Source organism: Streptomyces sp. NPDC008125 (assembly GCF_042957125.1).
Taxonomy (GTDB): Bacteria; Actinomycetota; Actinomycetes; order Streptomycetales; family Streptomycetaceae; genus Streptomyces.
Window position 1 is genome coordinate 57,672 of the sequence record NZ_JBIBHR010000010.1, and the last position, 57,386, is coordinate 115,057.

Consider the following 57,386-nt stretch of genomic DNA (forward strand, 5'->3'; position numbering starts at 1 on the left):
GAGCCGGTTCAGCACGGTGTTGCGGTGGCAGTAGAGCCGCGCCGCGGCCCGCTGGGCCGAGCCGTCGGCTTCGAGCCAGGCGGTCAGGGTCTCGACGAGGACGTCCCGGTCGGCGGGGTCGATGTCGTCGAGGGGGCCGAGCACGCGGTCGGCGAGCGCCGTGCCGAGCGCGGGCGAGGAGACGACCAGCGCGGTGGGCAGGTGTTCGTCGAGCAGGACGAGCCCGCCGGAGGCGGGGCAGGCCCGCAGGGCGGTCTCGGCGAGCCGGCGGGCCTCGCCGAGCGCGGCGAGCCCCTCGACCGCGGAGCTGACCCCGACGCCCGTACCGGCCGGGACGGCCGTCTCCGCCGCCAGGCGGGCCAGCGCGTCTGCCGTACCGGGTCCGGTGCCCCCCTTCGGCGCCTCTCCGGCACCCGGTCCGGCGGCGCTCCTCTGCGGCACCTCCGCGGATTCCAGTGCGACGACGGCCAGTTCTGCGTCGGGGCCGGTGTGCCAGAGCGCCAGGACCCCGTCCGGGAGGACCACGGGCGGGGAGGTCGTGGCGTGCGGGGCGCGGCGGGCCGTGCGTACGGCGAGGACCGCGTACCGGCCGTCCTCCGGCAGCCCGAGCATGACCGAGGCGTCGGGCAGGTCGGCGATGCGGGCGGTGCCGTCCAGCAGTGCGGCGGTCACGAGCCGCTGCCGGTTCTCACGGCGCCAGTCGATCCGCCGCTCCGCCTGCCGGTAGGCATCGGTGAGGACTCCGCAGTGTTCGTCCACGAAATTCCACACGTCGGCGGCGACATGGACGAGGAGCCGCACGTCCTCGGGGTCGCGGCGGGCCGTCTCGTCCACGAGGCCCTGCCACACCATCGCGCCGCCGAGGCGGAACGCGTGCAGGACGGCGTCGAGCGGTACGCCCTGCTCGGCCCTGATCTCGCCGATCCAGCGGGTGGTGCGGTGGGCGGCCTCGCGGAACGCGCGGGGCTGGATCAGCGAGCCGACGTTGTGGCGCAGCGAATGGTGGACCTCCTGCCAGACGTCGGCGCGCGAGGACTCGATCGCCGTGCGGTAGCCGGGCTCCTGTTCGTACAACGCCTCGACCAGCCGTTCCGTCAGCTCGGGCAGCTCTTCGAGGAGCACCCGGGCCGAGCGGTGGAGCACCTCGACCGATTCACGGTCGGCGAGGGAGCGGAAGCGTTTGGGCAGCGGCGCTGCGGGGGGCGTCGTGTGCAGCGCCCTGATCCGGGGACGTACGACCTGCGGCATGGGGCCTCCACCGGGAATCGGCCGGGCCCGGGGGGGCGCGGCCCGGGCGCCCGGCCCGGCAGGGGCGCGAGCGCAACCGAACGATCCTGACGCCCGCAGAATGACATACCGGCCAGTCGGTACCTAGGGGTGTGCGCGGTTCTTATCATCACGGTCCGGCAACCTGCCGGACACATTCGGCCACGGGGTGGTCCGTTGGGCGGCCGTCGTCGGTCACCCCATCACCCGGGCCAGTTCGGTGCGGGAGCGGATGCCCAGGGCGGCGAAGATGTTGCGCAGATGGTGGTCGACCGTGCGCGGGCTGACCGAGAGCCGCCGGGCGATCTCCCGGTTGGTGGCCCCCTCGGCGACGCACCGGGCGACGCGCTGCTGCTGGGGGGTGAGCGCGTCCACCGGTCCCGTCTCGGCGGCCGGGGCGTCCACCGCCTCGCCGGCGGCGCGCAGTTCGCCGGTGGCCCGGTCCACCCAGGCGCGGGCGCAGCAGCGTTCGAAACCGACGAGCGCGTCGCGCAGCGGGCCGCGCGCCTCGCGGGTGCGGCGCCGCCTGCGCAGCCACTGGCCGTACAGGAGTTGGGTGCGGGCGCGCTCGAAGTCGCCGCCGGCCCGGTCGTGATGGGCGAGCGCCTCGGCGTACCGCGCCTCGGCCTCGTCGGCGGGGGCCAGCAACGCGCGACAGCGGGCGAGTTGGGCGAGAGCGTGCGGATCGACCGTGCGGCCGGTCCAGATGGCGAACTCGCGCACCGCGTCGGCTAATTCGTCGGCCCACTCCGCGCCGTGGCCGGCCAGCACGGCGGCTTCGACGTAACACGGCAGGGCGAGCATCCGGATGCCGAAGTGGCCGTGGCGCGGCCCGGGGCGTACCAGCGGGGCGAGCCGGGCGGCCGCTTCGCCGGTACGGCCGGCCGCCAGGTCGGCGCGGGCGACGGCCCAGGTGGCGAGGGTCGCGGCCTGGGCGAGTCCGTGCGGTCCGGCACCCGCCAGCGCGGTGTCCGCGTGCGCCGCGCACGCCTCGGCGGGCCCCTCCACCGACGCGGTGAGCGCGAGCACCGCGTGCAGGTGGGTGGTGGCGTTGGACTGCCCGGTGCGGCGGGCCGCGTGCAGACCCTCCAGCGCGTGCGCCCGCGCCCTGGCGTGCCGGCCCGCCCGGAGTTCGGCGTAGGCGAGCTGTTCGAGGGCGTGCGCGAGGAGGGCTTCGGGACCCCTGCTCCGTACGGCGGCGAGGGCGCGGCCGCCGGCCCGGCAGGCGCTCTCCGCCTCGCCGACGACCAGCGCGCAGGCGCCCGCCCGGAGCAGCGCCTGGGGCTCCTCGTCGGCCTCGGCGGCTCGCAGGCACTGCGCCAGCAGCTCGTGCCCCTCGGCCATCCGTCCCGCGAACACCGCCCGTACGCCCGCGAGATAGGGCACGACGGTCGGGTCGTGCGGGCGGTCGGGGATCCGGTTCAGGGCGTCGAGATAGGCGATGGCGTCGCCGCTCGCCCAGGCGGCCTCGGCGGCGGCGAGCAGGGCGGCGAGGGCGCGCGCCGGGTCGTGGGGTTCGAGGCCGGCCGCGGCGGCGAGCAGCGCTTCACGGGCGTCGGTGGCCGGGCCGTCGCACAGGGCGAGCATCCCGTACGTGTAAGCGGCGGGGCCGCTCCCGGGTACGGGCCGGGACCCGCCGCCGGGGTCCTGGGCGACGCGGGCGAGGAGGGCTCGGGCGCGACCGGTGTCCCCGGCGAGGCGGGCGTGTTCGGCGGCCTCGGCGAACCGGTGGGCGCGGTGCGCCTCGTCCGTGGAGAGCAGGGCGGCGCGGGTGAGGGCCGCCGCGCGTTCGGCGTGCGGCCGGGGCGCGGTGGCCGCCCGTTCCAGCGCGCTCGCGAGGACGGCGTCCGGTGCCGGGGCCGCGCAGGCGCGCTGCACCAGGGCCGGCAGCGGGTGCGCGGAGACCTGCCCGAGGAGCGCGGCGAGGAGTTCGTGGGCGGCCCGCCGGTGCGCGGGCGGGGCGTGCCGCAGTACCGCGCGGCCCAGCAGACGGTGGCTGAAGTGGACGCGACTGCCGGTGCGTTCGAGAACGCCGGGGATGCCGCCTGGCCCGAAGAGCGCGCGGTCGAGCAGGGCGGCGCCGAGCCCGGCCCGGTTGCCGGCCCGCAGCAGGAGTCCGGCGTCCGCCCCGGTGCCCTCCGGCTCGTGTTCCTGGGCGGCGGCGGCGAGCAGCAGCAGCGTCCGGGTCTCGGCGGGAAGCCCCTCCAGCTGGGCGGCGTGGGCGTCGACCACGCTTTCACCGCCGGGCAGCGGAAAGGGCAGCACCGTACGGCCGGCCAGCTGGTCCGCGGTGAGGTGCCCGACGAGCCCGGCGAGCAGCCGCGGGTTGCCCGCCGCCTCCCGCAGCAGCTCGCCGCGGACCACCGGGTCGATGTCGGGCGTCCGGCCGGTGAACCGCTCCAGCAGGCAGGCCGCCGCCTCGTCGTCGAGCGGGCCGAGGCGCAGCGCGGGCAGCCCGGCGAAGCTGGTCTCGTCGGCCGACGCGATCAGCACGGCGGCCCGGCCGCCCGCCCCGAGCCGGCGGGCCGCGAAGCCGAGGGCCTCCCGGGACCGGGGGTCCCAGGCGTGCGCGTCGTCCACACAGACCAGCACCGGCCGCTCCGCCCCGGTCTCCCGCAGCAGGGCGAGCAGCGCGTCAGGGGTGATGCCGGAGCGCAGCACCCGCTCGGGCGGTACGGACAGCGGGCCGGGGGCCGAGCAGAGCAGGGCGTGCAGCCCACTGTGCGGGAGGCGGCGCTCGGCGGGGACGGCCGTCGCCCGCAGCACGGGCCCCCCGCTCCGGGTGCGGTGCGCCTCGGCCGCCGCGTCCAGCAGGGCGCTGCGGCCGAGGCCGGGCGGGGCGGTCACCACGAGCGCGCCGCCGTCGCCCTGCGCGAGGCGCCCCAAGAGGGTTTCCACGATGGCGATTTCACCGCTGCGGCCGTACAGCCGGAGCGGACTGTGCACGGTCGTCGAGTGAGTCACACCGGCACGTTACTTCCGCGTAAACAGGGCCGGAAGACGCCCGTCCGCTCCTTCGGCCCGAACGGCCGGGTGCGGTGCGCCCTCCCAGGGGAACGGCCTCCCGGTTGTGCGCGCGCACACCTCCCGGTGCCCCTGCCGGCCGCCGACGTATTTTCGTGCCATGACGACCCCCCTGGACACCGGACACCCCGGCGAATTCGGCACCGAGGACGGACTGACCCTGCGGTACTGGTCCTGGTCCCGCGATCCCGACCCGGCCCTGCCCCCCGTGGTGCTGCTGCACGGGTTCGCCGCGCACGCCCGGCTGAACTGGGAGGGCCCCGGGGTGGTGGAGGCCCTTCTCGCGGCCCGCCGCCGGGTGTTCGCCCTGGACGCCCGGGGCCACGGCGTCTCCGACCGGCCGCACGACGAGACCTTCTACGGCGAGGAGTTGATGGCTGCCGACGTCCGACGCCTGGCCGACCGGCTGTCGGTGGACGCGTACCACCTCGCCGGGTACTCCATGGGCGCGGTCGTCGCGCTGCTGACGGCGGCGGCCGACCCCCGGGTCACCCGGCTGGTGGCCGGAGGCGTCGGCGCGGGCGTGGTGGAGGTCGGCGGCCTGGACACCCGGGCGATGCCGCCCGAGCTGGTGTCGGCCGCGCTGACCGCCGACGACCTGACGACCGTCCCGGAACAGGCGCGCGGATTCCGCGCGTTGGCCGACACCACCGGCTCCGACCGGCACGCGCTGGCCGCCCAGATACGCGCGGCGTTCCGGGGGCCGGTGCCGCTGGACCGGATCGCGGTGCCCACGCTCGTACTCGCCGGGGACGCCGACCCGCTGGCCGTACGCCCCGAGGTACTGGCGGGCGCGATCCGGGGCGCCCGGGTCACGGTGCTCCCGGGCGACCACCTCTCGGTGGTGCGCGAGCCCGGATTCGCCGCCGCGATCACGGAGTTCCTGGGGGCGGGTCAACCCCCGTCCTGTGGCGCGCAGGCCCAGAGGGGCGCCGGGCTGCCCGGGCAGGCGGGGAAAGAGATGCCGCAGGTATGAGCGGGCGCGCAGAGCGCGGTGTATGCGGTCATGCGACCATGCTGGATCGGCACGTGGGCCGGCGGGAACCGACGTCACGCCGGTGCGCGCCTCGGATCCCCCGACCGTGCTCAAGGGCCCCCCGAGGAGCCGGAGCGGGCGTGTGGCAGAGTGGCCCGGCTGTCGCAGGGGAACCACTCCCGTGAACGCCCGGACGGGCGAGGGGGATGCGGAGGACCGGCGGCGGCGCACGGGCCATGGACATCTCACGGCTCTCTGCCACATCTTCCGCACCAGCCCTTCCAGGAGTACGTCATGAACGCCAAGCGCCACCGTCTGCTGCTCGCCGCCGTCACCCCGCTGCTCGCACCCGGGGAGCGCGTCGAGGTGGCGACCATCGTGAACCTGCGGAGCGTCTCGGTCCGCAGGACCGCGGCCTTCGCGGTGGCCTCGGCGGTCCTCAGCGCGGGCGCGATGACCGTGATCCCCGTACCGGTGCCCATGTACCTGGTCATGACCGACCGTCGCTTCTTCGTCTTCCGGGCCAACCCGAACATCGCCCGGACCGGGGAGCACCTGATGACGTTCGCGCGGGCCGGTCTCGTCCGTACGGAGGTCAAGGAGCGCGTGCTCAACTCGTCCTTCGTCGTCTCCTCACCCGACAGCGAGCAGGGGCTACGGATCGTCTTCCCGCTGGTCGGCCGGAAGGACCGGAACGCGATAGCCGCAGCCGTGCCGGTGGCGGGCTGACCTGGACGTCCGGCCTCCGCACGGGAGCGGCACCGGATTCCGGAGACTCCGTTCGCTTCGGCGGCGCCCGTACGGTGCACTGCTTACCTTGCCGGGCCCTGGACAGCAGGCCAGCAAATTCCAGCTTGCCGAGAGCCTTGGTCACGGTGGGCCGCGAGACGCCGAACCGAGCACTCAACTCTGCGGTGCTGGGAAAGTTCGCTCCCACCGCGAGATCGTCACTTGCTATGACGTCAGCGAGGCGCTCCTCCAAGGGCCAGCGTTAGACGTCTCGTCCGGGCCTGACAACACGCCAACGGCTCCCAGGGACCGGCTCTGCGAGACCTTCTTTCCGAAGCTGTGCGAAAACCCGCAGGACAACACCACGCGATACGTCATGTTCGCGCATCAACTCCGCAGCAGACAAAAGGTCGACCATGCCTTGGTCGGCCTCGATCCGGGCGCGGACAAGATCAGCGATCCTGAGGAAGGTTCCTCGCGGGCTCTCTTGCTAAGTCACGCCTATGCCTCTCGTCATCGTCACTCCCCAAAGCCTGCCATGCGGGTGGGCAGAACCTCCGATGTCTGCAGGTGCCAACACCGTTGGCCACTCTGCCGGCACTGAGTTGCGTACAGCAGCGGCCAAAGTCACCGAGGCGGGTTCGGTGCTGGTAGTCGCGGCGGGTGAACTGTACGTCGTCCAGGACGATCCAGTAGTCCGCCGCGAACAGCTTGGCCAGTGTGGTCAGTCCAGGGAACGGGTTGGGCTGATGAATGGCGCACAGCCCGCCCGGTTCTGGCAGGTCAGGAAGCGATGAGGCGGCTGGTGAAGCCGTCGTGGATAAGGGATTCGTACGCTCCATGCACGTCCTCCGGGACCTGCTGCTCGATGGCGAATCCGAGCTTCGGATACTCGATGACTCGCTGGAGGTCGCCGACGAGCATGTCCAGGACGAGCTTCTCGTCGCCGATGGATTTCATGTAGTCGTCGAGCTCCAGCGGCTCCGACGTGCAGAGGATCTCGACGTCGGGCCACAGCTTGCGTGCGGTCGCGAACGACCGCCGTTCCATGTAGGGCTTGGAGACCAGCAGCACCGTGGCCGGGGTGATGCCGGCGGCGGCGAGGACTTCACGGGAAAGGGTGATGTTCTGCCCGGTGTTGCCGGCCTTCGGTTCCAGCAGGATCGCTTCGGCGGGGACGCCCAGACCGAGGGCGTGCTCGCGGTAGTGGACAGATTCGCCGCGCGGGAAGACCTTGGCGGTGGTGGGGCTGTTGCCGCCGGTGAAGACCAGAGTCGGGAACAGGCCGGCGCGGTACAACTCGGCGGAGTGGGTGGCGACTCCGAGGTCGTGGCTGCCCAGTCCGATCGCCACGTCGACGGGGCGCAGTGGGTGGTGCATCTGGTGGTAATCCCAGATCAGGGCGGCCCGGCGCCGCTGGTCCTCGGTGATGGCCTGCTGGTTGTCGCTCACGCGTCTCTCCCTGGTCACCGTCGCCGGGGGCCGGTCGGCCCCTCGCTCATGGCCTTGATGCCCTCGATACTGCGCAGTTGGTGCACGAGTCCGTACTGCGCGGCCGTGCGGGTGGCCTGATCGAGGACGAAGAGTCCATCATCTCGGGTCGCTACCCCGCACAGCGAGATCCCGCTGCACATCGACGTCCATCCCATCGACGCCAACCCCGCAAAAGGCGAGCCCGCCCACCAGCACTTCGACTTCCGGTTCCTGTTCCGCACCATCGCCGACATCGGTGAACTACAGACCGAAGAGGTCACGGATGCCGCTTGGCGCACGGTGGACAGCCTCTCTGATGAGCGGCTGAAGCAACGGGTCGCCCGAGTGCTTCTCCGACGACCACCAAGGTTCCGCGGATAACCCGTTCGAGGTTGCTGCTACCCAACCAGCGCCGAGGGCGGGTCTCGTCCGGACCGAGGTCAAGGAGCGCGTGCTCAACTCGTCCTTCGTCGTCTCCTAGCCGGACGACGTCAACGGCCTGCGGATCGTCTTCCCATTGGTCGACCGGAAGGGCCGGAACGCGATAGCTGCCGGTGGCCGCATGAGCCCGGGTGCCCGCCCCCGCGCACGAGGAGCCGGACCGCCACGTGCGACGGTCCGGCTCCGGTGCGCGGGGCGCCTACGAGGTGTGCGGGCAGGTGCCCCGGTACTCGGCGATGCTCAGGCTCGCCGAGGGGATCGGGCAGAGGAACTGCTCGTAGCGGGTGTCGTTGTCGATGAAGCGCTTCAGCCACGAGACGCTGTACTTCGCGATCGTCGTGTTCGAGGTGTTCGGGGTGAAGTGGGTGGCCGCCCGCAGCTCCAGGTACGCCTTGTCCAGGGTGCCGGGCAGCGAGTTGTAGAACGGCTTGGAGTGGGTGAGCACCGGAGCGATGGTGTCGCCGTCCGCGCCGATCACCAGAGTGGGCGTGCGGACCTCGGGCCAGGTGGTGTCGAGGTTCCAGCCGGTCAGCGGGATCGCCGCCTTGAGGGAGGTACGGCTCTTCGCCGCTTCCAGCGTGCCGCCTCCGCCCATGGAGTGGCCCATCACGCCGAGGCGCGAGGCGTCGATCCGGGTGCGGACCGAGCTGCTCTGCGTGAGGTAGTCCAGCGCGGCGAGGAGCTGTCGGCCCCTGCTGTCGGGCTGGTCGAGCGTGGTGTTGGTGTCGATGGTGAAGACCACGAAGCCCTGGGAGGCGAGCCGCGGGCCGAGCCACGCGATGCTCGACTGGTAGGCGGTGAATCCGGGCGAGATGACGACCGCGCCGAAGGTACCGTCCGCCGTGGACGTCGGATAGTAGATCGTGCCGCCGCCGAAGCCGGTGACACCGAGCGAGGAGACGGAGGTCTGCGAGGTGGCGTAGGAGCCGCGCAGCGCCTCGATGCTCGCGGTGGTCGGGGCGGGCCCGCGCTCGTACGGGTTGGTGGCGGCCTGGGCTCCGGCGGGGCTGAACGCGGTGAGCAGGCCGGCGGTGACCGCCGCGGCGGCGAACAGGCCCTTGACGGCACGGAGTCGGCTGGTGCGGGTCCGGTGGTGCGGAGCGGTGTCGCCGGGAGTGAGGAGGTGCTGCTGCACGGGGGGTCCTCTCGGTGGGGGCGTACGTACCCGCCGGACGCTCTCCGGGGACCGTCGTCCGAGGCTCCCGGGGCGCACCGCGTGGTACCGCCGCGTCGTTCGCTGGCGTTGGCCACTCTGGAGGCGCTCCCCGGCGTCACGCATCGGCTATATCGCCGGTCTCCGTACGCACCGCCCCACCGGAACGGGTCCGCTTCCGCACACACGTCAGGGGGCGGGCGAGGCAATGCTGCACCTCGCCCGCCCCCTGACGGCGCCTCAGCGGACCGGGTGTCCGGCCTCCCGCAGGGCGTCCTTGACCTCGGAGATCCGCAGGTCGCCGAAGTGGAAGACGGACGCGGCGAGGACCGCGTCGGCGCCGGCCCCGACGGCGGGGGCGAAGTCGGCGAGCCGGCCCGCGCCTCCGGAGGCGATGACGGGGACGGAGACGTGGGTGCGTACCGCCCTGATCATCTCGGTGTCGTAGCCGTCCTTGGTGCCGTCGGCGTCCATCGAGTTGAGCAGGATCTCGCCCGCGCCCAGCTCGGCGGCCCGGTGCGCCCACTCGACGGCGTCGATGCCGGTGCCCCGGCGGCCACCGTGCGTGGTGACCTCGAAGGTGCCCTCCGGGGTGCGGCGGGCGTCGACGGAGAGCACCAGGACCTGGCTGCCGAAGCGTTCGGCGATCTCGCGGATCAGCTCCGGGCGGGCGATGGCTGCGGTGTTGACGCCGACCTTGTCCGCGCCGGCCCGCAGGAGTTTGTCGACGTCCTCGGGGGTCCGGACGCCGCCGCCGACGGTGAGCGGGATGAAGACCTGCTCGGCGGTACGGCGGACCACGTCGTAGGTGGTCTCGCGGTCACCGCTGGAGGCGGTGATGTCGAGGAAGGTCAGCTCGTCGGCGCCCTCGGCGTCGTACAGCTTGGCCATCTCGACGGGGTCGCCCGCGTCGCGCAGGTTCTGGAAGTTGACGCCCTTGACGACCCGGCCCTTGTCGACGTCCAGGCAGGGGATCACGCGTACGGCGAGGCTCATCGGTCGCCTCCGCGGAAGGCCTCTACCTCGACCTCGACGACGAGGCTGGGGTCGACGAAACCGGAGACGATGACCATCGTGGCGACCGGCCGCACGTCGTCGAAGAGCTCCTTGTGGGCGCGGCCCACGTCGTCGACGTCGCGGGCGTGCGTGAGGTACATGCGGGTGCGGACGACGTCCTCGCGGCCGAGGCCGGTCTTCTCCAGGGCCGCGAAGGCGGCCTCGAAGGAGGCGACGGCCTGCTCGTACGGCGAGCCGGCCGAGATCTCGCCGTTGACGACGGAGGTGCAGCCGGCCACCAGGACCAGGCCGCCGGGGAGTTCGACGGCGCGGGCGTAGCCGAACTTCTCCTCCCAGGGGGCGCCGGACTGGATCCGGCGCACGCCGGAGGCCGCCCCTGCGGCCGTGGGTACGGAGTCCGTCATGCGGCGACCGCCTTGAGCGCCTCTTCCAGGGTGAACGCCTTGGCGTAGAGCGCCTTGCCGACGATCGCACCCTCGACGCCTTCCGGTACCAGCAGCGAGATCGCGCGCAGGTCGTCCAGCGAGGAGACGCCGCCGGAGGCGACGACCGGGCGGTCGGTGGCGGCGCAGACGTCGCGGAGCAGGCCGAGGTTGGGGCCCTGGAGGGTGCCGTCCTTGGCGATGTCGGTGACGACATAGCGGGCGCAGCCCTCGGAGTCGAGGCGGGCGAGCGTCTCGTAGAGGTCGCCGCCGTCGCGGGTCCAGCCGCGGCCGCGCAGGGTGGTGCCGCGGACGTCGAGGCCGACCGCGATCTTGTCGCCGTACTGGGCGATGACCTTGGCGACCCACTCGGGGGTCTCCAGGGCGGCGGTGCCGAGGTTGACGCGGCGGCAGCCGGTGGCGAGCGCGGCCTCCAGCGAGGCGTCGTCGCGGATGCCGCCGGAGAGCTCGACCTTGATGTCCATGGCCCCGGCGACCTCGGCGATCAGGGCGCGGTTGTCGCCGGTGCCGAAGGCGGCGTCGAGGTCGACGAGGTGGAGCCACTCGGCGCCGGCGGCCTGCCAGGCGAGGGCCGCCTCCAGCGGGGAGCCGTAGGAGGTCTCGGAACCGGACTCGCCGTGCACGAGGCGGACGGCCTGGCCGTCGCGGACGTCTACGGCGGGAAGGAGTTCAAGCTTCGGCATCACAGCGTCTCGATCCAGTTGGTCAGCAGCTCGGCACCGGCGTCGCCGGACTTCTCGGGGTGGAACTGGGTGGCCCACAGCGCGCCGTTCTCCACGGCCGCCACGAACCGCTCTCCGTGCGTGGCCCAGGTGACGCGGGGGGCACGGATCTTGGCGTTGGTGACTTCGAGGCTCCAGTCGTGCGCCGCGTAGGAGTGCACGAAGTAGTACCGGGCCTCGGGGTCGAGTCCGGCGAAGAGCCGGCTGTCCTCGGGTGCCTCGACGGTGTTCCAGCCCATGTGCGGGACGACGTCCGCCTTGAGCGGGCCGACGGTGCCGGGCCACTCGTCCAGGCCCTCGGTCTCCACGCCGTGCTCGATGCCCCGTTCGAAGAGGACCTGCATCCCGACGCAGATGCCCATCACCGGGCGGCCTCCGGAGAGCCTGCGGCCGATGATCCAGTCACCGCGGGCGGCCTTGAGTCCGCCCATGCAGGCGGAGAAGGCGCCGACGCCGGGGACGAGGAGTCCCTCGGCGTTCATCGCCTTGTCGTAGTCACGCGTTATCTCGACGTCCGCGCCGACCCGGGCGAGCGCCCGCTCGGCGGAGCGGACGTTGCCGAAGCCGTAGTCGAAGACGACGACCTTCTTCTTGTCGCTCATCTTGTGTCCCCGGCCCCTCAGTCCCACAGTCCCTGGATCCGCAGCACGCCTGCGACCAGGCACAGTGCGGATGCGATGCAGAGCAGCACGATGACGCCCTTGGGCATGCCCTGCTTGGCGAAGGAGTAGACCCCGCCGGCCAGGAAGAGGCCGACGACGATCAGGATGGTGTTGAGGCCGGTCACAGGGCGCCCTTCGTGGAAGGCAGGATTCCGGCCGCGCGCGGATCGCGCTCGCTGGCGTAGCGCAGGGCCCGGGCGAGGGCCTTGAACTGGCACTCCACGATGTGGTGGGCGTTGCGGCCGTACGGGACGTGGACGTGCAGGGCGATCTGGGCCTGCGCGACGAAGGACTCCAGGATGTGCCGGGTCATCGTGGTGTCGTACTCGCCGATCATCGGCGCCATCTTCTCCGGCTCGGTGTGCACCAGGTACGGGCGGCCGGAGAGGTCGACGGTGACCTGGGCGAGCGACTCGTCCAGCGGGACGGTGCAGTTGCCGAAGCGGTAGATGCCGACCTTGTCGCCGAGCGCCTGCTTGAAGGCGGCGCCGAGCGCGAGGGCGGTGTCCTCGATGGTGTGGTGGGAGTCGATGTGCAGGTCGCCCTCGGTCTTGACCGTGAGGTCGAAGAGGCCGTGGCGGCCGAGCTGGTCGAGCATGTGGTCGTAGAAGCCGACGCCCGTGGCGACGTCGACCTTCCCGCTGCCGTCGAGGTCGATCTCGACGAGCACGGAGGTTTCCTTGGTGGTGCGCTCCACGCGGCCCACGCGGCTCTCGCCCGTCATGCGGCTCTCGCCCGTCATGCGTCGTGCTCCTTCTTGATTTCGCGAACCGCATCGAGGAACGCGTCGTTCTCTGCCGGGGTCCCCGCGGTGACCCGCAGCCATCCCGGTACGCCGTTGTCCCGGACCAGGACGCCCCGGTCGAGGATCGCCCGCCAGACGGCACGGCTGTCCTCGAAGCGGCCGAACTGGACGAAGTTGGCGTCCGACTCGGTGACCTCGTAGCCCATGGCCCGGAGTTCGGCGACGATCCGGTCCCGCTCGCTCTTGAGCCGCTCGACGTACCCGAGGAGCGTATCGGTGTGCTCCAGGGCGGCCAGCGCGGTGGCCTGGGTGACGGAGGACAGGTGGTACGGCAGGCGTACCAGCTGGACGGCGTCGACCACGGCGGCGTCGGCGGCGAGGTAGCCGAGGCGCAGCCCGGCGGCGCCGAACGCCTTCGACATGGTGCGGGAGAGCACCATGTTCGGCCGGCCCTCGATCAGCGGCAGCAGCGAGGGGTGGTGGCTGAACTCGCCGTACGCCTCGTCGACGACGACGAGGGACGGCCGGGCCGCCTGCGCCGCGTCGTACAGCGCGAGGACGGCCTCCGCCTCGACGGCGGTGCCGGTGGGGTTGTTCGGGGAAGTGATGAAGACGACGTTCGGGCGGTGTTCGGCGATGGCCCTCTTCGCCGCCTCCACGTCGATGGTGAAGTCCTCGTTGCGCGGGCCGGAGATCCATCCGGTCCCGGTGCCGCGCGCGATGAGGGCGTGCATCGAGTACGAGGGCTCGAAGCCGATGGCGGTGCGGCCGGGGCCGCCGAACGCCTGCATCAGCTGCTGGATGACCTCGTTGGAGCCGTTGGCCGCCCAGACCTGGGCGGTGGTGACCTCGTGGCCGGCGGTGCGGCTGAGGTAGCCGGCAAGTCCGGTACGGAGCTCGACGGCGTCCCGGTCGGGGTAGCGGTTGAGCTCGCGGGCGGCCTCGCGGACGCGTTCGGCGATCCGGTCGACGAGGGCGTCGGGCAACGGGTAGGGGTTCTCGTTGGTGTTCAGCCGGACGGGTACGTCGAGCTGCGGGGCACCGTACGGGGACTGGCCGCGCAGCTCCTCCCGGATCGGGAGGTCGTCGATGCGGACGGGACCGGTGGTGTCGGTGGTGCTGTCGTTCGTCACGCCTGCGGAACCTTCCAGCCGAACCGTGCCTTGAGTGCCGCGCCGTGGGCGGGGAGGTCCTCCGCCTCGGCGAGGGTCACCACGTGGTGGGTGACCTCGGCCAGGGCGTCGCGGCTGTAGTCGACGATGTGGATGCCGCGCAGGAAGGACTGCACGGAGAGACCCGAGGAGTGGCAGGCGCAACCGCCGGTGGGCAGAACGTGGTTGGACCCGGCGCAGTAGTCGCCGAGGGAGACCGGCGACCAGGGGCCGACGAAGATCGCGCCGGCGTTGCGGACGCGGTCGGCGACGGCGGCGGCGTCGGCGGTCTGGATCTCCAGGTGCTCGGCGCCGTACGCGTCGACCACCTTCAGCCCGTCCGCCAGGTCGCGGACGAGCACGATCGCGGACTGCCGGCCGGCGAGCGCGGGCGCGATGCGGTCGGTGACGTGCTTGGAGGCGGCGACCTGGGGGGCGAGTTCGGCCTCGGTGGCGGCGGCGAGTTCCTCGGAGTCGGTGACGAGGACGGCGGCGGCCATCGGGTCGTGCTCGGCCTGGCTGATCAGGTCGGCGGCGATGTGCACCGGGTCGGCGGTCGAGTCCGCGAGGATCGCGATCTCGGTGGGCCCGGCCTCGGCGTCGATGCCGACGCGGCCCTTGAGGAGGCGCTTGGCGGCGGCGACGTAGATGTTGCCGGGGCCCGTGACGAGGTTCACGGGGCGGCAGCCGTCCTCGCCCTCGGTGCCGTACGCGAAGAGGGCGATGGCCTGGGCGCCGCCGGCGGCGTACACCTCGTCCACTCCGAGCAGGGCGCAGGCGGCCAGGATGGTGGGGTGCGGCAGGCCGCCGAACTCCTTCTGCGGCGGGGAGGACACGGCGATGCCCTCGACGCCGGCCTCCTGGGCCGGGACGACGTTCATGACGACGGAGGACGGGTAGACCGAGCGCCCGCCGGGGACGTAGAGGCCGACGCGCTCGACGGGCACCCACTTCTCGGTGACCGTGCCACCGGGCACGACCTGGGTGGTGTGGGTGGTGCGGCGCTGCTCGCGGTGGACGAGGCGGGCGCGGCGGATCGACTCCTCCAGGGCGGCGCGGACGGCGGGGTCGAGCTCCGCCAGCGCGTCCGCGAGGGCGGACGCGGGCACCCGGAGCGATTCCGGCCGGACACCGTCGAATTTCTCTCCCCATTCGATCACCGCTGCCGAGCCGCGATGGCGTACGTCCTCGCAGATGGGCCGCACCGTCTCCAGGGCGGCTTCCACGTCGAACTCGGCACGGGGCAGCAGGTCGCGCAAGGGGGCGCCCTCGGGGAGGACGTCGCCGCGCAGATCGATTCGAGAGATCACACCCCCAATTCTCTCAGACCGCCCGAGCCGTCCGGTCGGCCGTATCAGTGGCTGATACATATCCGCGTCACCCTGTGTGCTGTTTTCCGTTCATACGGTCACACAGGGGGAAGAACGGCTCTAAGGCGTGTCTTCGAAAGGGCGTCGTTCGGCCGGAGGCCGGGCCGGGCGGCGTCTGGTGCCAGCGATCGCCGGACGGAGGATCACCCTCGTACGGGACGTACGGGGACGATTCCGACAACGCGGCGAAGCGGGCGTGCCAGGCGTCGTCCGGCGGACGGCACTTCGGGGACACGGCCCGGGGCCGTTCGTCCGGACGAGAGGCCCTGGGCGTGTGCACAGGGAGGTCGGGAGTGACGGAGCCGCACGAGAGCGACATCCCGGAAGGACTCAGCGCCGCGGAGCTGGGCATGTGGCAGTCCTTCCGGAACGGGAGCACCTTCGATCTGCGCACCCACGACCCCGAACGCGACGATCCCTTCGGCCCGCACATGTGGGGGCCGGGGCGGAGCGTCGGCGCCCGGGTCGTGGCGCGGCTGCTGCTGAGCGGGCCGCCGGCCCGGCCGGGCCGGGTGGCGGCGCTGAAGCTCAGGGGCGTACGCATCACCGGCAAGCTCGACCTGGCCGGCGGCCGGGTGTCGCCGTACGTCGAGCTGACCGGCTGCCGGTTCGAGCAGGAGGTGATGTTCCCCGAGTGCCATTTCACGACGCTGCGGATGGTCGGCTGCGCGATGCCCCGGCTGGAGGGGGCCCGGCTGCGCACCGAGGGCGACCTCCATCTGCCGCGCTGCCGGGTCGACCGGGGCGTGCGGCTGACGGATGCCCAGATCGGTACGGACCTGCTGATCAACCAGGTCAGCGTCGGCTGCGACCGGCGGGGCCGGGCGATCGCCGCCGACGGACTGACCGTGGCGCAGGACCTGCAGGCGGAGATGATCGAGACGTACGGCGAAGTCAGCCTGCGCGGGGCGACGGTGGGCGGTTCGCTGAGCCTGCGAGGCAGCCGGCTGCGGGCGGCGGAGGGGCGCAAGGCTCTGAACGCGCCGCAGTTGCGGGTGGAGCGGACGCTCTACCTCACCGAGGCGTGGGTGAGCACCGAGACGGGGAACCAGGGCACCACTCCCCCGTACGGCATCGTGCACGGGCCGACCTCGGACCTGACGCCCGCCCGGGGTTCGCGCTCGCAGATCTTCGAGTGCCGCGGCGGCGTCCGGCTGGACGACGGGCGGTTCGGGGACGTGCTCGACCTGCACATGGCTCGGTTCGTGCTGGAGCCGCAGGAGGAGCTGTCGATGCGCCGGATCGTCGTGCCCGAGCTGCGGTTCAGCCTGGAGCGCCCCGAGGAGGGCCGGGTCGTGCTGAACGGCGCCAAGGTCGTCACCCTGATCGACCTGTCGAGCAGCTGGCCGGGTCCCGGCGGGCTGGCGATGGGCGGGTTCGTCTACGAGAACCTCGTCCCGTACGGCCACTTCCCGCTCTCCCGGCGGCTGGAGTGGGTCCTCGCCGCCACCCCGGAGTACGTCCCCGAGCCGTACGAGCGGCTGGCGACCGTACTGCGCAGCTGCGGCGAGGACGCGGACGCCCGGGAGGTGCTGCTCGCCAAGCAGCGCCGCCGCCGGGAGACGCTGCCGCTCGCCGGGAAGCTGTGGGGGTTTCTCCAGGACTGGACGGTGGCGTACGGCTACCGGCCGGGGCGGGCGGCGGTGTGGATGGCCGTGCTGTGGGCGGCGAGCACCCTGGTCTTCTCCCGGCACGAGCCCGCAGCGATCAAGCGGGACGAGCACCCGGAGTGGAATCCGGCGCTGTACGCACTCGATCTGCTGATCCCGGTGATCGGTCTCGGCCAGGACGGCTACTGGCGGATGACCGGCGGCTGGCAGTGGGTGTCCGCCGGGCTGGTGCTGGTGGGGTGGGTTCTGGCCACCACGGTGGCCGCCGGGGCCTCCCGGCTGCTGAGCCGGGGGTGAGAGCGGGCGCGACCCCGCCCCCGGTGCGGTCCCGCCGCCGTGCGGTCCCGCTTCCGGTGCCGGACGCCGGATCGGGGCGGGTCGGGGCGGGTCGGGGCGGGGCGGGGCGGGGACGGGGCGGGACACGAGGACGAAGCGCGTTCGAAAGGCTCCGCACAGGAGGTCGAATTTCAGCCATTCAGGTTCATCGCCTTTACCTATTCTTGACCTTTCCGGGGGCAACCCCTACGGATCCACCCGACTCGGCACCAAAGCTTCACAGCAGACCCCTGGCGCGCCTTCCACCAGCGTTTTTCAATGGTCCGCACCATGCCCTCGCTTCGCGCTCTGCTCCGTACCGCGCGCAGGGTCCGGCACAGCTCCCGGCTGTCGGCCGGACTTCCCCCGGCCGCCGCGGTCATGCTCGACGCCCCCGACAGCCGTCTCTCCCCCGCACTGGTGGCCGCCGCCGAAGGCGCGTACGGGCCTGCCGCGAAGCTCCTCGCCACCACCCGCGACACCGCCGAGTGGGAGCTGCGCGACCGCTACCTCGGCCGGCTGGTCACCTTCGCCCGCAGCCGGGACGGCTGGCTGGACGACTGGCTCGCCGCCGCCCCCGGCGACCCCGACGCGCTGCTCGTCCGGGCCGGGCTCGCCGTGCGCCGGGCGTGGGAGTCGCCCGCGGCGGCGGAGCGGCTGCACGAGGTCGCCCCGCTGATCGCCGCGGCGGCCGAGGCCGACCCGCGCGACCCGGTCCCCTGGCACCTCGCCCTGGACCACGCCCGGGGAACCCGCGCCACGCACACCGTGTTCGAGTCGGTGTGGACGGAGGCGGTCCGCCGCTCCCCGCACCACTACGGCTGCCACCTGGCCGCGCTGCGCTACCTCTCCGCCGCCCGCCACGGGTCCCACCGCGCGTGCTTCGACTTCGCGGAGCGGGCCGCCGAGGACGCCGCTCCGACCTCCCTGGTGCAGGGGCTGCCGGTGCGCGCCGCCACCGCGCTGCTGCTCGACCGGGACGCCGCGGGGCGGACCGCCCCGGTGCCGGAGCGCCGGATCGACGCCGCCGCCGATCTGGCGATCGGTCTCTCCGCCGCCTACGGCCCCGGGGACCCGTGGCCCGCCGAGATCCGCAACCTCCTGGCGTACGTCCTGGTGGCCCGGGGCCGCTGGCGCGAGGCGCTGGAGCAGTTCCGGCTGATCGGGCCGTACGCCCACTCGTTCCCGTGGTCCCAGCCGTTCCCGTGGGCCCCGTCCTTCCCCCGCTCCCCCTCCTTTCCGTGGCCGTCGGTGGCCGAGGACGCGCTGACCCGCTTCCTGGACGCCAGGGACGCGGCACGGCTCCAGGCGGCCTCGGCGACCCCGCTGTGGAACCGGGCCGCCCACGGCAGGGCCCTCGGCCATTACGCTTGAGCGTTGTGACCACAGCGCACCTGCCCCTCTTCCCGCTCAACGCGGTTCTGTTCCCCGGCCTCGTGCTGCCGTTGAACGTCTTCGAGGAGCGATATCGCGCCATCATGCGCGAGCTGCTGAAGACCGACGACGACGAACCCCGCCGCTTCGTGGTGGTGGCGGTACGGGAAGGCCGGGAGACGGCCGTGACCGGTACCGGAATGCCGGAGGGCACGGCGGTCCAGACCGAACGTGCCCCCACGGACGGCTTCGGCGCCGACCCGATCCAGTCCTTCCACCGCGTCGGCTGCGTGGCCGACGCGGCCAAGATCCGCGAGCGCGCCGACGGCACCTTCGAGGTGCTGGCCACCGGCACCACCCGGGTCCGGCTGCTCTCGGTGGACGCGAGCGGCCCGTATCTGACGGCCGAGGTGGAGCACCTCGCCGAGGACGAGGAGGCCGGCGAGGCCCGGACCCTCGCCGAGGGCGTGATGCGCGCCTTCCGCACGTACCAGAAGCGGCTGGCCGGGGCGAACGAGGGGTCACTGACCACCGGTGGCGACCTGCCGGACGAACCGTCCGTCGTCTCCTACCTGGTGGCCGCCGCCACGGTGCTCGACGTGGCCACGAAGCAGCGGCTGCTCCAGGCCCCGGACACGGCGACCCGGCTGCGCGAGGAACTCACCCTGCTCCGCAAGGAGACGGCGGTCATCCGTCATCTGCCGTCGCTCCCGGCCGTGGACCTCACCCGTGCCCCCACGCACCTGAACTGACCCGATCTCCCCCGGAGGACCTCGCGCCCGTGGCGAAGAAGAAGACGAAGCAGCAGCAGGGCGGTACCCCGGCCACGGTCGCGCTGACCGCGGCCGGAGCCGACTTCACGGTCCACGCCTACGAGCACGACCCGGCGGCACCCAGTTACGGCGAGGAGGCGGCCGAGGCCCTGGGCGTCTCCCCCGACCGGGTCTTCAAGACCCTGGTGGCCGACGTGGACGGCGAGCTGACGGTGGCGGTGGTCCCGGTCGCGGGCTCGCTCGACCTGAAGGCGCTCGCCTCGGCGGTCGGTGGCAAGCGCGCCGCCATGGCCGATCCGGCGGCGGCCGAGCGCACCACGGGGTACGTACGCGGCGGCATCTCGCCGCTGGGCCAGCGCAAGCGGTTGCGCACGGTCGTCGACGCCTCGGCCGGTTCGCACCCGACCATCTGCGTCTCGGCCGGGCGCCGGGGCCTGGAGGTCGAACTGGCGGCGGCGGACCTGGCGCGGCTCACCGGCGCGGTGTTCGCGCCGATCGGGCGGACGTAGCAGGGAGCCGGCCGCGCGTAGGAGGGAGCCGGCCGCGCGTAGGAGGGAGCCGGCCGCGCGTAGGAGGGAGCCGGCCGCGCGGGGCGAGACGCCGGCCGCGCGGGGCGAGACGCCGGCCGCGCGGGGCGAGACGCCGGCCGCGCGGGGCGAGACGCCTGAAGGCCGGAGGCCCGGAGCCCCGTCGGCCCGCCACCGGTGCCGCACGCGGTCTCAGGCAGGTGACTGCGGGCCGTCGGGCCCCTTCGGGTCGCCCTGCGCCCGTGCCCGCGGACCGGCGTCCGGGGCGGCCCCGTCATCCGGCACCGGGCCGTCGGGCGTGCCCGGTCCGGCCGCCGTGCCCGGTGCGTCGGGCGCGCCCTGGACCGGCTGCCCGTCGTCCGGCTGCCCGGCCGTGCCGTACGGCTCCCCGGCGCCGTTCGCCGCCCACCCGGGGTGCTGCCACTGCAGGTCGGGGTCCGGGTCCCGGGGGGTGAAGGCCGCCGTGAGGATCAGGTGCACGACCATCGCGACCACCGGCCAGGCAAGCAGCGCGCCCTTCGCGTTCAGCTCCAGCGGCGCGTCGAAGGTCACCCCCTTCCCGGCCTCCTTGGCGTGGGCGACCACGTCCGAGGTCGGGCCGAAGGAGGTACCCAGCCACCAGGCGAGCAGCGCCCCGAGCAGCCCGCCGAGCGCGAGGCCGACCACCGTCGGGATGCCGCCGGTGCGCCGGAGCAGGTAGACCACGACCGCCGAGACGACGCCGAATCCGGCGGCGAGCAGCGCGAACGTGCCGTCCGCTCCGATGGCCTCCTCGCCCTCGCTGTCCTTGAGGTACACGGCGGTGTCGTCGGAGATCAGCGGGATGCGCGGGGAGAGCCAGAGCCAGAGAAGGCCGAGCGCGACGCCCGCGACGGCCACCAGCACGGTGACGACCGCGGCCCGGCCGACCGCGGCCCGCGCCTCGGCGCGGTCGGGGGGCGACTGACCGGGGGCGAGGTGCGAACCCGCCGGAGAAGCCGGCCAGGGATCGTAGGGCGTCGGCGGGTCGGGCGGCGTCAAGGGTGCGGTCACCGTGCCATCGTGCCAGGCGGCCCCGGGCAGCGCCGCACCGGACCTGATCACCGGGGCTCGGACCTGACCACCGGAGCCCGGACCTGATCGGCGGACACGGCCTCGTGCACCCGCCGCGCCGCCGCGGAACAAGCGCGACCCGCACCACCCGGTCCGTCAGCGCACGGCCGCCCGGCGGTACGCCCAGGCCGCCACGGCCAGCGAGAGCACGCCCACCGCCGCGCAGACCCCGAGGTCCAGCGCGACGACGGCCCAGTCGGGGTGGGCGTCGAAGGAACGGGCCAGCGCCTCCACCCCGTAGGTGGACGGCAGCAGGTCGCGCGCCCAGCGCACCACCTCCGGCAGCCGCTCGGCGGGCAGCACTCCGAGCAGCAGCGCGGCGGACATGCCGAGCTGCCCCAGCAGGGTGGCCAGCTCCTGGCGCGGCGCCAGGAGCCCGAGCGCGGCGCCCAGGCCGGAGAGCGCGGCCCCGGCCAGCGGGACCACGGCGACCAGCACCCACAGGTGCGCCATCGGCAGCTGGAAGAGCGCGCTCCCCGCGACCGCGGTGAAGACGGCGCCCGGCACGGTGAAGGAGGCGTACGCGCCCGCCGCGCCCAGCACCACGGCCGCGGGCGGCACCGGCAGGGTGGCGTAGTGGTCGAGGCCGCCGTTGGCCCTCAGCTGGCCGAAGTACTGGGCGAGCAGGTTCAGCGCGACGAAGGCGACCACCAGCACGCTGGAGCCCGCGACCACGGCCCGTGCCTCGGTGCCGCCGTCGACGACCCCACGCATCATGATCATGATGCCGACGGACTGGAAGGTCGCCACGAAGAGCAGCGGAATACGGGCCACCCGGGCCCGGGAGAGCTGGGCCCGGTACACGGCTGCCAGCGCGGGCAGCAGCCGGGCGCGCGGCGCCAGCGGGGCCGGTTCCCCGGCCGGGGGCGCGGAGGCGGCCCCGGCGGGCCCCGCGGACCCGGTGGACGCGGCCGGGGAACCGGCCGGCCGGCCGGCCGGGGACACCGCCTCGGCGGGAACGATGCTCGTCACCTGGCGCTGCTCCCGTTCACTGCCGCTGTTCCTCCGCACACGTCCCGTCCATCCCCGCGGGCCCGGCCGGCCGGGCCCGTCGCCGCCGGCCTCATCCCTTCACCAGTCCCCTGCGCGCGTCCGCCGCGTCCCCGCCGAGCGCGAGGTAGACGTCCTCCAGGCTGGGGGTCGCCAGGGTGAAGTCGTCCAGGGCCGCGAAGGCCGCGCCGCCGGTCACGGCGGCGACGGCGGCCCGCGCCTCGTCCGGCTTCAGGCGCAGCACCCAGCGGCGTCCGGACTCCTGGGCCGAGGCGCGCAGCGCGGCGACCTCGGGGACGTCCAGCGGGGCGCGCTCGCGCCACATCAGCTCGACCCGGACCTCACCGGCCACCTGCTCCTTGAGTCCCTGCGGGGTGTCGCAGGCGATGACCTTGCCGCGTTCGACGACGGCGACCCGGTCGAGGACCGTCTCCGCCTCGATGACGTTGTGGGTGACCAGCAGTACGGTCGCGCCGTGTTCGGCCCGGCGCCGGTCCACAGCGGCCCAGACGGAGCGGCGGGCGACCGGGTCCATGCCGGTGGTCGGCTCGTCCAGGATCAGCACCGGGCGCTGTCCGACGAGGGCGGCGGCGAAGCAGGCGAGCCTGCGCTGGCCGCCGGAGAGCTTCTTCAGGGGCCGGCCGGCCAGCTCGGTGAGGCCGAGCTCCTCCAGTACGGCGTCGCGCTCGGCGCGGGCGTCGCGGACCGGGAGGCCGCGCAGCCGCCCCGTGGTCTCGGCGGCGAGGGACACCGTGAGCTCGTCGAGGGCGGTGGACTCCTGGCCGAGGTAGCCGATGAGCCGGGAGGCGCGTTCGGGGTGGCGCACGAGGTCGTGGCCGAGTACCTCCACGCTGCCGGAGTCGGGGCGCATCAGCCCGGTGAGCTGGCGCACCAGGGTGGACTTGCCGGCACCGTTGGGGCCGAGCAGCCCGAAGATCTCGCCGCCGCGCACCTCCAGGGTGATGCCGTCGGTGGCCCGTACCTCGGGCGCGGCGGGCGTGCCGCGGCGGCCCCGGACGGCCGGGTAGGTCTTCACCAGATCACGCACCGCGCACACGGTCCCGGTGGCCCTCTGCGCCTGTGCTGTGCCCGTACTCACGAGGTACGAGAGTACGGGGTCGGATGGTCCGGATTGCGCCGGGGCCCGGTCCCGGGCGACGCGCGGAGCACGGCGGGGGCTCCCGGGGCGCCCCGGGAGCCCCCGCCGGGTCAGTCCGGAACGGGGACGTGGTCCGCCGCGGCCGTGATGTCGATCTCGCGCCAGAATCCGGCCCGGATGGCGTAGCGGTCGTGCTCGTCGATCTGGTCGTCCTTGTGCGCGAGGAGTCCGAAGCGTGCCGCGTACCGCAGGAGCTCGCCGTCGATCCGGTGCGGGATGCGCGGGTACATGGTGGAGAGCTTCTGGAGGTGGACGGTCTCCGGGAGCCGCTCCATCCAGCGACGGGCGAAGACCTGGCCGACCTCGAAGGGGTCGCCGCCCACGGTGGTGATGTCCTCCTCGCGGTCGGCCCAGCGCTGTTCGGCGGTGGTGACCTGGGCGAGGGTGGGCAGCGAGGCGGTCTCCGGGGGCTCGCCGAGGGAGCCCCGGTCGGCCCACCCCCGGTCCGAGGACCAGCGCAGCGTGGCGCTCGGCACCGGGGCGGGCTGGGCCGGGGCAGGGGCGGCGGGGCCGCCGGCGGACGCGCGGAGGGCGGCCAGGTCCTTGGGCGTGGGGACGCCCTTGTGGTTGTGGGCGGGCGGGGGCTCGGGCGTGCCGCTTTCCGGGCGGGGCGCCGGGGGCGCACCGGCGCGGGCCGCCGCCTGGGCCTCGGAGGCGCGCTCGGCGGAGGCCGCGAGGGCCGCCTCGGGCAGGGGTGCGGAGAGGATCGCGGCGATCTCGGGGCGCGGGGCGGGCTGCGGGGCGCAGATCCCGCCGGTCTCCTTGGCACGGACGGCCTTGGTGATCCAGGCGCGGTCGAGCACGCGGCGTTCGTCGGCCTCGGCCACCAGGTCCTCGGACTGGTTGTAGTCGCCGTCCGCGGCCTGGACGGCCCAGAGGTGGACGGCGACGCCGTGTTCCTTGGCCGACATCAGTCCGGGCAGCAGGTCGCCGTCGCCGGTCACCAGGACCACGTCGGAACAGGCGCGGTTGCGGGCGAGTTCGGTCAGTTCGGCGTGCATGGCCGCGTCGACGCCCTTCTGCGCCCAGCGCCCGTCGCTCCGGGTGAGCGCGCCGAGCCGGACGGTGACCCTCGGCATGACGCGCAGCCGGCGGTGTTCGGGCTGCGGTACGCGGTCGGGGGCGCCGTCGAACCAGTAGATGCGCAGCAGGGGTTGCTCGGTGTCGGCCTCGGCGCGTTCGCGCAGGCCCTGGATCAGGGCCGCGTGGTCGACGGTGATGCGCGAACGGGCTGGTTCGCCCGCCAGCAGACTCGCGGCTGCGCCCAGCAGGTAGCCGGCGTCCACCAGGACGACGCAACGGTCCACGCGTTCCACCCTCTTCCGGAATTCGGCGAACGGCCGTTCAGGGTTTCCGTCGAGTCTGCCCGACCGCGCGGAAGTAGACGGCCGGAACTCGATCTTCGGCGTGGCGGATGCGGTGGGAGCTGCCCGGAAGGGGGCTCACAGCGATGTCCACTACGGAAGGTAATGATCCAACATGCGTGCTCTGTGGGGCTATGTGAGTCTGACATCGGTCCTGGCAACCAGGATTCCCCACAGGAGGCAATCACCATGGCCAAGAACAAGAACCGCAAGCAGGGCAGCCCCCAGGACCGCGCGTCCGCGGCGGAGCGCGGCGCCGAGCAGGCGAAGTCGACGTCCTTCGAGGACCGGAGCGCGTCGCAGTCGCAGGCCCAGGGCAGCCCCTCGGACGTGGCCCGCAAGCACCAGCGGCGTTTCGGCCACAACTGACGGCCGTGACACCGCAGTAAGGGGCGCCCCCGCCGTCGTCGGCGGGGGCGCCCCTTCGCTTGTCGTAGGCGTGCGGCTGCCAGGTGCCGTACGCGTGCACCGGCCGGACACCATACGCGTGCACCGGCCGGATGCCGCGGGCGCGCGCCGGGCCGGGTCCCGTACGCGACCGCCTGGTCGCGCGCCGTGCGCGAGCGTCGCCGGACCTGTCAGCCGGCCAGGCAGGACGGGCCGAGCAGCACCTTGAGGTCGCCGAAGAGCGCCGGGTCGGGCTTCACCCGGTGGCGGTCGAGCCGCAGGACGGTGGTCTTGCGCGGGCCCTGGAGCCTGATGCGGACCTCGGTGTCGCCCCGGTGGCTGGAAAGCACTTCGCCGAGGCGGCTGACCATCGGGGGCGTGATCTTCACGGTGGGGATGGTGAGGACGACCGGGGCGTTGGTCCCCGCGTTGGAGATGTCGGGGACCTGCATCTCCATGGCGACGAGCCGGGGCACGTCCTCGCGCTTGTCGAGCCGTCCCTTGACGAACACGACGGTGTCCTCCACCAGCTGGGTGGAGACCAGTTGGTAGGTGGCCGGGAAGAACATGCACTCGATGGCGCCCGCGAGGTCCTCGACGGTGGCGATGGCCCAGGCGTTGCCCTGCTTGGTCATCTTCCGCTGGAGGCCGGAGATGATGCCGCCGACGGTGACGACCGCACCGTCACTGTGCTCCCCGCCGGTCAGTTGGGAGATCGCGGCGTCCGCCTTGTCGGAGAGCACGTGCTCCAGACCGAAGAGCGGGTGGTCGGAGACGTACAGGCCGAGCATCTCGCGTTCCTGGGCGAGCAGGTAGGACTTCTCCCACTCGATGTCGGAGAACTCGACGTCCAGACCGAAGCCCGGCTCGTCGCTCGCCTCCTCGCCCATGCCGCCGAAGAGGTCGAACTGCCCCTCGGCCTCCTTGCGCTTGACGGCCACCACGTTGTCGATCATCGGCTCGTGGTGGGCGACGAGTCCCTTGCGGGTGTGGCCCATCTCGTCGAAGGCGCCGGCCTTGATGAGCGATTCCACGGTGCGCTTGTTGCAGACGACCGCTTCGACCTTGTCGAGGAAGTCGGGGAAGGTGCTGTACTTCCCCTTCGCCTTGCGGCACCGGATGATCGAGTCCACGACGTTCGTACCGACGTTGCGCACGGCGGTGAGGCCGAAGAGGATCACGTCGTCACCCTGGGCGGCGAAGTTGGCCTCGGACTCGTTGACGTTCGGCGGGAGCACCTTGATGCCCATGCGCCGGCACTCGTTGAGGTAGATCGCCGACTTGTCCTTGTCGTCCTTGACCGAGGTCAGCAGGGCGGCCATGTACTCGGCGGGGTAGTTCGCCTTGAGGTAGGCGGTCCAGTAGGTGACGAGCCCGTACGCGGAGGAGTGCGCCTTGTTGAACGCGTATCCGGCGAACGGCACCAAGACGTCCCAGAGCGCCTTGATCGCGGCGTCGGAGAAGCCGTTCTTCTTGGCGCCGGCCTCGAAGAGGACGAAGTTCTTCGCCAGCTCGTCGGCCTTCTTCTTGCCCATCACGCGGCGCAGGATGTCCGCCTCGCCGAGGGAGTACCCGGCGACGATCTGGGCCGCCTTCTGCACCTGCTCCTGGTAGACGATCAGGCCGTAGGTGAGGCCGAGGACCTCCTTGAGGGGCTCCTCCAGCTCCGGGTGGATCGGGGTGATCTCCTGGCGGGCGTTCTTGCGCTCGGCGTAGTTCGTGTGCGAGTTCATGCCCATCGGGCCCGGCCGGTAGAGGGCCGAGACGGCGGAGATGTCCTCGAAGTTGTCGGGCTGCATCTGGCGCAGCAGCGAACGCATCGGCCCGCCGTCGAACTGGAACACGCCGAGCGTGTCGCCCCGGCAGAGGAGTTCGTACGTCTTGGGGTCGTTCAGCGGCAGGGACAGCATCTCCAGCTCGATGCCCTTGTTCGCCTTCACCATCTTGACGGCGTCGTCCATGATGGTGAGGTTGCGCAGGCCGAGGAAGTCCATCTTGAGCAGGCCCAGCGACTCGCACTGGGGGTAGTCCCACTGGGTGATGGTGACGCCGTCGGTGTGCCGGACCCAGACCGGGGCGTGGTCCACGATCGGTTCGCTGGACATGATCACGCCGGCGGCGTGCACGCCCATCTGCCGGACCAGTCCTTCGACGCCCTTGGCGGTGTCGATGACCTTCTTGACGTCCGGCTCGTTCTCGTACATCCCCCGGATCTCGCCGGCCTCGCTGTAGCGCGGGTGCTTGGGGTCGGTGATGCCGTTGAGGTCGATGCCCTTGCCGAGGACGTCGGCGGGCATGGCCTTGGTGAGGCGGTCACCCATGGCGTAGGGGTAGCCGAGGACGCGGGCGGAGTCCTTGATCGCGTTCTTCGCCTTGATCTTGCCGTACGTGCCGATCATGGCGACCTTGTCGGCGCCGTACTTCTCGGTGACGTACCGGATCACCTCGACGCGCCGGCGTTCGTCGAAGTCGATGTCGACGTCGGGCATGGAGACGCGCTCGGGGTTGAGGAACCGCTCGAAGATCAGTCCGTGCTCGATCGGGTCGAGGTCGGTGATGCCCATGGCGTACGAGACGATCGAGCCGGCCGCGGAGCCTCGGCCGGGGCCGACCGCGATGCCGTTGTTCTTGGCCCACATGATGAAGTCGGCGACGACGAGGAAGTACCCGGGGAACCCCATCTGGATGATGATGTCCATCTCGTACTCGACCTGCTTCTGCCGGTCGTCCGGGATGCCGTTCGGGAAGCGGCGGTTCATGCCGGCCCGGACCTCCTCCCGGAACCAGGTGACCTCCGTGTAACCCTCCGGGATGTCGAACTTCGGCATCAGGTCGCGCTTCTCGAACATCCCCGTGGTGTCGATCTGCTGCGCGACCAGCAGGGTGTTGGCGCACCCCTGCTGCCAGGCGTCGGAGGAGTCGACGGCGTACATCTCGTCCGTCGTCTTGAGGTAGTAGCCGGTGCCGTCGAAGCGGAAGCGGTCCGGGTCGGAGAGGTTCTTGCCGGTCTGGATGCAGAGCAGGGCGTCGTGGGCGGTCGCCTCGTGCGCGTAGGTGTAGTGCGAGTCGTTCGTCACCAGCGGCGGGATGTTCAGCTTCCTGCCGATTTCGAGCAGCCCGTCGCGGACCCGGCGCTCGATCTCGATGCCGTGGTCCATCAGCTCCAGGAAGTACTTGCCCTCGCCGAAGATGTCCTTGTAGTCGGAGGCGGCCTGGACGGCCTCGTCGAACTGGCCGAGCCGCAGCCGGGTCTGCACCTCGCCGGAGGGGCACCCGGTGGAGGCGATCAGGCCCTCCGACCACTGGGAGATGGTCTCCTTGTCCATGCGGGGCCACTTCTGCAGCCAGCCCTCGGCGTACGCGTCCGAGGAGAGCTTGAAGAGGTTGTGCAGCCCGGTGCTGTTCGCCGCCCAGATCGTCTTGTGGGTGTAACCACCGGAACCGGAGACGTCGTCGCGCTTCTGGTGCGGCTGTCCCCACTGGATCTTCCGCTTGTGCTTGCGCGACTCCGGGGCGACGTACGCCTCGATGCCGATGATCGGCGTCACACCGGCCTTCTTCGCCGTGTGGAAGAAGTCGTACGCCCCGTGGAGGTTGCCGTGGTCCGTCATGGCGACGTGCGACATCCCCATGGTGTTGGCCGCCTCGAACATGTCCTTGAGCCGCGCGGCACCGTCGAGCAGGGAGTACTGGGTGTGGACGTGCAGGTGCGTGAAGGGCGGCTTGGTCACGGCGCTGTGCCTCCGGGGATGTGACAGATGTGGCACGCCGCACTCGGCCCGGGATGACGGGCGGGCGACGGACAACCGACGGCTGGGGGATGTCGAGGGGACAGCGTGGAAGTCTACGTCTCCGCGCTGACGAACGTCGGGCACTTGGGAGTACGGTCACGCGTTGGAGAGGCGGAGACGCCTGTCCCATTTGTCATGAACGTCAAGTTCGACGGTGCTCGACCACGATCGACGCCCTGTACCAGGAGGCACCCAGCGATGTCGGAACAGCTGAGCGGCGCGGAAGACCGCGGGGAGCGCATTCTCGCCGTGTTCGAGACGGCCTTCGGTGAGCTGCTGGCGGCCGACCCGGCCGCCTTCCAGGTCAAGTTCCGGAAGATGGCGGGCTCGGCCTTCGCCTTCTACCGGGGCACCGCCTGCCTGTTCTACGACGACCTCGCCCGGGAGCGGCACGGCGGCCCGTTCCTGGACGAGCGCACCGGGCGCGTCTGGATCCACGGGGACCTCCACGCGGAGAACTTCGGCACCTACATGGACGCCAACGGCCGCCTGGTCTTCAACGTCAACGACTTCGACGAGGCGTACGTCGGCCCGTTCACCTGGGACCTCAAGCGCTTCGCCGCCTCCGTCGCCCTGATCGGGTACGCCAAGGCGCTCAGCGACGACCAGATCACCGAGCTGGTCCGGGTCTACGCCGCCGCGTACCGCGAGCGCGTCCACGCGCTCGCGACCGGTGCGAAGAACGACGAAGTGCCGCCCTTCACCCTGGACACCGCCGACGGCCCGCTGCTCGGCGCGCTCCGCACGGCCCGGTCACTCACCCGCTTCTCACTGCTGGACTCGATGACGGAGATCCGTGACTTCGAGCGCCGGTTCGCCCCGGGCGGCGGCGCCATCGACCTGGACGCGGCGACCCGCTACAAGGTCCTCGCGGCGTTCGACGGCTATCTGGAGACCCTCCCGGAGTCCAGCCTGACCCGCCCGGACTCGTACCGGGTGAAGGACGTGGTGGGCCGCCGGGGCATCGGCATCGGCTCGGCCGGGCTGCCCTCCTACAACATCCTCCTGGAGGGGAACAGCGACGCCCTGGAGAACGACGTCGTGATCTACCTCAAGCAGGCGCAGACTCCGGCCGTCTCGCGGCACGTCACGGACTCCTCGGTGCGCGACTACTTCCAGCACGAGGGCCACCGCACGGTGATCTCCCAGCGGGCGCTCCAGGCCCACGCCGACCCGTGGCTGGGCTGGACCGAGCTGAACGGTGCCGGACAGCTGGTCGCCGAGGTCTCGCCGTACGCCGTGGACCTCGACTGGTCCGACATCGACGAGCCCGACGAGATCGCGGCGGTCGTCGCCGACCTCGGCCGGGCGACGGCCACCATGCACGCGGCGGCCGACGACGAGAGCGGCCACTCGCTGGTGCCGTTCTCCACCGAGCGGGCCATCGACGCCGCCATCGCGGCCGACGAGGACGGCTTCGGGGACCTGCTCGTCGACTTCGCCCACAGTTACGGCGCACGGGCCCGCCGGGACCACCGGATCTTCGTGGACCTCTTCCGCAACGGGCGCATCCCGGGCCTCTGACAGACTCCCTGGCAGGTGTTGTCCCGGACCTTTAGGGGTCGCTTACAGGAACGCGTGCGAGACTCTCCGGCGATGGACATGTCGAGGACGCACCTTCGGACCGCGCGCGCGGCGCTCTTCGCCGCGCTCGTCGTCACGCTGTCCTCCGCCTCGCACGTGCTGCTCTCCCGGGAAGCCCTGCCGGTGACCGCGCTGGCGCTGACGGCGGGCCTGGTGTTCGCCGCCGCCTACGCGCTGGCCGGGCGGGAGCGCGGCTTCGGGGCGATAGCGGGGCTGCTGGTCCCGTTGGAGCTCGCCGCGGACACCGTCTTCACCACCGGGCAGCAGCTCTGCTACGGCGCGGCGGGCGGCCCGGTGGCCGGTCCGCTGCGCTCCCTCGGTTTCGACGTGCTCTGCGGCGGCCACGGGGTGGGCGCGCCGCTGGCGCGGGTGGCCGGCGTCGGCCGCCCCGCCGCCGCGTCCGCCCTGGAGCTGCCGCTGTCCCCGGGGCCGACGGTCCCCTGGCTGCTGCTCGCCGCGCACGTGACGGTCGGGCTGCTCGCCGCCGCCTGGCTGCGGCGCGGCGAGTCCGCGCTCGCCGCCCTGCTGCGGGCCGCGGCCGCCTTCGCGTTCCGCCCGCTGCTGGTCGCGGCGGCGGTGGCCGCCGCTTCCCGGCGGCCGGTGCGCGACACCGTGCGCCCGGTGGGCCGGCGCCCGCCCCTCGCCGCCCGTCCTCTCTTCACGCACTCCGTGGGCCGGAGAGGACCGCCGGTGCCGGCCTGAGCCCGGTACGGCATTCCTCCCCCCTTCCTCACGTCTCGTACGTACGTCCCACGGAGAACGATCATGAGCAACCGCAACAACCAGGCGAACAAGGCAGCGGCCCGCGAGCGGCTGCGCGCGGAGCGCGAGCGCCAGGCGAAGAAGGACAAGGCCCGCAAGCAGGTCATCGTCGGCGTCTCGATCGTCGCGGTGCTGGCGATAGCCGGCGGTGTCGCCTACGGCGTCAACGAGCTGAACAAGCCGGACGCCTGGGAGGCGGCCGGAGACGCGAAGGTGACCGCCCCGAAGAACACCACCGGCACCAACGGCACGACCGTCGTGATCGGTGAGTCCTCCGCGAAGAAGACGCTGGAGATGTACGAGGACTCCCGCTGCCCGATATGCGCCCAGTTCGAGCAGACCGTCGGCCCGACGGTCACCAAGGACGTCGCGGACGGCAAGTACAAGATCAAGTACGTCGGCGCCACCTTCATCGACAACAGCGACAACGGCGAGGGCTCCAAGAACGCCCTCAGCGCCCTGGGGGCGGCCCTCGACGTCAGCCCCGACGCCTTCCTCCAGTACAAGACGGCGCTGTACTCGGCGAAGTACCACCCCGACGAGACCGAGGACAAGTTCGCCAAGGACAGCTACCTCATCGAGGTCGCGAACTCGGTGGACGCGCTCAAGAACAACAAGGCGTTCCAGAAGGACGTCAACGACGGCACGTACGACGCGTGGGCCGTGAAGATGTCCAAGGCCTTCGACTCCAGCGGGGTCACCGGCACGCCGACCCTGAAGATGAACGGCAAGAACGTGACCGCCGAGGGCAGCGACAGCGCGCCCATGACGGTCGCCGACTACACCACGGCGATCGACGCGGCGCTCAAGGGCTGACGCACCGGCTCGCAGCTCCCCGCCCGGGCGGGCACCTCCGGGTGCCCGCCCGGGCGTCCCGCTCCTCACGGCGAGGACCAGGACGCCTCCCGGCACCGGGTTCCGGCACGGCCCGGCGGGTTCTGGCCATCACCGGCGCGGCGGTCATGTGTCCCGGAGGTCACGGCCGGGACGCCGCTTTGCGGACACACCGCCCGGGACGACGACGGCCGGGTTACGAAAGCGCTTCGAGGACGTACGCGGGGAAGGCGGGGGCTGCCCGGGAAGCACGCCCGCCCCACTGCGAACAGGCCGGAAGAACACTCCCCCAGGCATGACATGCACACGTAATCTCCCGGCGGAGCGGGCGGGGAAATCCCTCGCCCGCGCGTCTTCGAGGAGTCCCTGTGCGCGCTCTCTTCCCGACCTCCCCCCACGTGCGTCGCCGCCTGCTCGCCACCGCCGCCCTGGCCGGAACCCTGGCCCTGACCCCGGTGTCCGCCTCCCCGGTCAACGCCTCCGCCGCCCCGGGCGCCACCGCCTGCGCCGACGACACGACGTCCGCCCTCGCACGCCAGGCCCGCCCCGGGACGGGCGCCACGGCGCACGAGCCCAACGCCGTCAGCACCGCCGCGGCACAGACGATGGACGCGGACCTGCGCACCAGACTCGCCCAGCGCCGCTCGGCCGGGGTCGCCCCGCTGGCGGCCGGCGCCTCGATACCGGTGTACTTCCACGTCATCCACTCGGGCACCACCGGGAAGCTGTCGGCGAGCGCCGTCAGCGCCCAGATGAGCGTGCTCAACAGCGCGTACGCCGGAGCCGGTACGGGCAACACCGCCACCGGCTTCAGCTTCACGCTGGCGGGCACGGACTACACCGACAACGCCACCTGGTACAACGTGGGCTCCGGTTCCAGCGCCGAGAAGGCGATGAAGAGCGCCCTGCGCAAGGGCGGGGCAGGCGCCCTCAACATCTACACCGCCAACCTCGGCGGCGGCCTCCTCGGCTGGGCGACCTTCCCGAGCTCCTACACGTCCAGCCCGAGCATGGACGGCGTGGTGATCCTCGACACCTCGCTGCCGGGCGGCGCGGCCACCCACTACGACGAGGGCGACACCGCCACCCACGAGGTCGGCCACTGGATGGGGCTCTACCACACCTTCCAGGGCGGCTGCAACGGAAACGGGGACTACGTCGCCGACACCCCGGCCGAGAAGACCGAGGCGTACGAGTGCCCGACCGGGCGGGACACCTGCACCAACAAGACCGGGGTCGACCCGATCCACAACTTCATGGACTACACGTACGACTCCTGCATGTACCAGTTCACCCCCGGCCAGGTGCAGCGCATGAGCGACAGCTGGACCGCCTACCGCGGCTGAGTGGGCCGTCCGCCCGCCCCCGGGCCCCGGGCCGTGTCCCAGGCCCGGGGGCGCGGCGCGTCAGAGGGTCGCCAGGAAGCCCAGCGCGACCTTCCACGCCAGCTCGGACGCCTTCTCGTCGTAGTCGGGCAGCCCGTCGTCGGTGAAGAGGTGTCCGGCGCCGGGGTAGCGGTAGATCTCCACGTCCGCCCCGGCCCGCCGCATCTCCAGGTACCAGCTGTTCAGCCAGTCGTGCGTCTCCGAGGCGTCCGGGTCGGCGACGTGCAGCTGGACCGGGAGTTCGTCCGTGCTCGCGTTCTCGGCGAGGTCCGAGGTGCCGTGGAAGAGCAGCAGCCCGCGCGCCTTCTCGTCGCCGAGGGCGAGGGTCTGCGCGACGGCCGCGCCCAGCGAGAAGCCCGCGTAGACCAGGCCCTGCTCCGAGTAGGGCGCGGCGGCCAGGACCGCCCGCTTGAGCAGCTCGTCCTTGCCCAGCTCCTCCCGGTACGCCTGCGCCTCCGCCTGCGTTTCAAAGGTGTGCCCCTCGAACAGATCGGGCACGCGCACCTCATGACCGGCTGCTCGGAGCCGGTCGGCAGCGGCGTGCACCGCGGGCCGGAGCCCGTAGGTCGAGTGGAAAAGCATGATGTTCATGCCGCCCATGGTGCCAGCTGCCACCCCGACCCCGGAGGACACGAGGATGGAGAACGTGCTGCGCCCGCTGCTGATCGTCGGCGGTTCGGTGGCGATCACGCTGCTGGCCGGATACCTGGTGGACTTCGCTCTGCGGCGGGCCGACGTCCGGCACCCGGACACGCCGCTGTGGGGGCTGCTGCGCCGCTGCCGGCCGCCCCTCCAGGTGGTGATCTGCGCGGCCCTGCTGCGCGGCACCTTCGCCCACTTGCGCCTGGAGCTGGTGCGCGACCACCGGGACGCGATCGGCCAGGTGCTGAGCCTGGTCCTGATCGGTGCCTCCGCCTGGCTGGTGGTCCGGGTGGCGGCCACCGTCGTGGAGTCCAGCTACGCCCGGTACGCCACCTCCACCCGCGATCCCGCCCGGGTCCGGCGGGTGCGCACCCAGGTGACGCTGATCCAGCGGGTGGTCATCGCGGTGGTGACCACGGTCGCGGTCGCCGCGATGCTGCTCACCTTCCCGGCGATGCAGACCGTCGGCACCTCGATGCTGGCCTCGGCCGGTGTGCTCGGCATCGTCGCCGGTGTCGCCGCCCAGTCCACCCTCGGCAACGTTTTCGCCGGGTTCCAGATCGCCTTCGGCGACATGGTGCGCCTCGGCGACACCGTGGTGGTGGACGGCGAGTGGGGCACGGTGGAGGAGATCACCCTGACCTTCCTCGCCGTGCGCACCTGGGACGAGCGCCGGATCACCATGCCGGTGTCGTACTTCACCAGCCGCCCGTTCGAGAACTGGTCGCGCGGCGGAGTCCAGATGACCGGCACGGTCTACTTCCACCTGGACCACGCGGCGCCGATGGCCGCGATGCGGGACAAGATGCGCGACATCCTCGGCGAGTGCGGCGCCTGGGACGGCCGGACCTGGTCCCTCGCGGTGACGGACACCACGCCGACCACGATCCAGGTACGGGCCGTGGTCACCGCGAAGGACGCCGACGACATCTGGACGGTCCGGTGCGCGGTGCGCGAGCAGCTGATCGCCTGGCTCCGGGACCACCATCCGTACGCCCTGCCCCGCGTCGCCACGGCCCCCGCCACGCTCGTCGCGGCCGACCAGTGGCCGGAACTGACCTCCCGTACGGCCGCGTCCGTCCGCCGCAACGGCAAGGAGCCGGCCCCACAGCCGGCCCCGCACACCGGCCGCGGCTGACCGCGTCCGCGCCCGCCCGTCCGCGCCCGCCCGTCGGGTGCCCGGCGCGGTGTGCCCGCCCCCTCCGCCGGGCGCGCTCAGCGCAGGCTGCGGACGTCCAGGAACCGCAGCACCCGGTCGACCACCTCCGGGTTCGAACCGGCCTCGCTGCGGGCCGAGAGGACCTCGTGGCGGGCGGCCGACAGCAGCTCCCGCTGGATGCGGGTGACCTCCTTGAACCGCTTCGCCCGCTGGGCGTACGCGTCCCGCCGCTCGTCGTCCACCATGTCGGGGCTGATGCGCGCCCCGATGTCGTAGGCGGCGCGCTGGAGCCTCTCCAGCACGTCCTCGGGGAACTCCTCCACCTGCTGGATCTCCTTCAGCCGCGCCTTGGCCGCCTTCGCGGCACGGATGGCGAGGCGCCTCTCCAGCTCCCGTTCGGCGCCGGTGTCGGCCCGGACGCCGAGCCGGCGCACCAGCCAGGGCAGGGTGAGCCCCTGGAAGACGAGGGTCGCCATGATGACCGCGAAGGCGATGAAGACGATCTCGTCGCGGCCCGGGAACGGCTCTCCGTCGTCGGTCTTCAGCGGTACGGCGAGGGCCAGCGCCACCGAGGCCACCCCGCGCATCCCCGCCCACCACATGACGACCGTCTCCCGCCAGCTGGTCGGGATCTCCTCGCTCACGTCACGCAGGGTGTGCAGCTTCTTGGCCAGCCAGGTCGCGGGCAGCAGCCAGAGCAGCCGTACGCCGATGACCACGGCGACGATCGCGAGCCCCCAGCCCGCCATCCGCCACTCCCGCCCGTCGGCGGTGCCGAAGACGCTGCTGAGTTCCAGCCCGATGAGCCCGAAGGCGATCCCGGTGACCAGGGTGTCCACGATGTTCCAGAAGGTGCGCCCGGTGAGCCGGCCGAGCACGTCGTCGGCGTCCGCGGTGTGCTCGGCGAGGAAGAGCGCGACGGTGAGGACGGCGAGGACGCCCGAGCCCATCAGCTCCTCGGACAGGACGTAGGCGATGAACGGGACGAGCAGGGTGAGGCCGACCTGGAGCGTGGCGTCCCCGAGGAGCCCCATCAGCTTGAGGGTGAGCCAGCCCAGCGCGAGTCCGACCGCCACCGCGACCACGGCCGACAGGACCAGCAGCCCGAAGGCCTCCGGAAGTGAGAAGGTGCCGGACACCGCCGCCGCGATGGCCACGTGGTACAGCACGATCGCGGTCACGTCGTTGAAGAGGCCCTCGCCCTCCAGGATGGAGATCAGCCGCCGGGGCAGCCCGAGCGAGCCGGCGACGGCCGTGGCGGCCACCGGGTCGGGCGGCGCGACGAGCGCGCCGAGTGCCACGGCGGCGGCGAGGGGCAGTCCGGGCACGACGGCGTCGGCGACGGCCGCGACCGCCGCCGTCGTCACGAAGACGAGGGCGACCGCGAGCAGGAAGATCGGCCGTTTGTTGGCGGCGAACTGCCGCCAGGAGGTGCGCTGCACGGAGGCGTACAGCAGCGGCGGCAGCAGCGCGGGAAGGATGATCTCCGGCGGGATGTCGACGTTGGGCACGAAGGGGAGGAAGGCCAGCCCCACTCCGATGAGCGTCATCAGCACCGGGGCCGGCAGCCCCAGCCGCTCCCCCACCGGCACCGTGATCACGGCTCCCAGCAGGAGCAGCAGGAGCAGTGCCATCTGGTCCACGTGAAACGCCTTCCGCAGGATGCAGTCATCCCGCCCGGCACGCGGCCGGACGGGATCTCCACCCTGTCACGCCGGGTCGGCGAGGGAACGTTTCCCAAGGAGCGCCGTCCGCACGGAGGGTGGGTCGGGCGCCGCCCGACGGGCGGGACCTTCGCGCTCGCCCCGGGTGCGGTGACACCCCTGAGGGGCGTCGGGCGAACGTTGGCTACTGCTCCGCGAGCGTGCGGCGCATGGCGCGGTGCGCTATCCCCGCGTCCTGGAACTCGGGGCCGTACACCTGGTAGCCGAGGCGCTCGTAGAAGCCGAGGGCGTGGGTCTGGGCGTGCAGGTCGACGGCGGCCAGTCCGAGCGCCCGCGCCTCGTCCTCCATCGCGCGGACGAGTGCGGCCCCGACGCCGAGGCCGCGGGCCGGCCCGGTGACGGCGAGCCGGCCCAGCGAGCCGACGGTGAGGTCGCCGCCGGTCTTCCCGGCCGCCGCCCCGCCGTGCAGCAGCCGGCCGGTGCCGAGCGCCGTGCCGTCCTCGGTGACCGCGATGACGTGCACCGTGGTGGCCTCGGGCCGGTCGTACGCGTCGTACTCCAGGTCCTCGGGCACTCCCTGCTCGCCGACGAAGACCTCCTTGCGGACCTGGAAGCAGGCCGCGCGGTCCGTCTCGTCGCGCGTCCGCCGGACGGTGTACGGGGTGGTGCCGGTGTTCATTCGCTCTCCGCGGCGATCGTGTCGAGGGCGTTCTGCAGGTCGGCCGGGTAGGAGCTGGCGAACTCGACCCAGCTGCCGTCCGAGGGGTGTTCGAAGCCGAGCCGGACGGCGTGCAGCCACTGCCGGGTCAGGCCGAGGCGCTTGGCCATGGTGGGGTCCGCGCCGTAGGTGAGGTCGCCGACGCAGGGGTGGCGGTGGGCGGACATGTGCACGCGGATCTGGTGCGTGCGGCCCGTCTCCAGCTTGATGTCGAGCAGGCTCGCGGCACGGTACGCCTCGATGAGGTCGTAGTGCGTCACGGAGGGCTTGCCCTCCTGGATCACGGCCCACTTGTAGTCGTGGTTGGGGTGGCGTCCGATGGGGGCGTCGATGGTGCCGCTCATCGGGTCCGGGTGGCCCTGCACCAGCGCGTGGTACTTCTTCTCCACGACGCGGTCGCGGAACTGCGCCTTCAGCAGGGTGTACGCCCGCTCCGACTTGGCCACCACCATCAGCCCGGAGGTTCCCACGTCGAGCCGGTGCACGATGCCCTGGCGCTCGGCGGCCCCCGAGGTGGAGATGCGGTACCCGGCGGCGGCGAGACCACCGATGACGGTCGTGCCGGTCCAGCCGGGGCTCGGGTGGGCGGCGACGCCGACCGGCTTCACGATGACGACGATGTCGTCGTCGTCGTGCACGATCTCCATGCCCTCGACGGGCTCGGCGACGATCTGGACCGGGGGAGCCGCCTGCGGCATCTCGACCTCCATCCAGGCACCGCCCTGGACCCGGTCGGACTTCCCGGCCACCGAACCGTCCACCTGCACCTTTCCGGCGGCGGCCAGCTCGGCGGCCTTGGTGCGGGAGAACCCGAACATCCGGGAGATGGCGGCGTCGACGCGCTCGCCCTCCAGGCCGTCGGGCACGGGCAGGGTTCGGATCTCGGGGTGCGTACTCACCTGGTCGAGTATGCCTTGCGGCCACCGGTGCTGTGACCGGCGATCTTCCCCGGCCGTCGCCCGGCCCCGGCGGACGGCGGCCGGGCGAAAGGCCGGAGTCAGGCCTCAGTCCTTGTGGACGGTGCCGTCCGGGTCCAGTCCCCGGAAGGAGAGGATCACGATGAGGATGCCTCCGCAGACGATCGCGGAGTCGGCCAGGTTGAAGACCGCGAAGTGCGCCGGGGAGATGAAGTCCACCACCGCGCCCTTGAAGACGCCCGGCGCGCGGAACAGGCGGTCGGTGAGGTTGCCGAGGGCACCTCCGAGCAGCAGGCCGAGGGCGATCGCCCAGGGCAGGCTGCGGAGCTTGCGGGCGAGCCGGATGATGACGACGATCACAGCCGCGGCAATGACGGTGAAGACCACCGTGAAGGCCTCGCCCATGGAGAAGGCGGCGCCGGGGTTGCGGACCGCCTCCAGCTTCAGCCAGTCACCGATGATCTCGACGGGGTCGTGGTGCTCCAGCTTCGCGACGACGAGCGTCTTGCTGATCAGGTCGAGGAGGTAGGCCACGACGGCCACGGTGAAGAGCGCGACGAGCCTGCGCCTGCCCTTGCCCGTGACGGCGGTGGCGCCGCCCTCCGGCGCCCCGCTCTCCTCGGCCGCCGCGGTGCCGTCGGCAGGGGTGAGGGGCCCGGGCTCCCCGGCCGCTCCGGCGTCGGGGATGTCCGGCGTTTCGATGGTGCGCTCCGCCTCTGCCACGTGAATCCTCAACCTGGTCGTGTCCGGTACCGCACGCCCGGCCGCCCGGCGGGGGCGACCGGACACGGCCATGGTGCCGATTGAGGACGAGGGTACGACACGAAGCGCCCCGGAGGGTCAGCCGCGTCTCTCCTGCTTCTGCTTGTCCTCCACGCAGAGGGTGGCGCGGGGGAACGCCTGCATGCGGGCCTTGCCGATGGGTTTGCCGCAGACCTCGCAGAGGCCGTAGGTTCCGGCGTCCATGCGGGCCAGGGCGCGCTCGGTCTGCTCCAGCGTCTCCTGCGCATGGGCGGCGAGCGAGAGCTCGTGCTCGCGGGTGATGTTCTTCGTACCGGTGTCGGCCTCGTCGTCTCCGGCTCCGTCGCCGGAGTCGCGCATCAGTCCGGCGAGGGCCGCGCCGGAGGCCTCCAGCTCTGCACGGAGCCGGGTGGCCTCACCGGTGAGTTCGGCCCGCGCCCCGGCGACCTCCTCCGGCGTCCACGGGTCCTCCCCCGGCCGGACGGCCAGTTCCCCGGGTGCGGTCGCCAGGCGTGCCGGGGGCACCGCGGTCGCGCTCGGTCCGCCGGACGCCGCCCTGGCCGCGGTCTTCTTGGCTGCCACCGTCTGCTCTCCTGTCTGCCGGGCGGCGTCGGCCGCCTCCGTGGCCGCTGGTACGGCCTTCTTCGCCGTGCTCGTGCGGGCCGCGCTCTTCTTCGCGGGGGTCTTCCCGGATGCGGTGGACGCGGTCTTCTTCGCGGTGGCCTTCTTGGCGGCGGCCTTCTTCGCGGGTTTCTTCCCGGCCGTCGCCTTTCCGGTCGCCGCCTTCGCCCTGGCCTCCGAAGCGCCGTGGCCGCCCCCGGCTTCCGCGCCGCTTCCCTCGCCCGTCCAGTCGTCCGCCGCGTCCGGTGAAGTCGCTGACGCGGTCGTCCGTTCGACGGTCTTCTTCGCCACCATGGGCGCGGCCCCTTCACCTCGGGTGATCCTGCTCGCGGATCGTGCTGGGACGATAAATCGACCCATGACCCGCGGCAAACGGGGCACGCCGCCCTGCCACCCCTCCCCGCACCCGCCGACGGCCCGCCTGCATCCGTTGTGCCCAGCTCCCCGCCGGGTATTCCGCCGTGCGGCCACGCCACGCGTACCGGGGAGCGCGACGCGCCATTCGGGTCAGCGACGGGGCGCGCGAGCCCGGCACTGTCCGAGCGGAAGGCCCCGGTCCAAAACCGGTCGGACGCCTCGCCCCCGGGCCCGTACACTGGGCGCAGCGAGAGGCATGGATGGGACGAGTAGCGTCGTACGCAGCCGAGAGCGACCCGGGGTCGGTGGAAGCCCGGGGGCGAGCGCGTCGTGAAGATCACCCCGGAGCCGCCGGAAGAACGCCGCAGGCAGGCAAGTAGACCCGGCATCGCACCCCAATGAGGGGGCCACGGGCATGCGCCCGGGCCAAGGAGGGTGGTACCGCGGGAGCCCAGCGCTCTCGTCCCTCCGACGGAAGTGGGAAGACGTCCGCCGGAGGAAGCCCGAACATGACATCGCCGCAGTACCGCCCGGTCCCCGCTCAGGTCGACCTGCCCGCGCTGGAGCACTCCGTGCTCGACTTCTGGCGCGAGGGCAAGGTCTTCGCCAAGAGCCTCGAACAGTCCGAGGGCCGCCCCGAGTGGGTCTTCTACGAGGGTCCGCCGACCGCCAACGGCATGCCCGGCGCCCACCACATCGAAGCCCGCGTCTTCAAGGACGTCTTTCCGCGCTTCCGCACGATGCGGGGCTACCACGTCGGCCGGAAGGCCGGCTGGGACTGCCACGGCCTGCCGGTCGAGCTCGCGGTCGAGAAGGAGCTGGGCTTCAGCGGCAAGAAGGACATCGAGGCGTACGGCATCGCCGAGTTCAACGCCAAGTGCCGTGAGTCCGTGACCCGCCACACCGACGCCTTCTCCGACCTGACGACCCGCATGGGGTACTGGGTCGACATGGACGACGCGTACCGGACCATGGACCCGGAGTACGTCGACTCCGTCTGGTGGTCGCTGAAGAAGATCTTCGACAAGGACCTGCTGGTCCAGTCGCACCGCGTCGCCCCGTGGTGCCCGCGCTGCGGCACCGGCCTCTCCGACCACGAGCTGGCGCAGGGGTACGAGACGGTCGTCGACCCGTCGGTCTTCGTCCGCTTCCCGCTGACCTCCGGCCCGCTGGCCGGCCAGGCGGCGCTGCTGGTCTGGACGACCACCCCGTGGACGCTGGTCTCCAACACCGCGGTCGCCGCCCACCCCGACGTCGAGTACGTCGTGGCGACGAACGGCGAGGAGCGTCTCGTCGTGGCGCGTCCGCTGGTCGGGAAGGCGCTCGGCGAGGACTGGGAGCTCACCGGCCAGTCCTTCACCGGCCGGGAGATGGAGCGCTGGACCTACGAGCGCCCCTTCGACCTGATCGAGTTCCCCGCCGAGGCGCACTACGTCGTCAACGCCGAGTACGTCACCACCGAGGACGGTACGGGTCTGGTCCACCAGTCCCCCGCGTTCGGCGCCGACGACCTCCTGGTCTGCAAGGCGTACGGTCTGCCGGTGGTCAACCCGGTGCGCCCGGACGGCACCTTCGAGGAGGACCTGCCGCTGGTCGGCGGGGTCTTCTTCAAGAAGGCGGACGAGGCCCTCACCGAGGACCTGGCCGCCCGCGGCAAGCTCTTCCGCCACGTCCCGTACGAGCACAGCTACCCGCACTGCTGGCGCTGCCACACGGCGCTGCTCTACTACGCGCAGCCGTCCTGGTACATCCGCACCACCGCCGTCAAGGACCGTCTCCTCGCCGAGAACGAGAAGACCAACTGGTTCCCGGACTCGGTGAAGAACGGTCGCTTCGGCGACTGGCTGCACAACAACGTCGACTGGGCGCTCTCCCGCAACCGCTACTGGGGCACCCCGCTGCCGATCTGGCGTTGCGAGGACGGCCACCTGACCTGTGTCGGCTCGCGCGCCGAGCTGTCCGAGCTCACCGGCAGCGACCAGTCGGGCCTCGACCCGCACCGGCCGTTCGTCGACGCGATCACGTTCACCTGCACCGAGGCGGACTGCCGGCTGGAGGCGTACCGCGTGCCCGAGGTCATCGACGCCTGGTACGACTCGGGTTCGATGCCGTTCGCGCAGTGGGGCTACCCGTACAAGAACAAGGAAGTCTTCGAGAGCCGCTACCCGGCGCAGTTCATCTCGGAGGCCATCGACCAGACGCGTGGCTGGTTCTACACGCTGATGGCGGTCGGCACCCTCGTCTTCGACCAGTCCTCCTACGAGAACGTCGTCTGCCTCGGCCACATCCTCGCCGAGGACGGCCGGAAGATGTCCAAGCACCTGGGCAACACCCTCGACCCGATCCCGCTGATGGACCAGCACGGCGCCGACGCGGTGCGCTGGTTCATGGCCGCGGGCGGTTCGCCGTGGGCGGCCCGGCGCGTGGGGCACGGCACGATCCAGGAGGTCGTCCGCAAGACCCTCCTGACGTACTGGAACACGGTCGCCTTCCAGGCGTTGTACGCCCGCACGTCCGGCTGGGCACCCTCGGCGGCCGACCCTACGCCGGCGGACCGCACGGTCCTGGACCGCTGGCTGCTGAGTGAACTCAACGCCCTGGTGGACCAGGTGACCACCGCACTGGACGGCTTCGACACCCAGCGGGCGGGCAAGCTGCTCTCCTCGTTCGTCGACGACCTGTCCAACTGGTACGTCCGCCGCTCGCGCCGTCGCTTCTGGCAGGGCGACAAGGCCGCGCTGCGCACACTGCACGAGGTCGTCGAGACGGTGACCCGCCTGATGGCCCCGCTGACCCCGTTCATCACCGAGCGGGTCTGGCAGGACCTGGTGGTCCCGGTGACCCCGGACGCCCCCGAGTCGGTGCACCTCTCCTCGTGGCCGGTGGCCGACGCCTCGGCGGTCGACCCCGAGCTCTCCACCCGGATGGCGCTGGTGCGCCGGCTGGTGGAGCTCGGCCGGGCCACCCGCGCCGAGTCGGGCGTGAAGACCCGTCAGCCGCTCTCCCGCGCGCTGGTCGCGGCGGCCGGCTTCGAGACGCTCTCCGCCGAACTGCACGCGCAGATCACCGAGGAGCTGAACGTCTCCTCGGTGGCCTCCCTCTCCGAGGTGGGCGGCTCGCTGGTCGACACCACGGCGAAGGCCAACTTCCGTGCGCTGGGCAAGCGTTTCGGCAAGGGCGTGCAGGCGGTCGCCAAGGCCGTCGCGAACGCCGACGCCGCCGCGCTGTCGCAGGCGCTGCGCGAGGGCACCGCGTCGGTCGAGGTGGACGGCGAGACGGTGTCGCTGACGCCGGACGAGGTCATCATCACGGAGACCCCGCGCGAGGGCTGGTCGGTGGCGTCCGACTCCGGCGCCACGGTCGCCCTGGACCTGGAGATCACCCCGGAGCTGCGCCGCGCGGGCCTCGCCCGTGACGCGATCCGGCTGATCCAGGAGGCCCGCAAGAACAGCGGCCTGGACGTGGCGGACCGGATCGCGGTGCGCTGGACCTCCGACGCGGACGCCACGGTGGAGGCGCTCACCGAGCACGCCTCGCTGATCGCGGACGAGGTGCTCGCCCTGGACTACGCCAGGGGCGACGCCGACGACTCGTACGGCACCGCGTTCGAGGACGAGGGCCTGGGTCTGAGCTTCCGCCTCCGCAAGCACTGACCGGCACGACCCTCCGAAGGCCCGGCGGATCTCTCCGCCGGGCCTTCGGCGTTCCCGGGGGCCCGGGGCACCGGCAACTCTTGTCCCGCTACAGGGTGATTCACACGTATCCGAGTTGATTCAGGCAACTCCAGGCGGATATCGGCCGGTTCCGGGAACGCCGACCGGAGGCCTCCCTGCCGCCGGTACCCGAAAAAGGGCCGGGCCCCGGGGAGATCCCCGGGGCCCGGCCCTCAGCCTGCCGACGGCTACGCGCTCAGCGAGCGCGAGCCGGTCAGTTGTCGTCCTCGTCGATGAGGAAGCCGCGCATCGGCGACGGAGCCTGCTGCATCGGCTGCGGCGCCTGCGGCCGTACCGGTGCCATCGGCTGCGTCATCGCGGGCGACATCTGCTGCTGCCCGCCGAACGACGGTCCGGGACCCATGGACGGGTTGCCGCCCATCGACGGTCCGCCGTGGTTGCCGGAGCCCATGCCGTGGCCCATCGCACCGGCACCGGCCGGAGCCAGCGAAGGCGACGGCGGCAGCGAAGCGGCGGCGGGGGTACGCGGCGGGGCCAGCGAGTCGTCGGCCTGCGTCTCCAGCTGACGCAGCTGGCTCTCCAGGTACGACTTCAGGCGGGTGCGGTACTCGCGCTCGAAGCCGCGCAGGTCCTCGACCTTGCGCTCCAGCGTCGCGCGGGCCGACTCCAGCGAGCCCATCGCCACGCGGTGCTTCTCCTGCGCGTCCCGCTCCAGCGCGTCGGCCTTCGCCCGCGCGTCGCGCTCCAGGCCCTCGGCGCGGCTGCGCGCCTCACCGACGATCTTGTTGGCCTCGGAACGGGCCTCCGCGATCGCCTGGTCGGCGGTCTGCTGAGCCAGCGACAGAACACGGGCGGCGCTGTCGCCACCGGGTCCCTGACCGGGCTGCTGCATCTGCTGCATCGGCTGCTGCATCTGCTGCATGGGCTGCATCTGCTGGTGCATCTGCTGCGGGGCGTGGCCCATGGGGCCACCCATCGTGCCGCCCATGGGACCGCCCATCGGGCCGCCCTGCATCGGGCCGGGGCCGTGCTGGCCCTGCGGGCCGGGGCCCTGCTGCCCCTGCTGGGGGCCGTGGCCACTGGGACCGGCGGGCAGCTGCGGCGGACCCATCTGCGGGGGCTGCTGCTGGACCGGCGGACCCGATATGGCGGCGGGCACGGGAGCCCCGGGCCTCTCCTGCTGCTGCTGCTCCGGGGGCTTGCGCATGGCCTGCTGCTGCTGATTCTGCGCGGCGGCACGCGTCGCCGCGGCCAGCTTGGCGCGCAGGTCCTCGTTCTCGCGGAGCAGTCGCGTCAGCTCGGATTCGACCTCGTCGAGGAAGGCATCGACCTCGTCCTCGTCATAGCCTTCTCGGAGGCGGACGGTCGTGAACTGCTTGTTCCGCACGTCCTCGGGGGTCAGCGGCATCTCTTCTTCACCTCTACGTAGTCGTCGGCAGTCGGCAAGACCGTATCGTTCACACGCTGCTCGCAATGTTGCCCAGGAGGGTGAGCAGGATGTAGACGATGATCATCAGAACGAAGAAGGACAGGTCGAGTGCCACGCCCCCGAGACGCAGCGGCGGAATCAACCGCCGCAGGAGCTTGAGCGGTGGATCGGTGACAGTGTAGGTGGCCTCAAGAACGACCACCATCGGCTTGCCCGGCTGCCATGAACGCGCGAACTGGAAGACGTAGTCCATGACCAGCCGGAAGATCAGCACGATGAGGAAACACATCAGCGCGATGTAGACCACATCGAGTGCGACGCCCATGACCGCGCTTCCCTCTCCCCTGGCTCTCGTAGCTCCGGCCTCTCGGCCGGGTTGTTCCCGTGTCGCGTTCTCAGCTCTGGTTGAAGAACCCGCCCTCTGCAATGCGGGCCTTGTCCTCCGCCGTGACATCGACGTTAGCAGGCGACAACAGGAACACCTTCTGCGTCACGCGCTCAATGCTGCCATGAAGCCCGAAGACCAGTCCCGCGGCAAAGTCGACAAGTCGCTTCGCATCCGTGTCGTCCATCTCCGTGAGATTCATGATCACCGGAGTGCCCTCGCGGAAGTGTTCCCCGATGGTACGGGCCTCGTTGTAGGTCCGGGGGTGCAGCGTGGTGATGCGGTACGGCTCCCGCTCGGAGACGACCTTGGGCATGATCACGGGTGCGTTCTTCTCCAGGTTGGGGCGCTCAGGTGTGATGGATGCCACGGGTGCGATCCGGGCGGGTCGCACGCTGTCCGCGGGCAGCTGAACTGGCTCGCGCGGCGCGGGGGGTTGCACCACTCGTACCGGTTCGTCCCGTTCGCGCTCCCGCTCCACCTGATGCGCGGGCTGGTGCCTGCGCCGGTCCCGCTCGGGCTCCGGCTCGGGTTCGAATTCATCGTCGGGGTCGAACCCCGGACCGTCGTACCCATCGTCCTCCACGAGGCCGAGGTAGACCGCCATCTTGCGCATCGCGCCGGCCATGCTCCGAGTCCTCCGCTCTGTGGTGGATCGGCAATCGTCACCAAGTGCCAGCGATCCACGGTGGTCTGCCCCGTAATGAGCGGGAATGACCATATTTTCTGCTGTGGTCCGACCTTCTTCGCGACGTTACCCGAGCCGGGGTCGGACTCCGAGTACCGCAGTACCGACGCGCACATGTGTCGCTCCGGCCGCCACGGCGTCCTCAAGATCCGAACTCATCCCCGCGGAAACCATGTTCGCAGTCGGATGGTCCGCGCGCAGCCGGGATGAGATTTCCATCAGCCGCCCGAAGGCGGCTCGTTGCCGTCCCGCGTACGGACCGGCGAGCGGCGCGACCGTCATCAGGCCGTCGAGCCGGAGCCCGGGTGCCGCCGCCACCGCGTCGGCCAGCGCCTCCACCCCCTCCGGCGCGACTCCGCCCCGATCGCCGCGCCCGCCGTTCCCGGCGTCGAGGGCGACCTGGATCAGACAGCCGAGTTCGGTCTCCCGCTCTCCGGCCGCGGCCGTGGAGAGTGCGGAAACGAGCTTGATGCGGTCGATGGACTGCACCACATCGGCATAACGCGTCACCGAACGAACCTTGTTGGTCTGAAGTTGACCGACAAAGTGCCAAGTGAGCGGCAGATCCGAGCAGTCCGCAGCCTTGGGGGCGGCGTCCTGGTCACGGTTCTCGGCCACCTGACGCACACCGAGGCCGTGCAGGATCCGCACGTCGTCGGCGGGGTAGGTCTTGGTGACCACGATGAGGGTGACCTCGTCCCGCGACCGGCCGGCCGCGGCACAGGCCGAGGCGATACGTTCCTCCACCCGCGCCAGGTTCTCGGCGAGTTCCGTGCCGCGGTCCGTCATGCCCTGCCCTCGTCGTCCTGGTCGTCCTGGTCGCCCCCATCGAGATGCCCGTCCAGCCAGACGTATCCGGCGAGCCTTCCGGTGGTGCGGTCGCGCCGGTACGAGAAGTGGTCGTCCGACTCCCGCGTGCAGAAGGGCGAACGCTGTACGTCACGCACGCCGAGGGCGTCCAGTTGGGAGTGGACTCCGGCGACGACGTCGACCGCCGGGGTGCCCCACCGGGTCTCGGCCCGGGCGGCGGGGACAACCGCGGCGACCTCGTCCCGCATCACCGCGGGGACTTCGTAGCATCCACCGCAGACCGCCGGTCCGGTGCGGGCGACGATCCGGGAGGCTTCGGCGCCGAGGGCGAGCATCGCCTCCACGGCGGCGGGGACGACTCCGGCGACGAGCCCCGGGCGACCGGCGTGTGCCGCCGCGACGACCCCGGCGACCGGGTCGGCCATCAGGACCGGGACGCAGTCGGCGGTGAGCACCGCCAGGGCGAGCGCCCGACGGGCGGTCACCAGCGCGTCCACCGCGGGGATCTCGCGGTCCGGGCCCCACGGCCGGTCGACCACGGCGACCTCGCGGCCGTGCACCTGGTTCATCCAGACGACCCGCTCCGGGTCGAGTCCGAGGGAACCGGCCGCGCGCGCCCTGTTCGCGACCACGGCGGCGGGGTCGTCTCCGACCGCGCCGCCGAGGTTCAGGGACGCGTACGGGGCGGCGCTCACTCCGCCCCACCGGTCGGTGAAGGCGAAGTGAGCGCCGGCGCCGCCGGACGTGTCCGCTGCGGGTCCTGCTGTCTCCGTGGCCCCCGCGAGGTGCGCGGGGACCACGTCGTGCCGGTCTATCACTTCAGGAAGTCCGGTACGTCCAGCTCTTCGGCCTGGGTGTCCTGGTAGGGACGGGCCGTCGGAACGTGCGGCGGGGAGACCGGCGGCAGCGAGACGTCGTTCGCGGCCGGCACGGCCTCGACAGGAGCCGGGGCTTCGTCGCGCGGCGGGACGGAGCCGAGTCCGGCCGAGTGGCGGACCGGCTCGGGCCGGCCCGACGGAGCGGGCTCCTCGCGCTTGGCCGAAGCGGCACCGATCACGTTCTCGCGGCGGGCCGGCGGCTGGCCGCCGTCGAAGCCCGCAGCGATCACGGTGACCCGCACCTCGTCGCCCAGCGCGTCGTCGATGACCGCGCCGAAGATGATGTTCGCCTCCGGGTGCGCCGCCTCGCTCACCAGCTGGGCGGCCTCGTTGATCTCGAAGAGACCGAGGTCGCTGCCGCCGGAGATGGAGAGCAGCACGCCGCGGGCGCCGTCGATGGACGCCTCCAGGAGGGGCGAGGAGATCGCCATCTCGGCCGCCGCCACCGCGCGGTCGTCGCCACGGGCCGAGCCGATGCCCATGAGTGCCGAACCCGCCTCGGACATGACCGACTTGACGTCGGCGAAGTCGAGGTTGATGAGGCCGGGGGTGGTGATCAGATCGGTGATGCCCTGGACACCCGAGAGCAGCACCTGGTCGGCCGACTTGAACGCGTCGAGCACGCTCACCTGGCGGTCCGAGATGGACAGCAGCCGGTCGTTGGGGATGACGATGAGGGTGTCGACCTCTTCGCGGAGTTCGGCGATGCCGTCCTCCGCCTGGTTCGCGCGCCGACGGCCCTCGAAGGTGAACGGGCGGGTGACCACACCGATCGTCAGGGCGCCCAGCGAGCGGGCGATGTTGGCGACGACGGGTGCGCCGCCGGTGCCGGTGCCGCCGCCCTCTCCTGCGGTGACGAAGACCATGTCGGCCCCCTTGAGGACCTCCTCGATCTCTTCACGGTGGTCCTCTGCCGCCTTGCGACCGACTGCCGGGTTGGCCCCGGCGCCGAGTCCCCGGGTGAGTTCACGGCCGACGTCGAGCTTGACGTCGGCGTCGCTCATCAACAGGGCTTGCGCGTCCGTGTTGATCGCGATGAACTCGACGCCCTTGAGACCGACCTCGATCATTCGGTTGATGGCATTGACACCACCGCCGCCGACACCGATGACCTTGATGACTGCGAGGTAGTTCTGCGGTGCTGCCACGTCGAAGGCCTCTCGCCTCGATTTACGTGTCGTCGCTCTGCGGTGGCCCGCCGCGACGACGGATGTCGATGGGGACGGTCCGAACGCCGACCCAAACCCTAACGCTGAAGTTTAGGGTTACCAGTGTGTCTGCTTCTTGGACTCTTCCGAACAGGACACTAAGTCGACAAGTGGCGCACGTTCAACGAACACGCCGAACCTCCCGTTTTTCTTTTCACCCTATGTGATCACCCGTAGCGATGACCAACCAGGGTGCTGGTCAGGGCAAATACCCGTCAACTGTCCGAAGACGCAGGAGCGGTGGGCGCACTCACGTCGAAGTGTCCTGCTTTGGGTGCCGCTTTCATCAGGGCGGTGAGGACTTTCGCCTTCACCGCGCCCTGTTCACCACTGCCCCAGACCACTTCCCGTCCCCCCGTCAGCTCCAGCGAGATCGCATCGTACGAGGTCACCCGCACGACCTCGGTGTCCCGGGCGACGGCGGCGGGGAGGTCGCCGGCGACACCGACCGCCTCCCGCAACAGACGGTCACCGCCGAAACGGCGCAGACTGGCGGAACGATCGGGTTTCAATTCCAGCAAAGGGATCCCCTTGGGCGCTTTGCCCACGGTTGCGAACCGCACACCTCCGGAGTCCACTTCGGTGAACTTTGCGCCCTTTTTCACCAGGAGGACCGGCTTTCGCTCGGTCACCTCGATATCGATTCCGTGCGGCCAGGAACGCGTGACGTCCACGGTGTCGATACGGGGGAGCTTCTGCCGCAACCGGCGCTCCAGGGAATCGGTGTCCACCCCGATCAGCGGCGAGCCGACCGGAGCCGCAGCCGCCGCCTCCACCTCCGCCGTGGAGAGGATCCCGGTCCCGCCGACCTCGACCCGCTCCAGCCGGAGCCAGGAGGAGCCCCAGAGCGCCCACGCCAGGCCCCCGGCCAGCAGAGCGGCCCCCGAGGCTCCGAGGAGCAGGTTTCTGCGGCGGGCGGACCCGTCTCTTCCGGGTCCGGCGTGCGGCGCGCGCGCCGGAGTGTCCGCCTGCTGCCCTGAACCGCGCTGGGCGGTCGTCGGTCCGGCCACGCTCGCTCCTTCGCCGGGCCCGGGGCGCACGCCCCGGGCCCGCCCCGCCTCACGCCTGGCGGCGTGCGGCAATCGCTTCGTACACCATGCCGACGAGCAGGTCGTCGGCATCGCGGCGGCCGAACTCGGCGGCGGCACGCGACATTTCGTACAGTCGGTGCGGATCGGACAGCACCGGGAGGACGTTGGCCTGTACCCACTCGGGAGTGAGGGCCGCGTCGTCGACCAGCAGGCCGCCGCCGGCGTTGACCACCGGCTGAGCGTTGAGCCGCTGTTCGCCGTTGCCGATCGGCAGCGGGACGTACGCGGCGGGCAGCCCGACGGCGGAGAGTTCGGCCACGGTCATCGCGCCCGCACGGCAGAGCATCATGTCGGCCGCCGCGTACGCGAGGTCCATCCGGTCCACGTACGGTACCGGGATATAGGGCGGCATACCGGGCATGTTGTCGATACGCGGCAATTCGTTCTTCGGGCCGACCACGTGCAGGATCTGGATGCCCGAACGCTGGAGCAGCGGCGCGACCCGCTGGACCACCTCGTTGAGGTGGCGGGCGCCCTGCGAACCGCCGGAGACCAGCAGGGTGGGCAGGTTGGGGTCGAGCCGGAAGGCGGCGCGCGCCTCGGGGCGGACCCGGGCCCGGTCCAGGGTGGCGATGGTGCGGCGCAGCGGGATGCCGATGTAGCGGGCACCGCGCAGCTTGCTGTCGGGGGTGGAGACGGCGACGCCGTGGGCGTACCGGGAGCCGATCTTGTTGGCCAGGCCGGGGCGGGCGTTGGCCTCGTGGACGACGATCGGCACTCCGGCGCGCTTGGCTGCGAGGTATCCGGGCAGCGCGACGTAACCGCCGAAGCCGACCACGCAGTCGGCCTTGGTGCGTTCCAGGATCTGCTCGGCGGCCTTGATGGTGCCGCGCAGCCGGCCCGGGACGGTGATCAGCTCCGGTGTGGGCTTACGGGGCAGCGGTACGGCCGGGATGAGCGCCAGGTCGTACCCCCGCTCGGGTACGAGCCTTGTCTCCAGTCCGCGTTCCGTGCCGAGGGCGGTGATGCCCACGGTCGGGTCCTGCCTGCGCAGGGCGTCTGCGAGGGCAAGCGCGGGCTCGATGTGGCCGGCGGTCCCCCCGCCGGCGAGTACGACATGCACCGAAATTCACCGCTCTCCGGACGGACGCTTCTTGACGCGCCGTCTCATCGTCTTCCATCTCACCCCGGGCCTCCGCATGGCCAGGGCCGCTTGCGCACCGGGCTGCTCACGCGCGAAGGCGATCATCAGCCCGACCGCGAACATGGTCGGCAGCAGGGCCGACCCCCCGTAGGAGAACAGCGGGAGCGGGACGCCGGCGATCGGCAGCAGACCGAGCACCGCACCGATGTTGATCACAGCCTGCGCGGTGATCCAGGTCGTCACACCTCCCGCGGCGTACCTCACGAAGGGGTCCTCCGTGCGTCCGGCCACGCGGATACCCGCATAGCCTAGAGCCGCGAAGAGGGCGAGCACCGACAGAGTCCCCGCCAGCCCCAGTTCCTCGCCGGTGATGGCGAAGATGAAGTCGGTGTGGGGTTCTGGCAGTTGTCCCCATTTTTCCACGCTCGCACCGAGTCCCGATCCGAACCAGCCACCGGACGCGAGGGCGTAGATTCCGTGCGCGGCCTGCCAGCAGCCGCCCGCGGCGTCCGGTTCGCTGACGCCCACGCAGGCGAGCCGGGACATGCGGTTCGGGTTGGTCTTGATCAGCAGGACGGCGATGGCCCCGGCGAAGCCGAGCACCCCGACGAAGAGCCGGGTGGGCGCCCCGGCGAGCCAGAGCAGGCCGAAGAGGATCGCGGTGAGGATGATCGCGGTGCCCATGTCGCCGCCGAGCATGATCAGTCCCAGCAGCATGAAGGCGACCGGGACCAGCGGCACCAGCATGTGCTTCCACTGGGTGAGCAGCCGCTTGTCCTGTTTGCGGGCGAGCAGGTCGGCCCCCCACAGCACGAGGGCCAGCTTCCCGAACTCGCTGGGCTGGAGCTGGAACGGGCCACCGATGTAGAGCCAGTTCTGGTTGCCGTTGACCGACATCCCTATGCCGGGGACCTGGACCAGCGCCATCAGGAAGACCGTGCCGAGCAGCATCGGGTAGGCGAGCCCTCGGTGGAGCTTGACCGGCATGCGGGCGGCCAGCACCATCAGTCCGGCTCCGATGACGGCGGCCAGGAATTGCTTGCGGAAGAAGTAGGTGCTCGGCTTGGCGAGTTCCAGCGCCTTGATCATGGAGGCGCTGTAGACCATCACGAGGCCCAGCACGATGATCAGCAGGCTGGAGCCGAGGATGACGTAGTACGCCGTCAGGGGGCGGTCCCAGGCCCTCAGTGCCCGTTCGCGGGCGCGGCGCACCCCGCCGCCGCGCGGGCTGCGGGGGGCGGGGGCCGGGCGGGCCGGGGGCCGGGCGGGCCGGGGGCCGCGTCCGGAGCCCGCGGCCAGCCGTCCGCGCAGGGCCACGCCGGGGTGGGTCGGCACACCGTCTCCGGGCGGGCCGTACGGGGCGGCCGGGGTGAACGGCCGGGTGAGGAAGGCGCCGGTCCTCGTCGCGTGGGCCCGTGCGCGGACCCGTCCTCGGGCGTCGGGCCCCTCATCGGCCGGCATAGTCGCTGTCCCCTCCGCTGGTCGTGCCCGGGGCGGCGACGGCCCGGCGGCCCGGACGGGCCGTACCCGTCCCCCCGGGTCACATTCTCTCCGGGGACGGTACGGCCCGGGGCCGGGCCTGTCAGGCGCTGTCGGCGGCGCGTGCGCGGACCGCGTCCGCGAACGCCTCGCCCCGCTCGTTGTAGTTGACGAACATGTCCATCGAGGCGCAGGCCGGAGCCAGCAGCACGGTGTCGCCCGGGTGGGCGAGACGTGCGGCCTCGGCGACCGCCTCGGACATGGCCCCAGTGTCGGTCCGGTCCAGGTCGACCACGGGTACCTCGGGGGCGTGTCGCGTCAGGGCTTCGCGGATGAGGGCCCGGTCGCGGCCGATGAGGACCACGCCCCGCAGGCGCTTGGCGGCGCCGCTCACCAGGTCGTCGAAGGTCGCTCCCTTGGCGAGGCCGCCGGCGATCCAGACGATCGGCTCGTAGGCGGCGAGGGAGGCTTCGGTCGCGTGGGTGTTGGTGGCCTTGGAGTCGTCCACCCAACTGACACCGCCGATGTCCGCCACGTGCTCGATGCGGTGCGGATCGGGGCGGAAGGCCCGCAGTCCGTCGCGGACCGCGGCGGGCTTCACGCCGAAGGCGCGGGCCAGCGCGGCGGCGGCGAGGGCGTTGGCGATGTTGTGCGGGGCGGGCGGGTTCACGTCCGCGACCTCGGCCAGCTCCTGGGCCTGCTTCTGCCGGTTGGTGACGAAGGCCCGGTCCACCAGGATGCCGTCGACGACACCGAGCTGGGACGGGCCGGGAGTTCCGAGGGTGAAGCCGATCGCCCGGCAGCCCTCCTCCACGTCGGCCTCGCGGACCAGTTCCTCGGTGGCGGGGTCGGCCACGTTGTACACGCAGGCCACGGTGTTGCCCTCGTAGATCCGGCCCTTGTCGGCGGCGTACGCCTCCATGGAGCCGTGCCAGTCGAGGTGGTCCGGGGCCAGGTTGAGCACCGACGCGGAGTGGGCGCGTACCGAGGGCGCCCAGTGCAGCTGGTAGCTGGAGAGCTCGACGGCGAGCACGTCGTACGTCTCCTCGCCCAGTACGGCGTCCAGCAGGGAGACGCCGATGTTCCCGACGGCCGCGGTGCGCAGCCCGGCCGCCTCCAGGATGGAGGCGAGCATCCGTACGGTCGTGGTCTTGCCGTTGGTGCCGGTCACCGCGAGCCAGGGGGCGGGCTCGCCGCCCTTGGTCCCCCGCAGCCGCCAGGCGAGTTCGACGTCGCCCCAGACGGGGACGCCGGCCGACGCGGCCGCGCGGAAGAGCGGCTTGTCGGGCTTCCAGCCCGGGGCGGTGACGATCAGTTCGGTGGACTCGGGAAGGGTGTCGCCGTCGCCGAGGCGCACCGTGATCCCCTCCGCCTCCAGGCCGGCGGCCTGGGCGCGGGAGCGCTCGTCGTCGCCGTCGTTGACGACGGTCACCAGCGCTCCGAGTCCGTGCAGGGCCCGGGCGGCGGGAATCCCGCTGATCCCGAGGCCGGCGACCGTGACGTGCTTCCCCCGCCAGTCCGCCCGGTCCGCCGAGTCGGTGGTGCTCACTTCTTGGCTGCCCATCCCGCGTAGAAGAGTCCGAGACCGACGATCACGCACATGCCCTGGATGATCCAGAACCGGACCACCACGAGGACCTCCGACCACCCCTTGAGTTCGAAGTGGTGCTGGAGCGGCGCCATCCGGAAGACCCGCTTGCCGGTCATCTTGAAGGAACCGACCTGGATGACCACGGACATGGTGATCATCACGAAGAGGCCGCCGAGGACGGCCATCAGGAACTCGGTGCGCGAGCAGATGGCGAGGCCCGCGAGGGCGCCGCCGAGCGCGAGCGAACCGGTGTCACCCATGAAGATCTTGGCCGGCGAGGTGTTCCACCAGAGGAAGCCGAAGCAGGAGCCCATCAGCGCGGAGGCGACGACCGCCAGGTCGAGTGGGTCGCGCACCTCGAAGCAGGCGCTCGGGTTGGTGAGTTCCATCGCGTTGGCACACGACTCCTGGAACTGCCAGAGGCCGATGAAGGTGTACGCGCCGAAGACCATCACCGACGCGCCGGTGGCCAGGCCGTCCAGACCGTCCGTCAGGTTCACGCCGTTGGACATGGCGAGAATCATGAACAGGGCCCAGACGACGAACAGCACCGGCCCGATCGACCACCCGAAGTCCTCGACGAAAGAGAGCCGGGTGGACGCCGGGGTGTTGCCGTGGATGTCGGCGAACTGGAGCGAGAGCACCGCGAACGCGATGCCGACGATCAGCTGGCCGGCCATCTTCGCCTTGGCCCGCAGGCCGAGCGAGCGCTGCTTGACGATCTTGATGTAGTCGTCCAGGAAGCCGACGAGCCCCATCCCCGCCATCAGGAAGAGCACGAGGACACCGGAGAACCGCATCTCCTCGCCGGTGATCACCTTCGCCAGGACGTACGCGATGATCGTCGCCAGGATGAAGGCGATGCCGCCCATGGTGGGCGTGCCCTTCTTGCTGCCGTGCGTGCGTGGGCCGTCGTCCCGGATGAACTGCCCGTATCCCTTGCGGGCCAGCAGCTTGATGAGCAGCGGGGTACCGACCAGGGTCAGGAAGAGCCCGATGGCCCCCGCGAAGAGGATCTGCCTCATCGGCCGGTGACCTCGCCCTCGGTCGAGTTCTCCAGCAGTGCCTGGGCAACCATCTCCAGGCCGACCGACCGGGACGCCTTCACCAGCACGACGTCTCCCGGGCGCAGTTCACTGCGCAACAGGTCGACGGCCGCCTGTGCGTCGGACACGTGCACCGACTCCTCACCCCACGAACCCTCGTTGTAAGCGCCCAGTTGCAGCCAGGAGGCTTCTCTTCCTCCGACCGCGACGAGCTTGCTGACGTTGAGCCGGACGGCAAGCCGTCCGACCGCGTCGTGCTCGGAGAGCGACTCGTCACCGAGCTCGGCCATCTGACCGAGCACCGCCCAGGTCCGCCGGCCCCTGCCCATGGCGGCCAGCGCACGGAGTGCGGCTTTCATGGATTCGGGGTTCGCGTTGTAGGCGTCGTTGACGACCGTCACACCGTCCGGACGCTCGGTGACCTCCATGCGCCAGCGGGAGAGGGTGCCCGCCTCGGAGAGCGCCTCGGCGATCTCGTGTACGGGCATGCCCAACTCATGGGCGACGGCGGCTGCGGCGAGCGCGTTCGACACGTGGTGCTCACCGTACAGGCGCATGGTCACCTCGCTGCACCCGGTGGGTGTGTGGAGGCTGAAAGCGGGGTGTCCGTCCGCCGTGAGACGGACGTTCTCTCCGCGTACGTCCGATTCGGGTGCCTCTCCGAAGAGAAGGACCCGTGCTTTCGTACGGGAGGACATGGCGCGCACGAGCGGATCGTCGGCGTTGAGGACGGCCACGCCGTCCTCGGGGAGCGACTCGACCATCTCGCCCTTGGCCTGGGCGATCTGCTCCCGGCCGCCGAACTCGCCGATGTGGGCGGTGCCGACGTTGAGGACGAGTCCGATCCGGGGCGGGACGAGTCCGGTGAGGTAGCGGATGTCGCCGATGTAGCGGGCGCCCATCTCCAGCACGAGGTGCTGGGTCTCCTCGGTGGCGCGGAGCGCCGTGACCGGCAGGCCGATCTCGTTGTTGAGGTTGCCCGCCGGGTAGACGGTCGGCCCCATCCGCTCCATGAGCTGGGCGATGAGGTCCTTGGTGGAGGTCTTGCCCGCGGAGCCGGTGAGGGCGACGACGGGCAGCCGGAGGCGGTCGACGACCACGTGCCGGGCGAGGGCGCCGAGCGCCGCCACCACGTCGTCGACGACGATCGCGGGCACTCCGACGGGGCGGGTGGCCAGCACCGCGGCGGCTCCGGCCGCCACGGCACCGGTGGCGTAGTCGTGGCCGTCGACCTGTTCGCCGACGAAGGCGGCGAACAGGCTGCCCCGCTCCACCTTCCGGGAGTCGATGACGACCGGGCCGTCGACGACGACCGAGGTGTCCGGTATGTCGTGCGGCTGCCCGCCGACGATTTCGGCGATCTCGGCGAGGGAAAGGGCGATCACTTGGTCATCCCTGACTGTTGTTCTCGTGGTGGGCTTCGTACTGCTGGGTGGGTGCGGCGTCGGGGCGCCCCAGGGACCGCGCGATGGCCGCGCGGAGGACCTGGCGGTCGTCGAAGGGCCGGACCACCCCGTGGACGTCCTGGCCCTGCTCGTGGCCCTTGCCGGCGACGAGGACGGTGTCGCCGGGCCGCGCGCGGGCGACGGCCGCCGCGACGGCCGCGGCCCGGTCCGCGTCGACCAGGACGTCGCCGCGTTCGTGGACGGGCACCTCGGCGGCGCCCGCGAGCATCGCGGAGAGAATCCGCAGCGGGTCCTCGGAGCGGGGGTTGTCGGAGGTCAGTACGGCGGTGTCGGCGAGGCGGGCCGCGGCGGCGCCCATCGGGCCGCGCTTGGTGGTGTCGCGGTCGCCGCCGCAGCCGAGCACGATGTGCACCCGGCCCCGGGTGACCTTGCGCAGGGAGCGGAGCACCGATTCCACGGCGTCCGTCTTGTGCGCGTAGTCGACGACGGCGAGGTACGGCTGGCCCGCGTCGACGCGCTCCAGCCGGCCGGGAACGCCGGGGACGGCCGCGACGCCGTCGGCGGCGGTCTGCGGGTCGATCCCGGCGACGGCCAGGGTGACGATCGCGGCGAGGGTGTTGGCCACGTTGAACGGACCGGGCAGCGGAGCACGGGCGGCGACGCGCTCACCGTCGGGGCC

Annotated in this window: 51 protein-coding genes and 1 pseudogene (2 of these 52 cut by a window edge); 13 read left to right on the top strand and 39 right to left on the bottom strand. The window is 71.9% G+C overall.

Features of this window, described 5'->3' with window-relative positions; translation table 11 throughout:
- Nucleotides 1–1,248, bottom strand: the 5' portion of a protein-coding gene (locus ACFZAX_RS18440) for a helix-turn-helix domain-containing protein (protein ID WP_390962666.1). Its footprint begins 99 nt before the window's first position; 1,248 of the gene's 1,347 nt are visible here — the first part of the coding sequence; its start codon is at nt 1,246–1,248; the stop codon falls past the left edge of the window.
- A 213-nt stretch (nt 1,249–1,461) separates the two neighbouring features.
- Nucleotides 1,462–4,230, bottom strand: a complete 2,769-nt coding sequence (locus ACFZAX_RS18445; protein ID WP_390962668.1) for a LuxR C-terminal-related transcriptional regulator — start codon at nt 4,228–4,230, stop codon at nt 1,462–1,464.
- Nucleotides 4,231–4,390: 160 nt separating this feature from the next.
- On the opposite strand from ACFZAX_RS18445, the gene ACFZAX_RS18450 reads away from it, so the two are divergent.
- Together ACFZAX_RS18450 and ACFZAX_RS18455 are read left to right on the top strand one after the other, a co-directional pair.
- Nucleotides 4,391–5,266 carry an alpha/beta fold hydrolase gene (locus ACFZAX_RS18450; protein ID WP_390962670.1) on the top strand — a complete coding sequence of 292 codons (876 nt, stop codon included), beginning with the start codon at nt 4,391–4,393 and terminating at the stop codon, nt 5,264–5,266.
- A 294-nt stretch (nt 5,267–5,560) separates the two neighbouring features.
- The gene (locus ACFZAX_RS18455; protein ID WP_390962672.1) at nt 5,561–5,995 is read left to right on the top strand and encodes a hypothetical protein; all 435 of its coding nucleotides are present in this window, start codon (nt 5,561–5,563) and stop codon (nt 5,993–5,995) included.
- Here ACFZAX_RS18455 and ACFZAX_RS18460 read toward each other — a convergent pair.
- The 13 genes and pseudogenes from ACFZAX_RS18460 to hisD all read right to left on the bottom strand — a co-directional run bounded on the left by ACFZAX_RS18460 (nt 5,877) and on the right by hisD (nt 15,112).
- Nucleotides 5,877–6,248: a GntR family transcriptional regulator gene (locus tag ACFZAX_RS18460; protein ID WP_390962673.1), complete on the bottom strand. Its 372-nt coding sequence runs from the start codon at nt 6,246–6,248 to the stop codon at nt 5,877–5,879. The two genes, ACFZAX_RS18455 and ACFZAX_RS18460, sit on opposite strands and share 119 nt — an antisense overlap.
- A gap of 379 nt (nt 6,249–6,627) precedes the next feature.
- Nucleotides 6,628–6,837 (bottom strand): annotated as a pseudogene (locus tag ACFZAX_RS18465) (WbqC family protein); the annotation flags it as partial.
- Entirely contained in the window at nt 6,779–7,447 is a 669-nt protein-coding gene (locus ACFZAX_RS18470) for an ElyC/SanA/YdcF family protein (RefSeq protein WP_390962674.1), read from the bottom strand. The gene ACFZAX_RS18470 and the pseudogene ACFZAX_RS18465, both read right to left, overlap by 59 nt.
- A 14-nt stretch (nt 7,448–7,461) precedes the next feature.
- On the bottom strand, nt 7,462–7,644 hold the full coding sequence (locus ACFZAX_RS18475; protein WP_390962676.1) for a hypothetical protein: 183 nt from the start codon (nt 7,642–7,644) through the stop codon (nt 7,462–7,464).
- 464 nt (nt 7,645–8,108) lie between these two features.
- A complete protein-coding gene (locus tag ACFZAX_RS18480) occupies nt 8,109–9,044 on the bottom strand; it encodes an alpha/beta hydrolase family protein (RefSeq protein WP_390962678.1) in 936 nt (311 codons plus the stop codon).
- A 258-nt stretch (nt 9,045–9,302) separates the two neighbouring features.
- A complete protein-coding gene (gene hisF, locus ACFZAX_RS18485) occupies nt 9,303–10,058 on the bottom strand; it encodes an imidazole glycerol phosphate synthase subunit HisF (RefSeq protein ID WP_390962679.1) in 756 nt (251 codons plus the stop codon).
- A complete protein-coding gene (locus ACFZAX_RS18490; protein ID WP_390962680.1) occupies nt 10,055–10,483 on the bottom strand; it encodes a Rid family hydrolase in 429 nt (142 codons plus the stop codon). The genes hisF and ACFZAX_RS18490 overlap by 4 nt, the downstream gene beginning before the upstream one ends.
- Nucleotides 10,480–11,205: a bifunctional 1-(5-phosphoribosyl)-5-((5-phosphoribosylamino)methylideneamino)imidazole-4-carboxamide isomerase/phosphoribosylanthranilate isomerase PriA gene (gene priA / locus ACFZAX_RS18495; RefSeq protein WP_327175218.1), complete on the bottom strand. Its 726-nt coding sequence runs from the start codon at nt 11,203–11,205 to the stop codon at nt 10,480–10,482. The genes ACFZAX_RS18490 and priA overlap by 4 nt, the downstream gene beginning before the upstream one ends.
- Nucleotides 11,205–11,846, bottom strand: coding sequence for an imidazole glycerol phosphate synthase subunit HisH (hisH, locus tag ACFZAX_RS18500; RefSeq protein WP_390962681.1), 642 nt, complete (start codon nt 11,844–11,846; stop codon nt 11,205–11,207). The genes priA and hisH overlap by 1 nt, the downstream gene beginning before the upstream one ends.
- A 17-nt stretch (nt 11,847–11,863) precedes the next feature.
- Nucleotides 11,864–12,031, bottom strand: a complete 168-nt coding sequence (locus ACFZAX_RS18505) for a hypothetical protein (RefSeq protein ID WP_327175220.1) — start codon at nt 12,029–12,031, stop codon at nt 11,864–11,866.
- Nucleotides 12,028–12,630 carry an imidazoleglycerol-phosphate dehydratase HisB gene (gene hisB, locus ACFZAX_RS18510; RefSeq protein ID WP_390963004.1) on the bottom strand — a complete coding sequence of 201 codons (603 nt, stop codon included), beginning with the start codon at nt 12,628–12,630 and terminating at the stop codon, nt 12,028–12,030. Before hisB ends, ACFZAX_RS18505 begins: the two co-directional genes overlap by 4 nt.
- 14 nt (nt 12,631–12,644) lie before the next feature.
- A complete protein-coding gene (locus ACFZAX_RS18515) occupies nt 12,645–13,784 on the bottom strand; it encodes a histidinol-phosphate transaminase (protein WP_390962683.1) in 1,140 nt (379 codons plus the stop codon).
- Nucleotides 13,781–15,112 carry a histidinol dehydrogenase gene (hisD, locus tag ACFZAX_RS18520; RefSeq protein WP_390962685.1) on the bottom strand — a complete coding sequence of 444 codons (1,332 nt, stop codon included), beginning with the start codon at nt 15,110–15,112 and terminating at the stop codon, nt 13,781–13,783. Before hisD ends, ACFZAX_RS18515 begins: the two co-directional genes overlap by 4 nt.
- Before the next feature lie 353 nt (nt 15,113–15,465).
- Between hisD and ACFZAX_RS18525 the strand changes: the two genes are divergently transcribed.
- The 4 genes from ACFZAX_RS18525 to ybaK all read left to right on the top strand — a co-directional run bounded on the left by ACFZAX_RS18525 (nt 15,466) and on the right by ybaK (nt 19,753).
- Nucleotides 15,466–17,079, top strand: coding sequence for an oxidoreductase (locus ACFZAX_RS18525; protein ID WP_390962687.1), 1,614 nt, complete (start codon nt 15,466–15,468; stop codon nt 17,077–17,079).
- A gap of 297 nt (nt 17,080–17,376) precedes the next feature.
- On the top strand, nt 17,377–18,471 hold the full coding sequence (locus ACFZAX_RS18530; protein WP_390962688.1) for a hypothetical protein: 1,095 nt from the start codon (nt 17,377–17,379) through the stop codon (nt 18,469–18,471).
- A gap of 5 nt (nt 18,472–18,476) precedes the next feature.
- A complete protein-coding gene (locus ACFZAX_RS18535; protein ID WP_390962689.1) occupies nt 18,477–19,223 on the top strand; it encodes an LON peptidase substrate-binding domain-containing protein in 747 nt (248 codons plus the stop codon).
- A gap of 29 nt (nt 19,224–19,252) precedes the next feature.
- Nucleotides 19,253–19,753, top strand: coding sequence for a Cys-tRNA(Pro) deacylase (ybaK, locus tag ACFZAX_RS18540; RefSeq protein WP_390962690.1), 501 nt, complete (start codon nt 19,253–19,255; stop codon nt 19,751–19,753).
- Nucleotides 19,754–19,963: 210 nt separating this feature from the next.
- Here the strand turns inward: ybaK and ACFZAX_RS18545 are convergent, their stop codons facing one another.
- The 4 genes from ACFZAX_RS18545 to ACFZAX_RS18560 form a co-directional block, all read right to left on the bottom strand.
- The gene (locus ACFZAX_RS18545; RefSeq protein WP_390962692.1) at nt 19,964–20,803 is read right to left on the bottom strand and encodes an ABC transporter permease; all 840 of its coding nucleotides are present in this window, start codon (nt 20,801–20,803) and stop codon (nt 19,964–19,966) included.
- Between the two features lie 156 nt (nt 20,804–20,959).
- Nucleotides 20,960–21,835 carry an ABC transporter permease gene (locus tag ACFZAX_RS18550; RefSeq protein WP_390962693.1) on the bottom strand — a complete coding sequence of 292 codons (876 nt, stop codon included), beginning with the start codon at nt 21,833–21,835 and terminating at the stop codon, nt 20,960–20,962.
- Nucleotides 21,836–21,926: 91 nt separating this feature from the next.
- On the bottom strand, nt 21,927–22,910 hold the full coding sequence (locus ACFZAX_RS18555; RefSeq protein WP_390963006.1) for an ATP-binding cassette domain-containing protein: 984 nt from the start codon (nt 22,908–22,910) through the stop codon (nt 21,927–21,929).
- Nucleotides 22,911–23,062: 152 nt separating this feature from the next.
- Nucleotides 23,063–24,328, bottom strand: coding sequence for an NYN domain-containing protein (locus ACFZAX_RS18560; RefSeq protein WP_390962694.1), 1,266 nt, complete (start codon nt 24,326–24,328; stop codon nt 23,063–23,065).
- A gap of 237 nt (nt 24,329–24,565) precedes the next feature.
- On the opposite strand from ACFZAX_RS18560, the gene ACFZAX_RS18565 reads away from it, so the two are divergent.
- Entirely contained in the window at nt 24,566–24,745 is a 180-nt protein-coding gene (locus ACFZAX_RS18565; RefSeq protein WP_390962695.1) for a hypothetical protein, read from the top strand.
- 209 nt (nt 24,746–24,954) lie between these two features.
- Here ACFZAX_RS18565 and dnaE read toward each other — a convergent pair whose 3' ends face one another.
- The gene (gene dnaE / locus ACFZAX_RS18570) at nt 24,955–28,494 is read right to left on the bottom strand and encodes a DNA polymerase III subunit alpha (RefSeq protein ID WP_390962697.1); all 3,540 of its coding nucleotides are present in this window, start codon (nt 28,492–28,494) and stop codon (nt 24,955–24,957) included.
- 258 nt (nt 28,495–28,752) lie between these two features.
- Between dnaE and ACFZAX_RS18575 the strand changes: the two genes are divergently transcribed.
- From ACFZAX_RS18575 to ACFZAX_RS18590, 4 genes are all read left to right on the top strand, one after another.
- A complete protein-coding gene (locus ACFZAX_RS18575) occupies nt 28,753–30,078 on the top strand; it encodes a DUF2252 family protein (RefSeq protein WP_390962698.1) in 1,326 nt (441 codons plus the stop codon).
- A gap of 72 nt (nt 30,079–30,150) precedes the next feature.
- Nucleotides 30,151–30,840, top strand: coding sequence for a hypothetical protein (locus ACFZAX_RS18580; RefSeq protein ID WP_390962699.1), 690 nt, complete (start codon nt 30,151–30,153; stop codon nt 30,838–30,840).
- 63 nt (nt 30,841–30,903) lie between these two features.
- Complete coding sequence (locus ACFZAX_RS18585) at nt 30,904–31,716, top strand: thioredoxin domain-containing protein (protein WP_390962700.1); 813 nt, start codon at nt 30,904–30,906, stop codon at nt 31,714–31,716.
- Nucleotides 31,717–32,102: 386 nt separating this feature from the next.
- Nucleotides 32,103–33,080, top strand: a complete 978-nt coding sequence (locus ACFZAX_RS18590; protein WP_390962701.1) for a M43 family zinc metalloprotease — start codon at nt 32,103–32,105, stop codon at nt 33,078–33,080.
- A 60-nt stretch (nt 33,081–33,140) separates the two neighbouring features.
- On the opposite strand, the gene ACFZAX_RS18595 is transcribed toward ACFZAX_RS18590, so the two are convergent.
- Nucleotides 33,141–33,719, bottom strand: a complete 579-nt coding sequence (locus tag ACFZAX_RS18595; RefSeq protein WP_390963007.1) for a dienelactone hydrolase family protein — start codon at nt 33,717–33,719, stop codon at nt 33,141–33,143.
- A 37-nt stretch (nt 33,720–33,756) separates the two neighbouring features.
- Between ACFZAX_RS18595 and ACFZAX_RS18600 the strand changes: the two genes are divergently transcribed.
- Complete coding sequence (locus ACFZAX_RS18600; protein WP_390962703.1) at nt 33,757–34,899, top strand: mechanosensitive ion channel domain-containing protein; 1,143 nt, start codon at nt 33,757–33,759, stop codon at nt 34,897–34,899.
- 77 nt (nt 34,900–34,976) lie between these two features.
- Here the strand turns inward: ACFZAX_RS18600 and ACFZAX_RS18605 are convergent, their stop codons facing one another.
- From ACFZAX_RS18605 to ACFZAX_RS18625, 5 genes are all read right to left on the bottom strand, one after another.
- Nucleotides 34,977–36,563: a Na+/H+ antiporter gene (locus tag ACFZAX_RS18605; RefSeq protein ID WP_390962704.1), complete on the bottom strand. Its 1,587-nt coding sequence runs from the start codon at nt 36,561–36,563 to the stop codon at nt 34,977–34,979.
- Nucleotides 36,564–36,768: 205 nt separating this feature from the next.
- Nucleotides 36,769–37,263, bottom strand: coding sequence for a GNAT family N-acetyltransferase (locus ACFZAX_RS18610; protein WP_390962706.1), 495 nt, complete (start codon nt 37,261–37,263; stop codon nt 36,769–36,771).
- Nucleotides 37,260–38,201, bottom strand: a complete 942-nt coding sequence (locus tag ACFZAX_RS18615; protein WP_390962708.1) for an RluA family pseudouridine synthase — start codon at nt 38,199–38,201, stop codon at nt 37,260–37,262. The genes ACFZAX_RS18610 and ACFZAX_RS18615 overlap by 4 nt, the downstream gene beginning before the upstream one ends.
- Before the next feature lie 105 nt (nt 38,202–38,306).
- Nucleotides 38,307–38,942, bottom strand: coding sequence for a signal peptidase II (gene lspA / locus ACFZAX_RS18620; protein WP_390962709.1), 636 nt, complete (start codon nt 38,940–38,942; stop codon nt 38,307–38,309).
- Nucleotides 38,943–39,059: 117 nt separating this feature from the next.
- Nucleotides 39,060–39,875 (bottom strand): TraR/DksA C4-type zinc finger protein, encoded by an 816-nt coding sequence (locus ACFZAX_RS18625; protein WP_390962710.1) that lies wholly within the window; start codon nt 39,873–39,875, stop codon nt 39,060–39,062.
- A 572-nt stretch (nt 39,876–40,447) separates the two neighbouring features.
- Between ACFZAX_RS18625 and ileS the strand changes: the two genes are divergently transcribed.
- Complete coding sequence (ileS, locus tag ACFZAX_RS18630) at nt 40,448–43,591, top strand: isoleucine--tRNA ligase (RefSeq protein WP_390962711.1); 3,144 nt, start codon at nt 40,448–40,450, stop codon at nt 43,589–43,591.
- A gap of 274 nt (nt 43,592–43,865) precedes the next feature.
- Here ileS and ACFZAX_RS18635 read toward each other — a convergent pair whose 3' ends face one another.
- From ACFZAX_RS18635 to ACFZAX_RS18695, 13 genes are all read right to left on the bottom strand, one after another.
- Nucleotides 43,866–45,020 (bottom strand): DivIVA domain-containing protein, encoded by a 1,155-nt coding sequence (locus ACFZAX_RS18635; RefSeq protein ID WP_390962713.1) that lies wholly within the window; start codon nt 45,018–45,020, stop codon nt 43,866–43,868.
- Between the two features lie 49 nt (nt 45,021–45,069).
- Nucleotides 45,070–45,366, bottom strand: a complete 297-nt coding sequence (locus ACFZAX_RS18640) for a YggT family protein (protein WP_327175243.1) — start codon at nt 45,364–45,366, stop codon at nt 45,070–45,072.
- A gap of 70 nt (nt 45,367–45,436) precedes the next feature.
- Nucleotides 45,437–46,054: a cell division protein SepF gene (locus ACFZAX_RS18645; protein ID WP_327175244.1), complete on the bottom strand. Its 618-nt coding sequence runs from the start codon at nt 46,052–46,054 to the stop codon at nt 45,437–45,439.
- 126 nt (nt 46,055–46,180) lie between these two features.
- On the bottom strand, nt 46,181–46,903 hold the full coding sequence (locus tag ACFZAX_RS18650; RefSeq protein ID WP_390962716.1) for a YggS family pyridoxal phosphate-dependent enzyme: 723 nt from the start codon (nt 46,901–46,903) through the stop codon (nt 46,181–46,183).
- Nucleotides 46,900–47,739 (bottom strand): peptidoglycan editing factor PgeF, encoded by an 840-nt coding sequence (gene pgeF / locus ACFZAX_RS18655; protein WP_390963009.1) that lies wholly within the window; start codon nt 47,737–47,739, stop codon nt 46,900–46,902. The genes ACFZAX_RS18650 and pgeF overlap by 4 nt, the downstream gene beginning before the upstream one ends.
- Entirely contained in the window at nt 47,739–48,950 is a 1,212-nt protein-coding gene (gene ftsZ, locus ACFZAX_RS18660; RefSeq protein WP_390962718.1) for a cell division protein FtsZ, read from the bottom strand. The genes pgeF and ftsZ overlap by 1 nt, the downstream gene beginning before the upstream one ends.
- A gap of 275 nt (nt 48,951–49,225) precedes the next feature.
- Complete coding sequence (locus ACFZAX_RS18665) at nt 49,226–50,020, bottom strand: FtsQ-type POTRA domain-containing protein (protein ID WP_390962720.1); 795 nt, start codon at nt 50,018–50,020, stop codon at nt 49,226–49,228.
- 49 nt (nt 50,021–50,069) lie between these two features.
- Nucleotides 50,070–51,164 carry an undecaprenyldiphospho-muramoylpentapeptide beta-N-acetylglucosaminyltransferase gene (murG, locus tag ACFZAX_RS18670; RefSeq protein WP_328722196.1) on the bottom strand — a complete coding sequence of 365 codons (1,095 nt, stop codon included), beginning with the start codon at nt 51,162–51,164 and terminating at the stop codon, nt 50,070–50,072.
- A 6-nt stretch (nt 51,165–51,170) separates the two neighbouring features.
- A complete protein-coding gene (gene ftsW, locus ACFZAX_RS18675) occupies nt 51,171–52,646 on the bottom strand; it encodes a putative lipid II flippase FtsW (protein WP_390962722.1) in 1,476 nt (491 codons plus the stop codon).
- 121 nt (nt 52,647–52,767) lie between these two features.
- A complete protein-coding gene (murD, locus tag ACFZAX_RS18680) occupies nt 52,768–54,228 on the bottom strand; it encodes a UDP-N-acetylmuramoyl-L-alanine--D-glutamate ligase (protein ID WP_390962724.1) in 1,461 nt (486 codons plus the stop codon).
- Entirely contained in the window at nt 54,210–55,280 is a 1,071-nt protein-coding gene (gene mraY, locus ACFZAX_RS18685) for a phospho-N-acetylmuramoyl-pentapeptide-transferase (protein ID WP_327175252.1), read from the bottom strand. Before mraY ends, murD begins: the two co-directional genes overlap by 19 nt.
- Nucleotides 55,277–56,686: a UDP-N-acetylmuramoyl-tripeptide--D-alanyl-D-alanine ligase gene (gene murF / locus ACFZAX_RS18690; protein WP_390962727.1), complete on the bottom strand. Its 1,410-nt coding sequence runs from the start codon at nt 56,684–56,686 to the stop codon at nt 55,277–55,279. The genes mraY and murF overlap by 4 nt, the downstream gene beginning before the upstream one ends.
- 4 nt (nt 56,687–56,690) lie before the next feature.
- On the bottom strand, nt 56,691–57,386 hold the 3' portion of the coding sequence (locus tag ACFZAX_RS18695; RefSeq protein ID WP_390962729.1) for a UDP-N-acetylmuramoyl-L-alanyl-D-glutamate--2,6-diaminopimelate ligase. The gene runs 1,032 nt beyond the window's last position; only the last 696 of its 1,728 coding nucleotides appear in the window; its start codon lies off the right edge, out of view; it ends in the stop codon at nt 56,691–56,693.

Excerpts from the sequence above, each read along its gene's own strand:
- ACFZAX_RS18575 (WP_390962698.1), top strand. The coding sequence starts at position 28,753 with ATGTCGGAACAGCTGAGCGGCGCGGAAGACCGCGGGGAGCGCATTCTC.
- ACFZAX_RS18640 (WP_327175243.1), bottom strand. The coding sequence starts at position 45,366 with ATGGGCGTCGCACTCGATGTGGTCTACATCGCGCTGATGTGTTTCCTC.
- ACFZAX_RS18610 (WP_390962706.1), bottom strand. The coding sequence starts at position 37,263 with ATGAACACCGGCACCACCCCGTACACCGTCCGGCGGACGCGCGACGAG.
- ACFZAX_RS18490 (WP_390962680.1), bottom strand. The coding sequence starts at position 10,483 with ATGACGGACTCCGTACCCACGGCCGCAGGGGCGGCCTCCGGCGTGCGC.
- murD (WP_390962724.1), bottom strand. The coding sequence starts at position 54,228 with ATGGGCAGCCAAGAAGTGAGCACCACCGACTCGGCGGACCGGGCGGAC.
- hisH (WP_390962681.1), bottom strand. The coding sequence starts at position 11,846 with ATGAGCGACAAGAAGAAGGTCGTCGTCTTCGACTACGGCTTCGGCAAC.
- hisB (WP_390963004.1), bottom strand. The coding sequence starts at position 12,630 with ATGACGGGCGAGAGCCGCGTGGGCCGCGTGGAGCGCACCACCAAGGAA.
- ftsW (WP_390962722.1), bottom strand. The coding sequence starts at position 52,646 with ATGCCGGCCGATGAGGGGCCCGACGCCCGAGGACGGGTCCGCGCACGG.
- ACFZAX_RS18565 (WP_390962695.1), top strand. The coding sequence starts at position 24,566 with ATGGCCAAGAACAAGAACCGCAAGCAGGGCAGCCCCCAGGACCGCGCG.
- mraY (WP_327175252.1), bottom strand. The coding sequence starts at position 55,280 with ATGAGGCAGATCCTCTTCGCGGGGGCCATCGGGCTCTTCCTGACCCTG.
- ACFZAX_RS18625 (WP_390962710.1), bottom strand. The coding sequence starts at position 39,875 with ATGGTGGCGAAGAAGACCGTCGAACGGACGACCGCGTCAGCGACTTCA.
- ACFZAX_RS18455 (WP_390962672.1), top strand. The coding sequence starts at position 5,561 with ATGAACGCCAAGCGCCACCGTCTGCTGCTCGCCGCCGTCACCCCGCTG.
- ileS (WP_390962711.1), top strand. The coding sequence starts at position 40,448 with ATGACATCGCCGCAGTACCGCCCGGTCCCCGCTCAGGTCGACCTGCCC.
- ACFZAX_RS18595 (WP_390963007.1), bottom strand. The coding sequence starts at position 33,719 with ATGGGCGGCATGAACATCATGCTTTTCCACTCGACCTACGGGCTCCGG.
- ACFZAX_RS18450 (WP_390962670.1), top strand. The coding sequence starts at position 4,391 with ATGACGACCCCCCTGGACACCGGACACCCCGGCGAATTCGGCACCGAG.
- ACFZAX_RS18580 (WP_390962699.1), top strand. The coding sequence starts at position 30,151 with ATGGACATGTCGAGGACGCACCTTCGGACCGCGCGCGCGGCGCTCTTC.
- ACFZAX_RS18585 (WP_390962700.1), top strand. The coding sequence starts at position 30,904 with ATGAGCAACCGCAACAACCAGGCGAACAAGGCAGCGGCCCGCGAGCGG.
- hisF (WP_390962679.1), bottom strand. The coding sequence starts at position 10,058 with ATGAGCCTCGCCGTACGCGTGATCCCCTGCCTGGACGTCGACAAGGGC.
- ACFZAX_RS18475 (WP_390962676.1), bottom strand. The coding sequence starts at position 7,644 with ATGGGATGGACGTCGATGTGCAGCGGGATCTCGCTGTGCGGGGTAGCG.
- ACFZAX_RS18645 (WP_327175244.1), bottom strand. The coding sequence starts at position 46,054 with ATGGCCGGCGCGATGCGCAAGATGGCGGTCTACCTCGGCCTCGTGGAG.
- priA (WP_327175218.1), bottom strand. The coding sequence starts at position 11,205 with ATGCCGAAGCTTGAACTCCTTCCCGCCGTAGACGTCCGCGACGGCCAG.
- ACFZAX_RS18600 (WP_390962703.1), top strand. The coding sequence starts at position 33,757 with ATGGAGAACGTGCTGCGCCCGCTGCTGATCGTCGGCGGTTCGGTGGCG.
- ACFZAX_RS18530 (WP_390962688.1), top strand. The coding sequence starts at position 17,377 with ATGGTCCGCACCATGCCCTCGCTTCGCGCTCTGCTCCGTACCGCGCGC.
- ACFZAX_RS18635 (WP_390962713.1), bottom strand. The coding sequence starts at position 45,020 with ATGCCGCTGACCCCCGAGGACGTGCGGAACAAGCAGTTCACGACCGTC.
- ACFZAX_RS18650 (WP_390962716.1), bottom strand. The coding sequence starts at position 46,903 with ATGACGGACCGCGGCACGGAACTCGCCGAGAACCTGGCGCGGGTGGAG.